We start from the raw sequence: 57274 nt of genomic DNA on the forward strand, positions 1-57274 counted from the left end.
ACGCCTTTCTTTTCGGATTTCGCTTTTTCCACAACAACCGCACCGTCGATACCCGCGTTGTCGGCAATTTGGCGGATCGGTTCTTCGCACGAGCGCTTTACGATCTTAAAGCCGACTTTTTCGTCTTCGCTGATTTCGGAAGGAATCGCTTCGAGAACTTTCGACGCTTCAAGCAGCGCAAGTCCGCCGCCTGCAACTACGCCGCTTTCAAGAGCCGCGCGGGTCGCCGCAATCGTGTCTTCGACGCGGAATTTCTTTTCTTTCATTTCCGTTTCCGTCGTCGCGCCGACGTTGATGACCGCAACTCCGCCGGAAAGTTTTGCAAGGCGTTTTTGCAGCTGTTCTTTATCGTAGCTCGACGTCGTCTTTTCGATCTGCGTTTTGATTTCTTCGATGCGTTCGTTGATGGCGCTCTTTTTGCCCGCGCCGCCGACGATCGTCGTATTGTCTTTGTCGATTTTGACGGCCTTCGCTTTGCCGAGCATATTGATTTCGGCGCTTTCGAGTTTGAGACCGACTTCTTCGGTGATCACTTGTCCGCCGGTCAAAATCGCGATGTCCTGCAGCATATCCTTTCGTCTGTCGCCGAAGCCGGGCGCTTTTACCGCGCAGCATTTGATCGTACCGCGGATCGTGTTGAGTACGAGCGTCGTGAGCGCCTCTCCGTCGACGTCTTCCGCGATGATGATGAGGGCCTTTCCTTCGTTCGCGACTTTTTCAAGGATCGGAAGCAGGTCTTTCATCGTGGAGATTTTTTTGTCGTGGATCAAAATATACGCATCGTCGTAAGAGGCTTCCATGCGTTCGCGGTCGGTTACGAAATACGACGAAATATAACCGCGGTCGAATTCCATACCTTCTACGGTGTCGACCGTCGTGTCCATGTTTTTCGATTCTTCGACGGTGATGACGCCGTCTTTGCCGACTTTTGCGATCGCATCGGCGAGCATTTTACCGATTTCGGTATCGTTATTTGCGGAAATCGTCGCAACGTGCGTGATGTCTTCCGCGCCTTTTACCTGTTTTGCATTTTTATTGACTTCATCGACGACGAGCTTAACGGCTTTGTCCATGCCGCGCTTTACTTCGATAGGGGTCATGCCGGCAGCAACGGCTTTTACGCCTTCGCGGACCATCGCATAAGCAAGAACGGTCGCTGTCGTCGTGCCGTCACCCGCATCGTCGTTCGTCTTCGATGCGACTTCGCGCACGAACTGAGCGCCCATGTTTTCATAGGGATCCTGCAGTTCAATCTCTTTTGCAACGGTAACGCCGTCTTTCGTGATAACAGGCGAACCGTATTTTTTGTCATACATAACCATACGGCCGCAGGGTCCGAGCGTTACTTTTACCGCTTTCGAAATCTGCTCAACTCCCGCAAGCAATTTTTTGCGGGCATCTTCATTGAATAACAACTGTTTAGCCATTTTAATGCAACTCCTTACTAAATCGTCTTTAATGCATCGTTTTTTTTCGCAATTAAAGTTAATGCTGACTTATAATTAAAGATATAAAAAAAATCTCAATATGGCAACAGGTTTTACGGAAAATCGATAAAAAAAAGCGCGTAAAATGATAAGATTTTGACGATTTATATTGCGTGAAAAAGATATCGATATTATTCGCCCTTTTCCTTCTCGGATCGGGGATGACGTCGTGTAAAAATCCGCTCGACCGAACGGAAGAGGTTACGTTTTCGCTTCCTTCGTGGCCGCCCTATGAGTGTGCCGAATTCCCTCCTCTCGCCTATTGGGAAATACGGTACGCGGGAGGCGCGCAGGCGGGGTGCGTCATTCGCCTTGATGCGGGAGCAAAAACCGTAAGCCTCGAAGCTGCAGCCGATCGTCCGCTCGCCGTAATCGCCCAGCCGATAAGCTGCCACGGCGAAACGGACACCTTATTTTTTAAACCCGCAGGCTGCATCTGGCCGCATGAAAGAAAACTCGGCTGGGAAAGCGGTTTTGCAGCTTTTGTGTGTATGCGGCTTTACTCGCCGAAAGGCAGAACAAGCGGAGGCGCGGAATCGGCGAACAACGGAAATACATCGGTAAAGAGCCGTGCTGACGAAACGGCAAACGGCGCATACCTTGCGACGTTCAATTGGAAAAAATTATGCGATACCCTTGCCGAAAAATCCGCCGACACGGAACGCCCTTACGATCCGTGGAAAGCGGACACGGAAGCCGTCTGCACTGCGATCGCGGAACATTCGTTCGGCGCGCCGCTTCTTTCTATGAAAAAGACGGCGCTTATTACGATATCGGAACTCGAACAAAAAGCAAAAGAAATCGGTGTGCCGCAATCGGGCGGTACGGAAACATCGCATGCGCTTTTTATGCCGCAGTATATTCCGCTTTACCGCACGCAGCGCAAAACGGGAAAAACGCTTTTCAAAAAAATCGACATCACGAGCTTTTTGTACACGATCCGAAGCATCGCCGCTGTGCAGTACCGCGCGGACGGCATTCCGGCACTTGCAATATCGGCCGTACCGCTATACACTGGGGAACAATGAAATGCAGATATATAGCCGTACTGTGCGCCGTCCTCTCGCTCGCTTCGTGCCGCGGAAAAAATCGGCAAGCCCCGCTCACTCTTTCGGACGCAGCTTCGGGGAAAAAAGCTCATACATGGTATTGTTTTGACGGCGGAGCAATAAAAGAAATCGACGACGTAAGGCGCGCGCCGATGCAGGCCGAAAAACCGTGGACGGAAGCCGTACGCATTTCATCGGCATCGAGTGCTCTCGGAAACGGAAACGAAACGCCCTGCGCATACGCCGTCGTCAACAGGCTCGGCATGATCGTCTTTACCGGCAGCACTTTCCGCTTGTATACGGATGCAGCCGTCTTTGCCGACAGAACGGCCGGCAATCTCGTATTCCAAAGCGATACACCGATTTTTTCTCTGTACAAAAGTACGTTTTTCAACGCATCGCTTGCAAACAACGCTGCAGGCGGCGTACATCACTTTCTCGTTCTCTTCGATACGGCCTCGAGCGTTTTTTACCCGCTCATCACGTGTACGTCTCTCGCCCTCCCCTCCGAATCCGAGATAACGGACTTCGTGTGGGACGGAAAGGTTTTTGTGTGTTCGGTAAAAAAATCCGCAGAAGAAAAAACCGATTTTTCATATCTTTCCGTACAGCCGAAAATTCCGCTCCTTTCGATTTCGCCTTCTTCGGCAAAAAACGATCTCCTCATCTCCGAAACGGATGCCGATGCATATCGATCTCAGGCAACCCCGGTCAATATCGCATTCGCACCGAAACGTTTGCAGGAGCTCGCATCGCTCGTTGACGAAGATACGGCGTTTTTCGTAGAATGCCGAACGGCAGGCGGACACTCGCCGAGGCGCTACACGAATCAAAAGCAAAACGACGATGCCTCACCTCTTTCGGCGAACGCGCTCATCGCCGACACTTACGCATGTCTCATGTTTCGAGACGGTACTACCTACGTAAGCGGCGCGCTCTACGGACGGCATATCGTAAACGGCGGAAAACCCGTCGCATTCAGATTGCCGAAACTTCCCGAGGGCTTCGCATACACGACCTTCGCGGTTTCCGGCACGACGATGTACGCGGCATGGGAAGAAAGCGATTTTTACAAAACGGGCAAAAGCGGTTTTCTCTCCGTCGATTTGGAAGCGATCCTCTACGGAAGCGTTTCCGATACTGCACGGTAAACGCCCGTATTTTCGGTAGATTTTTCATAAAAAACTTACGATAATAGAAGTATGAGCGATAATCAGACTTTTTTCGGTACGCTCGAAACGGCGATCGCGGAAAAAACGGAAAACTTAAACGCAAAAGTGCTTCCCGGCGTGCTTTCGAATTTTCAACTGCTCCATACTTGCGTCAAAAACATGTATACCATGCTCGTTCAGCGCGCACTTATTAAGCCCGATCCGTATAAGCTTGAAAAAAAAATCACGGAAATCATACTGCCGGACGAATCGGCGTATATGGAAAACGAGCGCTCCATCGTCATGGGAACGCGCTTTTCCGACTACGAAAGCATGCTCGAATTCGTATGCACGTATTATAAATTTTCAACCGATCACCTCGATTTGGCGCAGACAAAACGCCTGCTCGATTTGGCGACCTGTATCGACTGGAGAGCGTTTTCGATCAACAGTTCGAAGGTAAACACGAGAGGACTCGCGACGCTCGTAAACGAAGCGCACATCCATGCTCCGCAGATGGTCTTGAGTCTCATAAGCGATTCTCTCAACAAAAGCAGTGCGGCCGTTTCCGCTATTCATTCGGGCTTGACCGATTTTGTAAATTTCCAACGCGAAGCTTATAAGTTCGAAGTGCGCAAAAAAGTGATCGAAAATCCGGCGTTCGATAAAACAACGCTTTCTTCATTCAGCGCGGAAATTGCGGAAATCAAACGTCTCTTTCCGAAAATACTCGGTAAAAAACAATACTACAGCGAATTGATTCAGGAAATCGTCAAGGAAGATTGTGCTCCCGAAAAAGAACAATTCCGGCAGCAAGCTCTCGCACGTCTGCGCATCGCGGAAAAAAAAGTGCGGGAAGTAAAGCAAAAAGTAAACACGAGAGCCATGCTGCTCGACACCGTACTTTCGCTTTCGGCGCTTGCACCCCAATACGAGCAGGTCATCTCAAAGGTCGAATCGAATCACGCCGTCCTGAGTTCCGAACACAACAGCTTTTTCGATAAATTAAAACGCGCGCTCAGACAAGCGTTCAATCTCAAAGCCGCTCCCGAAGAATACGAACTGGTTATCGTAAATCAAAAAAACGAAGCGCGTACGACAAAAAAAATCGAATACAATACCTTTTTCGCGCTCCTCGTGCGGAAACAGCAGTTTTTGCAATCGTTCGCCGATACGCAAAGCGAAGAGTTCCGGAAGATTACGGCCGCAGCGGAAGAAACGGTACTCGGTTTTATCAACCGGCAGCTTACCGACAACCGGGAAATTCTTTTGCAGCTCAATGCGCTCGACGAATATTTCAAATCTCAAGCTTCCGCGGCAAACAAAGACAAAATCAAAGGAATGAAGATGGAACTCGTCACGATGAAAAATACGCTCGTCAAGTCGAATCAAAAGCGCGCCGAATACGTGTCCGTCGCCGAAGAAAAGATGCAGCTGGAAAAATTGGGAATCAATGAAGATGGGTTCTAATTTCAATAAGATCGATTTTATTAAAAAACGGTGCTTCGTTCTTTTTGCGACGGCGCTGTGTACGGCCGCCCTCGTTTCGCAAACGCACGACGATGTCCTCCCCGATACGGACATTCCCGAAATCGACGGTTCCGGCGAATTTTTCGAAGCGGAAGCGGTCGACCCCGCGCTGCAGCGTAATTTTACGATTATTGTTCCGGCACATGAATACGATTTGAATCCGCACACGGCTTCCTACAGTTCCGAATCGCAGATCCTCTCATCGCTCTATGAAGGACTTTTTTCGTACGATCCCGTAACGCTCGAACCGAAAAACGCGCTCGCCGTTCGATACCGCATTTCGCGCAATAAAAAGCGCTGGACTTTTACGCTCCGCAAAAACGCGAAGTTCAGCGACGGCTCGCCTCTGACGGCACGGGACGTGTGCGACGCATGGCTCGATTTGCTTGCGGAACCGCGTGCGCCCTATTCTTCCTTGCTCGACATCGTCGAGGGAGCGGCGGCATATCGAAGCGGAAAAGGAAGGCGGAATGCGGTCGGCATACGAGCGCTTTCCGACACGACGCTCGTCGTCGAGCTCGCCTCTCCTGCAGGATATCTGCCGCGCGTACTGTGCCACAGTGCGTTCTCCGTCTATAAAAAAGATACAAGCGTTTCAAGCGGCGCATTTTCCATGCAGCGGAACTCGAACGGAGAGATGATTTTAATAAAAAATAATAATTATTGGGATGCCGAACATACGCATATCGAGCGGATCGCAATCGTGCAAAGCGACGACGCCGATGAAAACGCGTTTTTATTCAACACGGGAAGCGCCGACTGGATAGCGGGAAACGTTACCGTTCAAAAACTGCTCGACAAAGACTGCGCTCAAATCAACGCGGAATTCGCAACGGAATATTTATTTTTCAAAAGCCGGAAAAAAAGCGTGTGGAACAATCCCGATCTGAGAGCCGCCCTCCTCGAAGCCGTACCGTGGGATGAACTCCGTTCGCAAGCGTTCGTCAAAGCGCCGACCCTCGTCTATCCGATAAACGGTTACCCCCAAGTCGAAGGCTTTACGTATACCGACCCCGACGAAGGGGCATCCCTTATGTCCGACGCGAAAAAAAAGGCGGGCATTCCGCAAAACAGGAGACTCCCGCTCGTGATCGGAATTCCCGATACCGATTATATGAAAAAGCAGGCGGCGATTTTGGCAGACGCATGGAAGACGCTCGGTGTCGACGTCGAAGTACAAACTTCACCGATAAAGCGCTACCTTGAAAGCATCCCGTCGTGGAACGCAGATCTTTTTTCGTATACGTGGATCGGCGATTTTGCCGACCCGCTCGCATTCCTCGAACTCTTCCGCTCGGCATCGACGCTCAACGTCGCGCAATGGAAAAACGCAGAATACGATAAACTGCTCGGAGAAGCCGCGCTCTACACGGGCGAAGAACGGACAAAACTGCTCGCGCGGGCGGAACAGATTTTACTCGATTCGGGCGAAGTGCTGCCCGTTTCGCATCCGGTAAGCCTCAACGTCATCGATTTGGAAACGGTCGGCGGCTGGTCGTCGAATGCGTTCGATATCCACCCGTTCAAGTATCTGTATAAAAAACGAAAAACAAGCCCGCTCCCGAACATCGTTTCGCGGTAAAAAGCTGCTCGCTCCGAGCCGCACATCGAATTTTAAAATATTATTTATACATACGGACGAAACGGTCGGAAGAATCCCGCCTTTCGCGGCTTGCTCACGCGCGGCCGCCTCACTCGCGGCGCTCGCTTCGGCGGCTGCCTTCGGCACCGCTCCACGCGGGCGTAGGCTTTTTCCCTGAGGCTCGCACATCCTGTGCGCTTTCCGCTTCGCGCGGCAGCTCCGGTTCAAAACTGGCATATCGACAATGTACCGTCGTCTGCTAAATAAAAAAGTCGTACCTGCTACGGTACGACTTTTCGCCCCCTGCAGGTTTTGCCCTCTACTCGCATGCTTCCTGCATGCTCGCTCCGGGCCGCCTCCGCCGCCTGCCGCGCACATCCTGTGCGCTTTTCGCTCCGCGCGGCAGCTCCGGTTCAAAACCTGGCATATCGACAATACACCGTTGTTTGTTAAATAAAAAACAGCTGTCGGTTTATGACAGCTGTCCGCCCCCTGCAGGTTTTGAACCTGCGACACATGGATTAACAGTCCATTGCTCTACCAACTGAGCTAAGGGAGCACGTTTTTTCAAACGTAAAAATAATAATAGTGAAAGCGTAAAAAAAAGTCAATATGTGCATCGAATATACGGCACTGAATAAGGATAACGGATAATTGCCGATTTACCCAATCGGTTACCTCTAAAAACTGCCATTTTTAGAGGTAACTTTGAAAATGCGAATTATCCGTTATTACCTGTTACAAATTATTTATATCTCCTCTTCATAACCGCGAGAATATTTAATCGGCCTCCACTTTTTGTCTTTGATTACTTTCAGTTCGGCAGTGGTAAAGCCCGTATAGTTACCCTCGATAATACCATAGTTACCCCCGATAATACTACCATTTTCTTCGGTAGTATAAAGAACGCAATATGCGTTATCGCTGTTATACCTCTTAGGTAAATCGTTAAAGAGTTTTGTAAAAGCATTTCGGTTAAGCTTATTGACGTTGCACCGCAGCTCTTTTAAGTTATTTAACCCCTGCACATTCAGGCTTGTAAGCTGATTGTGGGAGCACGACAGATCTTCTAAGTTATTTAACCCCTGTACATTCAGGCTTGTAAGCTGATTGCGGGAGCACGACAGATCTTCTAAGTTATTTAACCCCTGTACATTCAGGCTTGTAAGCTGATTGCTATCGCACCACAGGAATTTTAAGCTATTTAACCCCTGCACATCCAGGTTTGTAAGCCGATTGCCAATGCAGTGCAGCGTTTCTAAGTTATTTAACCCCTGCACATCAAGGCTTGTAAGCCGATTGACGCTGCAGTACAGCGTTTTTAAGTTATTTAACCCCTGCACATTCAGGCTTGTAAGCTGATTCTGTTCGCAGAACAGCTTTTCTAAGTTATTTAACCCCTGCACATCCAGGCTTGTAAGCTGATTTTTGTTGCAGCCCAGCGTTTTTAAGTTATTTAACCCCTGCACATTCAGGCCTGTAAGCTGATTCTTGTCGCAGTGCAGAACGTCGATATCCCCTTTTAAGATAACCCTATCGCCGTTTGGGTGTAGGAAGATGGCATCCCCTAATTTACCATCCATTTCGGTTTCTGTACATCCTACCACAATTATCTTATTATAGCTTAGAGTTTGGGCTTGAATTTTAATTTCGTCTGTATCGGGGCTAAGATAAAGGATTGCTCCTTTTTCTACCGTTACGTTGCAGCTTACCGTCTTGTTACCGTCTTCCGTAGTTGCTGTAATTACGGCGGTACCTTCGGCCTTACCCCTTACATTTCCGTCTTGGTCTACTTCCGCAATTCCGGAGTTGTCCGAAGCCCACGTTATTTTTTTGTTGCTTGCATTCGCGGGATTGATTGTTGCAGTCAGTTTAGAGCTTTCTCCTGATAGAAGGTTCAGTTCCGTTTTATCGAGTGTTATACTCTCTATGTGTATAAACTTTACCTTTACGGTGCAAGCTGCGGTTTTGCCTCCGTCTTCTGTGGTTACGGTAATTACGGCGGTGCCTACGGCCTTACCCCTTACATTCCCGTTTTGGTCTACTTCCGCAATTCCGGAGTTGTCCGAAGCCCACGTTATTTTTTTGTTGCTTGCATTCGCGGGATTGATTGTTGCAGTCAGTTTAGAGCTTTCTCCTGATAGAAGGTTCAGTTCCGTTTTATCGAGTGTTATACTCTCTATGTGTATAAACTTTACCTTTACGGTGCAAGCTGCGGTTTTGCCTCCGTCTTCTGTGGTTACGGTAATTAGGGCAGTACCATCGGCCTTACCCCTTACATTCCCGTTTTGGTCTACTTCTGCAATTCCGGAGTTGTCCGAAGCCCACGTTATTTTTTTGTTGTTTGCATTCGCAGGGGTAATTGCTGCACTTAACTTATAGCTTTCTTCTACCCCGAGATCCAGTTCCGTTTTATCGAGCCTTACACTCTCTACGGAAACTGCTTTGTCCTCAATGTTTTGCGGACAGCCTGTAAACAAACCGGTAAACAGCATAAAGAGTGCCGCTCCCGTTAAAATTTTTCTTGCATAGTTCGATGTTTTCATAAAAACCCCCATTAATTTATTTTAGCTGTGAATATATCTTTTCCGTATTCAAAAAGGCTTATAAATGTACCTATGCCAAAGCCGTTTTGTGCTTGTATGATTTTTAATACACCTAAAGCCATTTCTTTTACATTCTTATTCTTATCAATAAATTGCTTGATCAGTTTTGCGCTTTTTTCATCGCTTTTTACAATGTCAAGAAGTTTTTTATTGTTTAAAAACCCCTTATTTTTGGCAAAGCACAAAAAGCTTGAAAGTTTTACCTTTATAAGCTCATTATTAAAACTTGAATCGGTGTAAAAGCCCTCATCTTTTAAACTTTGAACAAAGTCGGCTTTTATAACAGGGTCTTCTTCAAGGAATACCAAATAATCGCCGTCTATTGAGACCTTAGTGCCGTCTCCCATCTTCTGCAATAATTTAACAAGATTTTTCGCCTTTTCATCCTTACCGTACTTTGCATTTGCATCAAGAATGTAGGATTTTAACCTTGTTTCGTTTATTTGAAGATTTTGAGCCTTTTCTCTGTTGTTTTTTCCGTCTAAAAGGCCGTACTTTTCAAAAAGAAAAAAGAGCAAACAGTCCAAGTCCCTTTTGGGCATACTGCCGAAAGGATGTTTTTGCAATTCTGCAAATAAGTCCTTAGAAAAGTGTTCTAATGACTTTCCGTCGTAATCTTTATTTAATTTCATATTACCCCATAAACACTTACTTTAGAGGACCTCTAAAAACTGCAGCTTTTAGAGGCAACATTGAAAATGCGAAAAAACCGCACAGCCGAAATAAATTGACTATGCGGTTTAGATTTGAAATGGTGCCGATATAAGAAAAATAATTTTTAAAAAAACTATCTGTTAGAGATATTATAACTAACAGAGAAAATGGGGGGGGGGGTAAGCTATAGCTGACATTTTTATTCCCTTCCTGTCATACAAGTATGGAACATTAAAAAGAATAAATTGTCCGTCAAAAACAGCTTTTTTATTCATGATTTTACTTTAGTCCAAAAAAATAAAAGATGTCAATAGCTTGACACCTATAAGACACCTTGCAAGCGCATTTGCAAAACTCCTGTATGAAATCTATAAAGCCGTAGCGCCCGCGCAGCTTTTATTTCAAAACATAAAAAATCAAAATGTGATGAAAGTCGCGATCATCGAATATTTCCTTTCCGACAATCAGCGTAAAATCGAAGAAGAGTTTACACAGGAAGCGATCGCGGAAAAAAGCAAAACCATGCCGCTCCGGCAATTTACCGAGTACGTCCAGCAACAGCTCCAAACGTTTATCGACGAATTCACCCTTGAACGAACGACGATGATCGAACAGCGGTACAAAAAGAAAAAGCCGCCTCAATCAAGGGGCGGTTTTTCTTATCAAAAAAATAGTATGTTACGGAGTAATGGCCGGTACATCCGATTTATATTATTGTATTTTAATTTACCTTTCAGTAAACCAATCTTCCGGCGGACACGCTTTTTTTCCTTTTGCATCACGTATCGCCTTTTCTTCCCTCGCGGATCATTTCCGCCATCGCCAAAAAATCGTCGGCTTTTAAAAGGGCAAGCCCGCGATCTTCGTCGCCCAAAACCACGAGCGCATCGCCCGCTTTTATGCCGAACACTTTGCGCGCTTTTACCGGGATCACTATCTGCCCCTTGTCGCCGACGGTAACGGTTCCGAAAAGATGCTTCCCCTTCGGCGGAACGGCAAGCCCGAAATTCGATTTCGCCTCGTGGTTTGCAAGATCGTCGAGCGATACGTCCAAAGCTTCGGCAAGCAGTTTGCTCTTTTCCAAATCGGGAAGCGTATCGCCTGCTTCCCATTTTGCAAGCGCTTGGCGCGTTACACCGACCTTTTCGGCGAGGGCTTCCTGTGTAAAGTTCCGCAGTTTCCGCAGCTGAACGATATTGTCTTTAAGCATATTTCCTCTTTTTTATGCCGAGCAGGCACCACCTGACAAAGGGAATACGCACGACCGCTTCATAGAGCAAAAAAGCGCCGAAAAAAGAAGCGAAAGCCGCAATCGCGTATGCCGGCACTGCGGAAAGTTTTGCGTACCGTGCAAGGAGCCACGCCGTAAGCGTCAACGGAAAATAATGGAACACATATAAGCCGAAGCTCCGTTTTGTCATAAAGCGCGTAAAGGCGGACTCGCGGTCATAACGGCGCTTCATCAGAGCCAAAAGCGCAAGCGAAGCAAGCCATGCGTAAACGACCGCCGAAACGGAATTGACTGTCGGCATGACGGCATACTTATCACCGAAGTGCAGATAGAGATACAGCGCTCCCGACAACAGCGCCGCAATACCGAGTGCGATGTCGATTTTAGCGAGCCGGTCGATAAGATTTTCATGCGAAAATACAAAATAGCCCAAAAAGAAGGCAAAAGCGTAGATGCCGAAGCGATACACCGTAACGACGGGCGTGTTTAAAATAAGCCCCGAAAAATACAGCGGAATACCCAAAAGCAGAAGTACGAAAACATTTGCTTTGCCGCATAATTCGTACAGTCCGCCTTTTTCAAATTTTCTTATGAGTGCAAGCAGCATCGAAAAAAGCCACAGCATTTGTATAAACCACAAAACGCCCGTTCCCGATGCGAACATGATCGCAAATACGGCGACGCGCGGCATCGTATCGGGAATCCCGTCAAATCCGCCGGCAAGGCTCATATTCAGCAGGCCCTGAAGCCAGCCGAAAAGGAGGAGTCCTATCGTCGACGGCACAAGCAGCTTCCTCGTCCTCGTGCGCACAAAATCGCGGATCGAATGCGTTTCAAGGTAGCAGCGCGAACTTATTCCCGCAACGATAAAAAGCAAAATCATAAACCACGGATATAAAATATACAGCAAAGCGTCCTGCACCTGCGTTTCGGAAAATGCACCTATACGGGTGTACGGCGGCATAACCGCGTTGTAAATAAAAATCACGTGATACATAACGACCAAAGCGACCGTCAGCCATCTGATATTGTCCAAATAATGTTTTCTCATACAATTCACACCTTTGCAATTATTGTTGACACAGTATAACCCCAGCAGCGCGGCGCGTCTATCAACAAAACATAACCCCATACGATTATTTTGTCAGCTTTCGTTGCGGACGGCACCGTTTTGCCATCCCGCCCTGCGCGGCCCGCTCACGCTCGGCCGCTCCGTTCGCTTCGCTCTCTCCGCGTCTGCCTTCGGCACCGCTCCGGCCGGGCGTATGCCGTATGTGACCGCATACATCCTCGCTCTCCGTTCCCGACGGAAGGGCTGCTGCCGGAAGTTCCGCCGTTCTTTTACATTGCATAGTATTTTTTAATGTCCGCATTTCCGGAACCTTCGCTCTGCAAGCGCATTTACAAAAACCGCCGTTCAAGTTATGATATACGCGGACGCTATGGCAAAAGCAAAATCATCCGGCGGAAATTTCATTCAAAAAATACTCGCATCCATTTTAGGCTCCGACGATCCCGAATACGAAAAAAAACGGCGGCTCAAAGCGATAGCAAAACGCCTTTCGAAATCGCACTATCATTTTTACAAACCGAGCAGCGGCGAAATACTTCCGTCTTTTCCGAAGCTCCTCTACGAAATCTACAAAGCCGTATCGCCGGCACAGGTTTTATTTCAAAACATAAAAAATCCGAACGCCATGAAAACGGCGGTTATCGACCACTTTCTTTCCGACACTCAGCGCAAAATCGAAGAAGAGCTGACACAGGAAGCCATAGCCGAAAAAAGCAAAACGATGCCGCTCCGTCAATTTTCAGCCTTTGTGCAGCAGAGGCTCGAAGCGTTTATCGACGGATTTACCGACGAACGCACGGCCGTAATCGAACGGCGCTATAAAGAATTGCAGGCTTTTAAAGATTTTTGTTCTTACGATTATTATTTTACATTGAAAAAATTCAACGCGTCTCTTACCGAACGCGATTTTTCCGTACCGCCGCAGTTTGAAAAAACCGACGGCAAATACATCGTCGACGATATCAAAGATTTTACGACGCTCATGTGGAATATAACCGACAATATCGATTGGGCGCCGATGATAAAAATGCTCAAAGACATACGCGGAGTCGAACCCGTTCCGATCGGCGTATGGAAAAAAATTACGGCGAAAATGCAGCACATACAGGCGACGGGCATATTCGATATGACGGTACAACTGATCACGCAGGATCCCGATTATACGCCTTCGGTAAGTCCGATATCGGTAAACATCGTCGAACCTTTTATCAATAAATTCAAAATCGAAACGACGGCTGCCTTAAAAAAACTCGAATCGGCTGAGACAAACAGCAAAGTAAACGAGCTGCTCGTAAAGCTTTTCAATACGACATCCCTTTCATATTTGAAAAATTATACCTCCGAAAACGGTTCCCTGCTCGAAAAGAAAAAACTTGCCGGCTATCTCTATTGCGACGCGCTCAATTACGTCAAAGGCTTTCTCATCGAGTTTGTTAAAAAAGACATACGCGAATACTGCGACCTCGTCCTCGTGCGCGGCGCGTGGGTATCCACACCCGTGTCGATGCCCATGTCGAACGCATACAACGATCTGCTCTCCTCATCCGAAGCGATCACCTCTTTCGACGACGGCCTTGCCGACGACGGAGAAGTCGGCATAAAAATCAAAACGCTCCTGCCGCGCACACAGCATGCGCCCGATGCGGCGGCGATCATCAATCGGCTCGTCGGCGAATCGAACGCACAGGCAAAGACGTACATCGTAAAAGCGACGCGCAATCTCATCACTATCGGCAAAATGATAAAGTGGCTCATCGACGATGAAAAGAAAAAATCGCCGGAAGTGATCACGAACTGGAAAGAAATCGAACGCGTTTCCGACAAGCCGCCCTATGAAATCGGAGCCGCCGTCTATCAAAAAATCTACATGTTTGCACTGCTCATGCAAACCTGTATGGGAGGAGCGGCGCAGTAAGGGCACCGTTTCGCCCCTCGCTGCAAGTGCGCCGTAAACGCTACGGAAATACCGTACCGCACTCATTGCAAGCGGCGCCGGGAATTTCGCGCACGCTGCAAGTGCGCAATCGCTTTTTACGAAAACGCTTTTACCGCTTCGCAGCCACTTTATGTGAAAGCGCCGTACCGAGCATTTGAATCAATTCAACCATAATCAAAATCACGATGACGGCGATCGCCATGATTTCGGAGCGAAAGCGCTGGTAGCCGTAGCGGATCGCAAGGTCTCCGAGCCCGCCGCCGCCGATAGCGCCCGCCATCGCCGAATAGCCGATCACGTTGATGACCGTCAGCGTCACGCCGTCGATAAGAGAAGGCAGCGCTTCGGGAATGAGCACTTTAAAGATGATCTGCATCGTCGTCGAACCCATCGCGCGGGCGGCCTGAACGACGCCCCTGTCCACTTCTTTGAGCGCCGACTCGATGATGCGCGCAACGAAGGGAGCGGCCGCAATCGAAAGCGGAACGATCGTCGCCTTTGTTCCGATGCTCGTTCCGACGAGAACGCGGGAAAGCGGAAAGAGCACGATCATCAAAATGATAAACGGAAACGAGCGGAGCGCATTGACTATCCTCGTCAAAATCTGATACAGCGCCGGACGCGGCCGGATTCCCGACTGCGGATCGCTCGTACACAAAAGGATACCGAGCGGAAAACCGAGCAAAAGGCTGAACAGCGTCGAAAAGACGACCATGACGGCAGTCTGCGCCGCAGCATCGCGCACGAGAATTATTATTTTATCGATATTCATCCGTCATTCTCCTTCGACCGAAACGCCTTCGCTTTTCAAATACGCGATCGCTTTTGCGACTTCATCGGCATCGCCTGCGATATCGGTTATAAGCGTGCCGACGCGGCTTTCCGAAAGTTTTTGTATGCCTCCCGCGCGTATGTTGAATTCGACGTTGAATTTTTGCGCCATACGGCTCAGCACCGGCTCGTCGGTGAGCGTGTTTGTAAAGCGCAAAACGTATTTGCCGCCGCGCTCCGACCAGCGCACGATGCCACTTCCCCCTCCCGCTTCTTTCGTCGGCGTCAAGTTCAGCAAAAAATCCCTCGTCACATCGCTTTTCGGATGTAAAAAGATATCGTTTACCCTGCCCTCTTCGACGACGCTTCCTTTATCGACGACCGCGACGAAACTGCACGCGTCGCGCACGACTTCCATCTGATGCGTAATCATCACGACGGTGAGATTCATTTGATTTTGTATTTTTCTTATTAAATTTAAAATCGATTCGGTCGTCTGCGGATCGAGCGCGCTCGTCGCTTCATCACAAAAAAGGATATCCGGCTTTGCCGCAAGCGCACGCGCAATCGCAATGCGCTGCTTTTGTCCTCCGGAAAGCGTACTGATCGGAGCGTTTCGGCGGTCGGCCAAATCGACGATGGAAAGCATTTCCTCCATTCGAGAAGCGATTTCCGCTTTCGGCGTACCGCATATTTCAAGCGGGTATGCGACGTTTTGTCCCGCAGTGCGCGAACTGAATAAATTGAAATTTTGAAATATCATACCGATCCGCCGGCGCCGGGCTATGAGAGCGGACGGACAAAGGTCGTCCACGCGATCTCCGTCGTAAAACACTTCGCCCGAGTCGGGTTTTTCGAGCAGGCTTATCAAACGCACGAGCGTCGATTTTCCCGCACCGCTTTTTCCGATAATACCGAAAATCGTATTCGACGGAATCGAAAGACTTATATCACGCACCGCATTTATTTCGGAGCCGTGCGCACCGCCTTCATAGGTTTTAACAAGATTTTTTAAGCGGATTTCCATCAGTGAGCCGCCTTTTGTTTTCGCGCGTCTCCGTCCGGGTACAATCCCTCGACCATATATTTTTCGGGGATCTTCGCAGGCTTGCCGTCTTTGACGCTCGCCCACGTGACATCGGCTTCGACGCAGACGGTCCCGTCTTTTTTGCGTACGACTTGATGAAAAGTTCCCTGAATGACGCCGAGCTTTACCGGTTCTACATCGACGAACAATTCATCGTCGAGAAAAGCCGACGCTTTATAATAGATGTCGATATGTGTGATATAAAGATAATAACCGTCCGCAACGAGATTTTTATAATCGAAATCGATTTGATGCAGGTATTCCATCCGCCCGTATTCGAGGAAGTTCAAATAAACCGCATTGTTTACGTGACCGTACGCATCGCATTCATAGGTGCGCACGACAAGAGGTGCCGTATATTTCATGACGACAGTATAAATAAAAACGACACGCGCGACAACTCATATAAATTGATAATGGGCAATCAGGGCCTTATCCGTTAGCCGCTGTCATTTAATAACGGAATCGACCAGACGTTTAAACGCTTCGTCCTGCACGACGCCGTCGAAGGCTATGCCGGAAGCGATCGAAAATACGCCGTCGCCTCCTTCGATGATGACGCCATCCGAAGCGGGCGCGAGGTTTTGTATTTTCTCTTCATGCGATGCGAACGAGGTAAACGAAAACGGAACGGCGCCTTTTGCTTTTTCAATAGGCTGAATATCCTCCGCATCGACGGCATCGCCGTTAGCGGCTCTCGGGCTTTCCGCGCTTACGTCCGCGGCAAAGGGAATACCGGTATACGCCGCATCTTCTTTTTCCGGAGATTTCCGGCTTTCGTCTTCTTTCCGTTCTTCATCGAGGAATAAAAAATTCGGTGCGGAAACGACATCGAAATCGATCGGTTTCGCTTCTTCCTGCAAGATGCACTCATTTTTCGGCTCGCCCAACTGCAGCGGTTCGGCAAATATATCGTCGTCGGGTGCGGGAATATCGCCCGCCCCGTCCATAAACAAATCGATGTCGACGTCTTCCATTACAGGCATTACGGCATCGGTTTTCGAAGGCGGTGCGGAAGGTGCGCTTTCAACCGACTCGGCGATTTCCGTTTCGACCGCTGCGTCCTTTTTTGCCGCATCGGTTTTCGAAGGCGGTACGGATTCCGCGGCGATCAAATTATCAAAAAAGATTTCTTCGATTTCCGCCGGAGCGTTTACCGATTCGGTATTTCCGTCGAACAAATCGTCGCTTATCGCACTTTCTTCACCCATGCGTATTTCACCGAAGGCATCGATTTTTTCATCTTCGGAAATTTCCTCACCGCGTGTTTCGAAATCCGCCGTATCCGCAGTTTCGCTTTCAGAAGTTTTATGTGCGCTTTCATCGCTTCGGTTTTCATCGGCCGCATTTTCGCCCGATCCGTTTTTTTCACTCGATTCCGATCCGTTTTCATTTTCAAAGAACGCTTCTTCCGTTTCCGTCGCCGCGTTTACTATTTCCGTATTCGTTTCAAAAAATCCGTCCGCTTCGATACTTTCTCTTCCGAGCGATATTTCCGTCGCTTCTTCATCGGACGATTTTTCCGGCGCGGCGTTATACGGAGTTTGTACCGCACCGCTGCGCAAAATCTCTTCGAGCATTCTGCGTATCTCTTTCGAATCCGGCAAAGCGCTTGTTTCGGACGCATTCGTTTTGACGCTCAGCGCACCGAGAATTTCTTCCCAGCTTTTATCGATAAGCGCTTTCGTTTCTTCGGAATGCCGTTTCGCCCGCTTTCCGAGACTCTCTTTAATAGCTTCGGAAACGTCGTTTTTTCGAGATGCGATTTTTTGAGAAACGTCGGCCCAATTTATAGTTTCTTTATTTTCAAAATATTCGTTGATGAGCGCAAGCTGAAAGCGCTTCACTCTGTCTCGAATGACGACCATATCGTCACGGCGCAGATTGAACAGCATAAAGATCGTAAGAAAGAGCGTAATAAAAACACACGTAAGCAAAAGAAACTGCACCGTATGCGGCATGATAAATATCGAATCGCGGTAAACACCTGCCGTTTTAATAAAGCGGCTTCGGTTGCTCGAAATCAAAATCCAATAAGATTCTTTCGATTCGCCGCCGTTTGCGGAAATTGACGCTATTTTGTCGGGGCCTTTCGAATCGACGCGCCAGCGCGCGACCGCTTCCCGTTCGATGTCGTCGCGTCCGAGGGAGGGCATGCCGAACACGAATCCGCCTATCGCTCCGCTGCTGTCGGAAACAAGATCGCCCGTGTTCCCGACGGTCGTAAGATTCCGCGCGATAAGCGTACGATTGAAATCCTGTGCACTGACGTAAAAGACAATCGTACCGCAGTATATGTCGTACGGATCATAAAAAGGAAACGCGAACAATATTCGATTGTTTTCTCCGTCGAACACGATGCGGTACTTCCGACCGTCGGCGGCATCGGGTACTGAAACTTTAAAGAAAGCAACTTCGGCGCTGCCGAAGTGCGTGCGCAGTTCGTCGTAATTTTTATATATGCGCATGCTGTCGGTTTGTTTGAGAATGTCCGACGGATAAGTGCTGAAATGAACGCTGCGTCCGTTAACGTCGATGAGACGGATTCCGTCGAGGCCGCTCGCTTCCGAAAAAAGAGAGGCTGTCCTGCGCGTGCGCTGCTGTACGTCGCTGTCCGCCGGAGAAGACAGCGCATATGAAGCGACCGAGCTGTCGGAAAGATATGCTTTTTCTCCCGTACCGAATTGTTCGAGAAGCGTATTGATGTAGGTTTCGCTGCATTCCGCGACCGAATCGAGCTGCTTTCGAATATCGGCTATCTTCGCCGGCTCGTAAAACCGCGCTTCGATTTTGGAAAAAAGCCCCGCAAATGCCGCAACGACAAAGCATGCAAATATAACGGCTGTCGTTAAAACGCTTACGGCAATTTTTTGTCCTGAAGTCACTTAGTCCTGTCTCCTCTTACAGTATCGGCATAAAACGGATAAAAATCTAGCGGCATTTGCCGTCCTGTCCGCACGGCAAAACATCGCCGTAAGTATTCCCGTATTCAAATACCGTTTTCAAAACCGCGATTCGACCGCTTTAAAATACTTTCAAAACGGAGCGTTTATCCGTATAATGACGCGATGGAAGAACTGCAAAAAGAAACGGAACGAAAAACCCGCTGCGTACTCGTCGGAGAGCCGGGCAACGATCTTCGAGAACTCAAAAGCCTTATCGACACGCTCGGCATGGAAACCGTTTCGGCGATTACGCTTTCGCGGCTTGAAGTGCAGCCGGCATACGGCATGGGCAAAGGCAAAGCCGAAGAAATCGCAGCGGGCGCGAAAGAATGCGAAGCGGACTGCATCATCTTCGACTTTACGCTCGAACCGACGAAGCAGCGCAACTGGGAAAAGCTTTCGGGCTTGCCTTGTTTCGACAGGGAAGAAGTGATTTTGCGCATCTTCGCTTCGCGCGCGCAAACGCATGAAGCGGTTTTGCAAGTCGAACTCGCCCGCCTCGAATATTCGCTGCCGCGTCTCGCACATATGTACGGCGATTTGGCAAGGCAGCGGGGCGGCAATTACGGTGCAAAGGGTTCGGGAGAAACGCAGCTCGAACTCGATCAGCGCCAAGTGCGCGAAAAAATCTTCCGCGTCAAACAGGAACTCAAAAGCATCGCCGCAGGGCGCGACACTCAGCGCAAGCGGAGAAGCAAATTTTCCGTTCCGTCGTGCGCGCTTGTCGGCTACACGAACGCCGGAAAATCGAGTCTCTTGAACGCGCTTACGGGAGCGGACGTATTCGTCGAAAACAAATTGTTTGCGACCCTCGACCCGACGACACGGCGCATGAGGATAAAAGACGGAGGCGAGATTTTGCTTACCGACACCGTCGGCTTTATCTCAAACCTTCCGCACACGCTCGTCAACGCGTTCAAATCGACGCTCGAAGAAGCGGTGCGCGCCGATCTTTTGCTCATCGTCATAGATGCTTCGGATGCGAATGCGGAAAAGCAATACGAAACCGTGTGCCGCGTACTCGGCGAAATAGGAGCGGTCGAAAACGAACGCCTCGTATTATTAAATAAAACCGACGCGCTCGAAAAAGACGGAGGAAGACTTGCCGAACTGCGCGCACAATTTCCCGACTCTCTTTCCGTAAGCGCAAAAGAAAAGACGGGCTTCGGCGAACTCAGCGATAAAATTGCGGGCACCGTGTTCGGGAAACGCTGCAAATGCGTACTGCCTCCGGACAAAAGCCCGCTCCTCACCGACATACGCAAAGGCGGCCGCATTTTAAGCGAGCAGTGGCTCGAAGACGGCGTACACGTAACAGCCTATGTACGCGGAAAATCACTTGCCCTCATCGCGCCGTATCTGGTAGAGTAACGTATGCAATCGATTTTAAATCGCGTGCTCGCCGTCATCGCTTCTCTTTTGGCGGCGGCGATCGTCATCGGAACGCTCGTGTCGTTTGCGCTGAAAAAAGCGCACCCCGGAAAAAACATCCGCACACCCGACCCGTCCCCGCTTTCCGTTTCGTCGATGAGCGCTCCCGACAACACAAAGCTCGACGCCTTTACGGGACTCGGAAGACTGCGCGCGGCGACAAAACCCGATCCGAAAAAAGCGGCAGGCGGAACTCCCGTCGTCATAACGCCGTGGCTTTCCTATCCCGCAGGCGACAGGGCTTTTTACGAAGAGCTTTCGCAAAAAAGTACGATTATGCGAACCGTCATCACGGAATATTTTTCGAAGTATACGGAAGACGAACTGCTTTCACGAGGTGAAGAAAAAATCAAAGCCGACTTGCTTGGAGCGCTGAACGAACGTCTTTCGCTCAACAAAATCCAAGCGATCTATTTTTCGGACTATCTTTTTATCGAATAGATAAAACCGATAAAACTTTTTTTTGCACGGTGCGCATCTTGCCGGCACAAACGGAACACACAAAGCGCGTGTCCCGTTCGATGAGCAATGCAGCTCATGTCTGCGTGCGCTTTACCGCACGCATTCCACACGAGCGAAATCCATCAATACTCCCAAGTATACACGATACCGCCCGCAACTTCTTTCGGCAAATCGCTTGATGTGAGCTTGAGCGTGTCGCCGTCTCTCACGTATGTAATCTTCCACAATTCGTTCATGCTTTCACGCGTTTCCTTTTTTTTGCCGTTCGTCCACGTTTCCGTTTCTTTGCTCTTCACGGTAAACGTGATTTCCGAATCGGTCGCCGTCCAATAGCCTTTCCATTCGACTTCCGATGCAAAACCCTGTTTCCACGTGATTTCCATCGTTCCGTCGCGATCGAATTCCACTTTGACGATTTTATCGGTATCACGGACGATCCAATCGCCCATGACGGAATTTTGCATAGGGCCCGCCGCTCTGACGCGCTTCACAGGTCTCTCCCCATACATAGGAGAGCGGACGTCCGCATTCATTTCGCGCTGCGCAAAGTCGCCTCCGTGCGGCAGTTTTTTCGAATTCGATTTGTGCGAATCGGCAAAAACCGAACCTGCCAAAAGCAACGCAGCGATACCCGCCGCAACCGTCTTTTTAATAATTTTTGTTTTCATATCATGCTCCCAAAAAAATGTAGTACGGTGTTCGCACCGTCCGACGTAAAATATAGCGATTTCCGCACCTTGTATCATGAACGGAGCATTGGAAAAAGATTAAAAAATTTTAATCTGAAACGGCGATACAAAACGGCGAAAATACCGTATGATGAAACTATGGTCACGGGTAAAAAAATCACCGGCACGGCGGCGCTTATATTTTTTATATGCTGTACGATCGCACTTTCTCAAAACGCACGAGACCCCAAGGGTGCGCGCCCGTACCGCGGTATGCGCATGAGCGGCGCCGACGATCTGTTTTACGTTACGAAAATCGAAAGCGAAAACGAAGAAAACGATCGTATCGAAATCGAAATCAAATTCAATATCCCTCCCGATCCGCGTACGCTGCGAAACGAGTTCATCCGCATAAACGGTAAGCCGCTGCCGCCCGACACGCGTCTCGTTTTCAATAAAGCGGGAACGAAAATAAAAATACTCCTTCGCAAAGATTTTATATTCGATGCGCATGAGCGACGCGATCGGCCGTTCCGAATCGATTTGCCGGATGCGAAAAGCTTTAACGCGATTCCGCTTTATCGGACGGATTTTCCCGACTTGAAAATCGACGGAGAATACGAATTCCGTTTTGTAAACGCGATGCCGAAAAAAATGCACGACGGGGGACACGGCGAAATGCGCAATGTCCGTCCGCGCAATGCACGACCGAACGACGGGCAAAACGGTATGCATACCGATCCTTCCGGTCACATGCAGGGCGCTCATCCTCAAGATGCGAATACCGGTATCTGCGGCGAATACATACGTTTCGAAGAAGATTAAAACGGCACAGAGGATTTCAAGGAGGCGATCGATGGCGCGCATTCTTATCGTAGAAGATGACGAAGGCATCGCGGATTTTTTGCGGCTCGAACTCGAACACGAAGGATTTGAAGTTCGGCACGCGGCGGACGGAAGAAAGGCGCTCGAGCTCTTCGAAAGCGACGCTCCCGACATCGTACTGCTGGATATCATGCTTCCGAAATTGAACGGACTCGAAGTGCTCCGCCGTATCAGAAAGACGTCACGCCTTCCCGTCATCATGCTCACCGCGCGCGGCGATACGCTCGACAAAGTGAGCGGGCTCGATTCGGGAGCGGACGACTATCTTGCAAAACCCTTCGAAATCGAAGAGCTGCTCGCGCGCATGAGAGCCGTCATGCGCAGAAACGAAGCGCACGACGCTAAAAAGCTGAAGCTTCGCGGTATGGAACTCGACCCCGGCAGTATGGAAGTAACGGTAAACAAAGAGCGTATCGCTTTGTCGAAGACGGAATACTTTTTGCTCAAAACGTTTATCGAAAACAAAAACATCGTTTTGAGCCGCGACAAAATCATCGGCACGGTGTGGGGAGAAAATCACTACATCGACGAAAATTCGGTCGACGTATATGTGCGCTATCTCCGCGCGAAGATCGACGACAAAGCGGGCGAAGAATACATTTCGACCGTACGCGGCGCAGGATACGTTATGCGGGACTCGGAAGATGAAAATTAATAATATCGCCCCGCCGAAAGAAGCGGCGGAACGGATACAGGCAAACGCGACGGAGCAAATCGCACGCACAAAAACGAATACGGTAAAACAAAGTGCGGCCTCAGGCATATCGATGCGCGTGTCGACGGTGCGCGAGCTCGCCCTCAAGTTTTCGCTTTTGCTCGCCGTCATCGTCGCTTTGTTTTCCGTCGGTATCATCCTGCTCCTCCGCGCGCATACGAGGCAGAGGCAAAACCGCGAACTCGTTTCGGCGGCACAGTCTGTCGGCGAATCGCTAGCCAAAGGTCTTGTAAGGGAAGCGGAGGACGCTCTTCCGTACTACATCACGTTTTGCGTATATGAAAGCGGCACGAAAGAAGTTCTCGCGACGAACGATCCGTTTTTGCCCGTGCTTCCTCCGACGCCGAAAAAAGCCCTGCGCTATACGGCGAAAAATTATTTTTCGGACGGCGATTTGAATATTTTATACTATGCCCGCCCCTCCGACTCGCAGGATTTCGTTATCGAAACGGCGCTCAATATGGATTCCGATACTGCCGAATCGATACTCGCCGATCTGCCCTACATCCTCGTACCGGTAAGCATCCCGCTGCTCATCATCTCATATATCGCTTCTCTTTTTATCGCAAAACGCACGATGAAAAGCGTACGCGTCATGACCGATGCGGCGAAGAAAATCAGCGTTTCACGGCTCGGCGAACGCCTGCCCGTCTCAGGCAGCGGCGGCGATTTCGACATCCTCGCGCAAACTTTAAACGATCTGCTTTCGCGTCTCCAATCCGATTTCGAACGCGAACGGCAGTTTACCGCCGACGTGTCACACGAATTGAAAACACCGATCGCCGTCATGCTCGGACACGCAAACCTTTTGCGCCGTTGGGGAAAAAACGATCCCGCGCAGCTTGAAAAATCGCTTTCCTCGCTGATCCGCGAAGCGCATTCGATGGAAGCGATCGTCGGCAATCTGCTCGAAATTTCACGCTTCGAAAACGGACGTATTACATTGCATGCAAAGCTCATCGATATCCCCACCCTTTTCGAACGGCTCGCCGAAAATACGAAAGCGTACGCTCCCGAAGCGTCATTCAAAAAACACATAGGCGTGCAAAAGGTTTATACCGACGAAGAGCTGCTCTACGAAGCGTGTACGATTGTGATTTCCAACAGCATAAAATTTGCGGGCAAAAAAGCGAGCATAAAGCTTTCATCCGCGCGCTCCGAATCGGACGGCTTTTGCGATATCGCGATTTCCGACGACGGACCGGGCATCGCAGCCGGTGCGCTTTCGCATATCTTCGAACGGTTTTACCGCGAAGACGAAGCGCACGAAAGAAGCGGAGGAGGCGCGGGATTGGGATTGTCGATCGTAAAAAGTATTATGAGCGCGCTCGGCGGAACGGTGCACGCCGAAAGCGAAGCGGGAAAGGGATGCACGATCGTACTCGCCGTGCCGGAAGCGAAGCGCGAAACGTAAACACGTGACAGAGTCCGTTAAAAATCCAAGCGCGTTTTTGGATTTTTTTTACTTGGTTTTAAAATAATTCACTGTGCGTGCCGACCCGTAAAGCAGTCAAAACTAAGATATCTTCTTCTTTTTTATAAATTAAAACCACATCGGGACGGATATGACAGTCACGGCATCCCTTGTAATTACCAAGCAAGGGATGATCTTGATATTTTGCTTCGAGCGTTTCGCCGTTCAAAAGTTTATCGATAACGATATCAAGTTCGCGGATAATCTTTTGATCGGTAAGTTTACGATAATCTTTTTTAAATTTCGTCGTATATTCAAACCGATATTTCATTCCGCCAAAGTTTTTTTTGCTTCCTGCCACGAAGCAAACGGAATCCTGTGCCCGTTTTTTATTTCATCGTGTATGACATCCGCTTCTTTTATCGCTTGCAATGTTTCGTCGTTGCAGGTATCCAAGCGCACGTCAAACGGAAATCCACCCGCTTGTATGGACTTTCGGAGAAAAACATTGATCGCCGTCGTTAAATTGAGACCGAGAGCATTATACAGAGACTCGCTTTGTTTTTTAATATCGGAGTCCATTTTTATACTGAAAGTAGACGTCATCGACATAGATATTACATCTCCCGTACTCGTTTATATATTAACTATACGGCTATTGTGCTGTAATTTCAAGTATATTTTAATAAGCCTATCGCAGCAAGCCGAGCGGATTCACCGTCTTCCCGCCTTTAAAAACCGTAAAGTGCAAGTGCGGACCCGTACTCAACCCCGTATTGCCGACACGGCCGATGCGCGTATTCATGTCGACGTTTTGTCCGCGCACGACAGTTACCGCGCTCATGTGACCGTAAAGCGTCCGATACCCCGAATGATGAGAGATGATGACATAATTGCCGTAAGTTTCGTTGTAGCCGACGGCAGCAACGCGCCCCGGAAGCGCGGCATACACCGACGTACCGTGAGGAGCGGCCATATCGATACCAGAATGAAAGGTGCGCGAGCCGGTAAAAGGACTCTTCCGCCATCCGTAATACGACGAAAGCCAGTACCGTCCGTGCAGCGGCCGCCTGAACAAGTCTCCGTTTATTTCCTGTTTTGTAACCCAATCGAGTTCCGCGTCGGGAACGAAAATCGTAACGCCGGAATCCATTGCCGCAGTTTTGGAAAGCGAATTGACAAGCGCACACTTATCCGCACTCACTTCGAATTTCGCTGCGACCGTTTCGGGCGTTTCGCCGTTTTGTTTGACCGTATACAAGATGCCGGGCATCGACGGAATCTTCAAATATTGCCCTACCTGCAAAAGGCGCGATTGACGGATGGCGTTTACGCTGATAATCGTATCCTGCGTTACGCCGAAGGTATCGGCAATGACGCCGATCATATCGCCGGATTTGACGCGGTAAGTAAAATACGTAAGCTCTTTTGCCGCCGTTTCGCTTTCAGGAAGCAGCGCGGCGGCGGAAGCGATATCTTCATCGGAAGCAGAAGAGTCGGTAACAGAGAGGACATCTTCGGAAAATTTCGGAACGCCCGGCGTTTCAAGTCCGCCGACGCCGTTTTCGGTTCGAGCGCCGCCGGCAAGAGAAGCTCCTGCGGCACAGACGGTAGCTCCGATACAAAATGCCGCAATACTGCGGAACACAAGCCTGCCCGCCGATGAAGGAATGAGCGTATAAAATACATTCCGCAGCTTTTTTATCATAACATCCGCCGTTTTTTTCAAACCGTCTATAAACATGGATTTTACCTCAAATTACCGCAAATATCAATCGAGCGCCCGATCCACCGCACTTCCGGCAGCAGGCCTGCCGCACTTTCGACAGCAGTTCTGCTCTTTGCGCGGAAAACTTCGCTCTCATTGCAAGTAGTGCGGCAGCACCGCCTCGCACTCATCGTTCACCCCGCGGTACATCACTTTTTTCCGATACCGACAAGATAAGTTTCAAACGATTCGGAACGGCATGCGGCGGGTTTAAACCCCTTCGCCGATTCGAACATGCCGCGCATCTTTTGCAGCAGCATCTGCTGGCTGCCGTTTTGAAAAATCTTTACCGCCATATTGCCGCCGGTTTTCAGCATGGACTCCGCATACCACAGCGCCATATCGACCAGCTGTTCCGAGCGCGCCGTATCGACGATGCGGTTGCCCGTCGTAAGCGGAGCGGCATCGCTCACGACGATATCGTAAGGCCCGAGCGCACCTATCTTTTCTCTGACCGTTTTTTCATTCAAATCGCCTTGAATAAAGGTCAAATTATCGCCTTTGACGTTTTTTGCAAGCTCGTTCAAATCGCATGAAACGATATGTCCTTCCCCGTTAAACTTCCGCAGTAAAAACATCGTCCAGCTGCCCGGAGCCGCGCCCAAATCGAGGGCGGTACAATTTTTCGGATTCGGAATAAAATCGAATTTTTCGTCGATCTCCTGCAGCTTGTACACCGACCGCGCGGGGTACCCTTCGGAAAACGCTTTTTTCGACCAAAAATCCGGCTCCGCATAAGCCTTCGATTGTTTTGCAGACATATCATATTAATTTCGGCAAAAGAAGGATATTTCATGAGGGACGGCACGTATCTGCCATCCCGCCCTCCGTAACTCCGCTTCCGCTCCGGCCGCATTCGCGTCCGCTTCGCGTTACTCCGGTCGGGCGTAGGCGTAACGTGAACACAGCGCATTTTTTAAGAAGCCGCAACGCTGCGCGCCTCCAAAGAAAGGCGTTGTTTGCACTCCGTTAATGTTGTATATTATATATATGGACAGCGTATTTTCTTCACGCCTTGCACGGATCGAAGCTTCTCTCGAAAACGCGCTCGCATCGGATGCGGCGTGGAAGTTCGCCTCTTTCGGCTCGCTTTCAAGCGGCGTTCGGGACACACACATCGACTGCCTCACCGCCCCTTGCAAAAGCCTCATCGCGCTCGGAGGAAAACGCTGGCGCCCGCTTTTGCTCGTGCTGTGCGCAGAACACGCGCGTTCTTTTTACGGCAGCCGCTCGCTTCTTAATGAAAACGAAACGTATTCGCTTGCTCCGCTCGTCGAATTCGTGCATACGGCGAGCCTCATCCACGACGATATCGAAGATTCGTCCGATATGCGGCGAGGAAAGCCCGCAGCGCACATCGTCTACGGCATAGACGCCGCGCTCAATGCGGCTTCGTGGCTTTATTTCGAAGCGCCCCTGTGCATCGACCGACTCGCAGTCTCCCCCGAAGTAAAGGCGAAACTCTACGCACTTTACGCAAACGAAGTGCGCCGACTCCACCTCGGTCAGGCGGCCGATATTTTGTGGCACAAAAATCGGGAGCTTTTTCCGTCGATCGAAGAATATTCGGCGATGGTACAAAATAAAACGGGAACCCTCGCTTCGCTTGCGGCAAAAGCGGGTACCTTCGCAGGCGGCGGAAGCGGCGAAGAGATGGAACGTGCCGGAAAGACTGCCGCCGAAATCGGGGAGGCTTTTCAAATACTCGACGACGTACAAAATCTCACGACGGGAAACCCCGGCAAAAAACGGGGCGACGATATCGTCGAAGGAAAAAAAAGTCTGCCGGTGCTGCTTCACATAGAATCGCATCCCGAAGATAAAGCGCGCATCGCAGGGTATTTTGCCGAAGCGCAGAAAGACGGCATCGATTCGCCTGCGGTCGAAGCGTGTATTTCGCTTATCGAACGAAGCGGCGCCGTCGAAAAGGCGTTTGAAAAAGGAAAAACGCTTGTCGGCGAAAAGAGCGCCGAACTCGCTTCCCTTTACGATGTATCGGGAAAATCCGAAACGGCAGAGCTGATCGTCGATTTATTCGCTTCAATGATAAAAAAACAGGAGACAGATAAAAAGCATGCTTAACGAAACTGCGGAAAAGCTCAACAATCAGGCGATCATCCTCGCTTCGCACGGAGACTACACCGAAGCGATCGCATGCTTTGTGCGCGCGCTCACTATAGAAAACGACAATTCTCTTTTGTGGTTCAACCTCGGCATCACGTACCGCGACGCGGGCAATTTGGCAAATGCACGCGGCGCGCTTACAAAAGCCTATGCGCAAAACTATACCGATGAAGAAATCGTCGAAGCGCTTTCACTCGTGTGCTTCGGACTCGGCGATTTTGCAGCGGCGCTTTATTATTGTGAAGAAGGACTTGCCTACAATCCGGAAAATCCGCATCTGTGGAATACGCTCGGCGTCATCTACTTTAACCGGCAAATGCTTACTGCAGCCTGCGACGCGTTCGAACACGCAGTCGCGCTCAATCCGTATTATTACGATGCGCTCTTCAATCTTCGCGACACGTACAAAGAACTCGAAAACGAAAACGGCGCGAAAGAATGCTCAAGACGTATGAAAGAAATCGAAAAACACGGAGTACCGAAATGAATACCGAATACATCGTCACCGCAGCGGATTCGAATACCGTTACCGTAACGCCTGCGGAAAACGGCAGCGCGTGCGCAACCTGTCACGCGAACTGCAAATCATGCGCATTGCACATCACCGTGGCAAACACAAAACGATTCGACGTAAAGCCCGGTCAAAAAGTACGCATCGGACTGTCCGCAAAAGATGAAGTTCGGCAGAGCTTTTTATCGCTCGCCCTTCCCGTACTTGCCGCCGTCATAGGATTTTTCGTAGCATCCCCGATCGCATCTTTGTTCAATGTCAGCGCGACCGAACAGCTGCGTTCTCTCTGCGTACTCGTTTTCCTTTTTGCCTCGGGTTTTTCCGTCATGCTCGCCGCAAAAAAAAGAAGGAATCCCGAAAAACTCGACATCGCAGCCGTGTATCAATAACGCGACTACCGACGTGGGGCTGTCTCAAAAGTCGGTTACTTTCTCGACAGCCTGTCGAGTTTAAAATTAAGTCTTTATATTATAATGACTTAATTTTAAACGTCGCACATAAAATCAAGGAAGCTGTCCAAAAACTGAAGTTTTTGGACAGCCCCCGACGGTATTACAATTTACCGAAATATCAATAACGCGGGCGCCGAATAAGTCGGGAGTCGAAAAACGGCCAAGCCGTTTTTCTTTTATTGGAGACGCTTACTTCGAATGCGCGCGAACGAGTTCGTTGATTTTTCCGGCCATGCGATCAAGCGGTACTTGCTCCTGTACCGCCCCCAATTCCCACGCGACTTTCGGCATACCGTATACGATCGACGACGCTTCGTCCTGACCGAGCGTCCACGCGCCCTGTTTGCGCATTTCGGCAAGCTGCGCAGCTCCGTCTCTTCCCATACCCGTCATGATGACGCCGAGCGCACGGTTTTGGTAAATCTTCGCAACCGATTCGAAAAGGTAATCGGCGGAAGGACGATGCCCGTTTCTCGGCGGATCCTGCGAAAGCTTAATGACCAAGTCCGTTCCTTGACGCACGACATAGATATGATAATTGCCCGGCGCGATGTAGACGTGAGCGGGCAAAATAATATCTCCGTCTTTCGCTTCCGTAACGTCGAGCGGACAAATTCGGTCGAGGCTGTTTGCGAATTCGGAGGTAAAGCCCGCCGGCATATGCTGTACGACGAGGATCGGCAGGGGAAAGCGCACGTCGATATCTTTAAAAATATCGCGGAGCGCGTTCGGGCCTCCCGTGGAAATCCCGATCGCAACGACTTCGATGCGGCCGCCTTCGCGGATCGGCGTAACGACGGCGGGCTCTTTATTTTTTTCAGCATTCCACAGCGCGGGCGCAATCGCAGGATTTTTCGAAGAGTCGATGCCTTTTTTTTCGGCGACGAACCGCTCGGCTTCGCGCATCTTCAGCTGATGCGAAAAATATTCCGGCTCGTACGTCTCTTTTCCGTGTTTCTGCGCATACACGCTGCCGTAAGAAGCGATCAGTTCGACAAGATGTTCGGAAACTTCCGTCAAATCGGTCGAAATGGCACCGCCGGGTTTTGTAATAAAATCGCTTGCGCCGAGTTCGAGACATTCCATCGTAACGGCCGCTCCCTCCGTTGCGAGGCTCGACAAAATGATGACGGGAATATCCCATCCGCGCTTTTTACGTTCTTTTAAAAATTCGACGCCGTTCATCACCGGCATTTCTATATCGAGAATAATTACATCAGGTTTTACGAGCGGAATTTTATCGACGGCAAACTGTCCGTTCATCGCGGTCGCCGCAACGTGCAAACCGTCCGTGCCTTCAACGATCCGCGACACGAGGTTTCGCATCAACGCGGAGTCATCGCAAATAAGTACTTCGATGTTGTCCATTTTTATCTTCCTGTTTTAATATGTCCCCGTCCGGCGTTATTCCATTTTTTGGTACAAACACGCCCAGTCGGTTTTTAAAAATTCGAATTTGGTTTTCATGCCGAAAAGCGATTCCGAATGCCCGATAAAAAGATATGAATGCGGCGACATTGCGTCCCAAAACCGCTTAATGACCGCCGTCTGCGCCGCTTCATCGAAATAGATAAGCACATTGCGGCAAAATATAATATCGAAATCGTGTTTTCCCGAATCGTGGCTGAGATTATGATAATCGAAATTGATCGTGTCCATGATATCGCGATTGATTTGATATCCGCCCGACGATTTTGTAAAATATTTCGCAAGGTAGTCGGCAGGCACGCCATCCACACGGTTGTCCGCATAAAAACCGAGCCGCCCCACCATGAGCGATTTGAGGGAAATATCGGACGCGGTGATTTTAAACGTAAACTGAGGAGGTAAAATCGTTTTTAAAATCATGGCAATCGTATACGGTTCTTCGCCCGTCGAGCAGCCTGCACTCCACACGCGTATCACATCGGATCCGTGCTGCTTTTTATAATCGATGAGATGCGGTACGACATAATTGATAAGCGCATCGAAATGAGGCTGAGTCCGAAAAAAATGCGTCAGATTCGTCGTTACAGAATCGAGCATCTCTTTCATCTCTTCTTTATCTTGTAAAATCAGCGTATAATATTTCGCTACGGAGTCGAGTTTTTTTTGCCGTAAAAGTTCTCTGATGCGGCTGTCCAAAACGGAACGGTTCGTACCGGAAAATGTGATACCGCTTTCGTCATAGATAACTTTACGGAACATTTCAAATTCCGAATCGCTCAATAAATCCGACATGAATATTATTTTACAGTATTTTTTGCTTTATAGCTAGTAATATTTTTCCGCAAAGCGCAGAGGAAGTGCGTACGCGGCGCATCCGTATTTCGTATCGCGCCATAAAAGAAAATCTTCGATGAGATCGGCCGATTTTTTTGAAACGCTCGTAAGCCGCCGCGCGCTCCCTGCACCTGCGCCGCCTCCATATATGACGAGCGGGTCGATATAGCGCATCTTTACGTCGAGCGATACGCAAAAGTGATTTTCCATCGCGTCTTCCGTATGTTCGATGCGCGTCATCGTTCGGAACGTTCGCCAGCGTTTAATAAATTCTCTCTGCGGAGAAAAATCGGATGGGCTCGGGCAAGCGGTGTCGTCAAAAAAATCTTCACTTGGCGTATCGGAAGCCGTATGTGCGTTACAGGAAGCGGCGCACACTACATCACGGTTGCCGCCGGCCGCATTTTCGCTATACAAATCCCCGCACGCCTCAGCTTCGCCGTGTACATTATCGTTCGCCGCATTTTCGCTTTGTACGCTTTCGCTGAACGAATCGAATCGTCCGATGATTTCGCGCTCGGTTTTTTCATAACAGTCTTTTTCGGAAATCAAACCGATCGCGATCGCGCGGTCGACGATATCCGAAAGCAGCTTGAGCGCAAGTTTGTTTTCGTTGAGCTGCAGAATGTGTCCCGTGCGGCAAGTCTTTTCACAGTAGGCTTCCGCAATTTTTTGCGTTCGAAATCCGAGTTCGCTCTCTCCGTCTTCGTTGATGCAGATCGCGATGTCCCCGTACGCTTCCGCGATTTCGGAAAGCGTCCAGCTTCCTTCGAGCGAGGCGCCCGAAGGGAACATGTATTCAAGTCTGTCCGCCGAGAGACGCGGGAGCTTGTTGTCCGCAAGCGGATAGACGTGATAGTCGGCGACGGCATCGATCGAAATACCGTCGGATTTCAGCATGGCACAAAGGGCATCGTCGTCTCGGATCATCGCTTCGTTTTCGTTTTCCGTCGATTCCTGAGTGAGCGCGTCTCCGTTTCTGAAATCGGCAACGTGACTGAAAACGGGCGTCGAAACATCGTGCAAAAGACCCGCGAGCGTTTCAGCCCTGTCGTGCGTAAAGTGCCACAGTATGAGCGCGACTCCGATGCTGTGATCGAGCCTTGAATAAAAAAATCGATTCCGATAGAGCGGCGTCCAATCCGTGCCGCACAAAAGCCCGATACCCGAAAGCCGCTGCAAAACCGGGAGATCGATATAATTATTAATAAATTCGGGAAAATCCGCAGAGAGGATACGGTGATATGAGGCGATCGGAAAATCCGTATTTTTCGGAAACGCAGACAGCATAAGGGGCCACGTCATATCGTCGAATCGATTTTTTCGCATGGCGTCATTATAGCACGATTTTGCGCTTGATTAAATCGACCGATTGAATTAGGATTTTCCCGCGGCGGCTTTTAAATAACGCCAAAAAACTTTTTTGAGACGTATTTGCGCCGTTTTTAAAATTATGAATATCTGTCTTTTTACCGCCGACGAAATCAATAATCCGCTTCCGCTTTGCGACGAACGCGCACGGCATATCGTAAAGATCCTTCACAAAAAAACGGGCGACACATTCAGCGCAGGCGTCATCGGAGGAATGGCGGGAAAGGCTTTGATTACGGATATAAGCTCCGGAACGGAAGGAGGGGCCATACGGTTTTCGTTTACGCCCGAAACGGACGGAAAAGAGCTTTCGCCCCTTACGCTCATCGTCGGCTTTCCGCGCCCGATCCAGCTCAAGCGTCTTTTGCGCGACGTCGCGGGTCTCGGCGCTTCGCACATTTTTTTGACGGGGACGGAACTCGGTGAAAAATCCTATATGCACTCGTCGCTTGTCGAGCGGGGGGCGGCGTATAAAATGCTCCTCGACGGAACGGCTCAGGCGGGAAGCACGCACGTGCCTTGCCTCTCGCTGCATAAAACGCTTGCCGAATGTATTGCCGCCGCGGATAAAGAGAGTGCTATTAAAATTGCGCTCGATAACGTAAACGCGCCTCTTTCGCTTACGGCCTTTCTTTCGAAAAAGAAGGGTGAAAAACTTTTTCCGTGTCCCGTTATCGCGGCGATCGGAAGCGAGCGGGGATGGACGGATGACGAGCGCGCGCGCTTCGAAAACTGCGCTTATACGCGCTGTTCGATGGGTGAACGGGTTTTGCGCACGGAAACCGCGGCGACGGCCGCAGCTTCGATCATTTTGGCGGAAATGGGAATATTGGGCTAATTTAAGACAAACAATTTTGCCGAAAAAGAGACCTCGTTTCCGGCAAAGATTTCAATACGGAATTCCGTCGGCTGCAGGCGCGGACATGTGCTTCGATGAAAAGACGAGCGCGACAAGCGTAACGATGTACGGAAACACTTTGAAGATGACCGTCGGCACGACGTTGAGCGCGGGGATCGCCTGCGACACATTTGCAAGCGTCGTAAAAAATCCGAAAAAGAACGTCGCGCCTAAAATACCGAGCGGCTTCCACTGCCCGAAGATGAGCGCCGCGATCGACAAAAAGCCGAGACCCGCGACGCTGCCGTTGAACTCGCCGCTGTACGTGACGAGCATAACGCCGCCGCCGAGCCCCGAAAGCGCACCGCTTGCGAGCACTCCGAACCAGCGCATCCTGCGCACGTTGATGCCCGCGCTTTCTACCGCCGACGGGTGTTCGCCGCAGGCGCGCAGACGCAAACCGAACGATGTGCTGTATAAAAGCCAAAACGAAAATCCCCAAAGGGCAAGCACGAGCCACGTCGACCAGTACGAGCGCGAAAAAAACAGCGCGCCGAGTACGGGAATTTTTGAAAGAAACGGAATGTCATCGCGCACGATGCCCATGACGATAGGAATATTGCCGCTTCCGGTGACGAGGCGCGCGACGTATACGGTGAGAGCGGCCGCGAGCATATTGATCGCCGTTCCGGAAATCGTCTGATCGGCTTTCAGATTGATCGATGCGAACGCGTGAAGCGAAGCGACGAGCATACCGCACAATATTCCCGCCGCCAAACCGAGGGCGGTATAGGCGCCGTGCGGCAATACGTTTTCGGTGAGTTTGATGACGAATGCGCTTCCGAAATAGCCTGAAAGCATGAGTCCTTCAAGCCCCAAGTTCGTAACGCCGGAACGTTCGCTGTAGAGACCGCCCAAACTCGTAACGAGCATGGGAATCGTATATGCGATGACGTACGGAAAAATCTGCGAAAAAAGTTCCCACATATCAGCGGCCTCCCTGCGCCGTACGCTGCGCGCTGTCGGAATTGTTATTATTTTCTTTCCGCTTTCCGCGCATGGCACGGAAAACGCCGTTCCACAGCCGTTCGAACAAAATGCTCGTGGCGGTAAAGTAAATGATGACGGAGATGATCGTGTCGGCGATTTCAGGCGGAACGGACGTCATCGCGTTCATAAATCCTTTACCCGACTGCAGTATGCCGAAAAATACCGACGCGAGCAAAACGCCGACGGGCGTCGAAGCGCCGAGTAAAGCGACCGCTATGCCGTCGAAACCTTGAGAAGGCATGACGCCGATCTGCATATTGAGCGAATAGCCCGTGTAGTAAGAAAGACCGGCCAATCCCGCAAGCGCGCCCGAAATCATCATGGACAAAATGATGCTCGAATTGACGCTGATGCCCGCATATTCCGCGCAGCTTTTATTTGCACCGACGGCTTTTAAACTGAAGCCGAGCGTCGTTTTACCCAAGCAAAACTGCACGGCGACGAGGGCGATGACCGCAATAAAAACGCTTAAATTGATATACGTGGAACCCGCAAAGAGATTCGTAAGCCACGGAGTACGGAGCGACTGCGTTACGGCGATCGCGGAGCTTTCCGTTTCGAGCGACGGCCCTTTGAGATATGCGGGAATATAATAATACACGCTCCAATATGCGATCCAATTCATCATGATCGTCGATACGACTTCGTGCACGTTGAATTTCGCTTTAAAAAAACCGGGGATCGCGGCCCACAGAGCGCCGCCGAGCGCTGCGCACAGGATCAATGCAATGAGATACAGCGGACGCGGCAAAAAGAGATAATGCGCCGCTATCGTCGCGACTATGCCGCCCGCGAGCATTTGCCCGGAACAGCCGATATTGAACAAGCCCGTTTTATACGCGAACGCAAATGCGAGGCCGGTAAAAAACAGCGTCGTCGAAACGGCGATCATGTTTCCGACGCGCTCCGAATTCATAAGGCTGCCGCGGAACATATAGAGATACGCTTCGATCGGATTTTCTCCGATAACCGCCATGAGAATACCGCCCGCTATAAGACCGAGCACGACGGCGCTCAACGCAATTAAAAACGGGCCGCTTTTCCACTCTTCGTTTTTTTCACCCTTCCGTTTTTTTGCTTTTCCGTTTTTTTCGATATGAGTTGCCCCGTGCTTCATCGGTGATCTCCTCCGTGTTTGACGCCCGCCATCATAAGACCGACCGCGTGTTCGTTCGTTTCTTGTGTTTTTACGATATCGATAAGTTCGCCGCCGCTTATAACGGCGATTTTATCCGACAGATTGAACACTTCGTCGAGTTCGAGCGAAACGAGCAGGACGGCGTTTCCCTTGTCGCGCTGCGCGACGATCTGTTTGTGAATATATTCGATCGCGCCGACATCGAGCCCGCGAGTGGGCTGAACGGCGATGAGCAGTTTCGGCTTTACGGAAAGCTCGCGGCCGATGATGAGCTTTTGCTGGTTTCCGCCGGAAAGTTTTCCCGCAGGCGATTTTATCCCCTCGCCCGATCGGACGTCGAAATTATTGACGACGTCTTCGGCGTATGAATTGATATATTTGTCGTCGAGGATGCCCCGCTTGCTGAAAGGCCAACGGTAAAAATCTTTGACGGCGATATTTTCCGCAATCGATTCGGTCGGGATGATACCGCGCTTTTGCCGGTCTTCCGGAATATGCGCGATACCGCTTTCGTTGCGTTCGCGGATTGTAAAAGCGCTTGCGTCTTCCCCGTCGATAAAAATCGAACCGCCTGCGATCGGCGTCAAACCCGTGATCGCTTCGACGAGTTCGCTCTGCCCGTTCCCGTCGACGCCGGCAAGCCCGACGATTTCGCCTTCGTGTACCGAAAGGGAAAAGTTTTTGACGCCGGCGACGTTTTTCGCATTCATGACGGAGAGATTTTTTATTTCAAGGATCGCGCGGCCCGGACGTGACGGCGCTTTATCGACTTTAAAATTTACCGGACGGCCGACCATCTTCGCCGCCATGTCCTGCATGCTCGTCGATGCGACATCGACAACTCCGATCATTTTACCGCGCCGGATAATCGTACAGCGGTCGGCGACCGTCTTTATCTCATTGAGCTTATGCGTAATGAGGATAATCGATTTACCTTCCTTTGCGAGATTTTTCATAATCCGCATGAGATCGTCGATCTCCTGCGGCGTGAGCACCGCCGTCGGTTCGTCGAAAATCAATATCTGCGCGTCACGGTACAGCATTTTGAGTATTTCGACGCGCTGCTGCATGCCGACGGAAATGTCTTCGATCTTCATATCGGGATCGATATTGAGTCCGTATTTTTCACTGAGCGCTTTAATTTTTTTCGACGCTTCTCTTCGGTGCAGCACGAAGGCGCCTTCGTTTCCGAGGATGATATTTTCGGTGACGGTAAAATTGCGCACAAGCTGAAAATGCTGATGCACCATGCTGATGCCGCATCTCGTCGCATCGTTCGGATTTTTGACGGCGGCTTCTTTGCCGTGCACTTTTATCGTACCGCCGTCGGCATGATAGAGCCCGAACAAAATGCTCATGAGCGTCGATTTGCCCGCTCCGTTTTCACCAAGTATCGCGTGGATTTCGCCGTATTTTACCTGCAGCGTGATATCGTCGTTCGCAACGATGCCGGGAAATTCCTTTCTGATGTGAAGCATTTCGATTACGTAATTATCGCCGCCCATTCACGCCTCCGATTTTACACTTGAGATTGTACGGAACAGTCGTATCAAGGCAAGGGCACCGGAACCATATTCGCTAAAAACAACGTATAATATAAAAAGCCGGCTGCACTCCCGGCAGCAGCCCTGCCGTTCACCGCGGCAGACCGTAATCGGAATCGGACTGCGCAATCTTTTTAGCAAAAGATTGCTTGCCATCCCTTATAGTGCGGTATTGCAGAAAATATCAATTTTCGAAAATACCGCACTCGTGCGCGTAAGCGCACACGTATATACACAAGTTTGCTTCGCAAACTTGGAGTTAAACCGGACGCGCTATTTTAGCGTCCAGTTTAAACTCGGTCTGAGCGGCTCGGTGTCAGTGCCGCTGCCTCGCGTTCCGCCTTTTTCATGTTATTATACGCTTCTTTCCCGTGTATACATTTCCGATGCCCTTGCCTTGTCTCCGTACTGCACAGTATAGCACAGATTGCAAAATTGCGGTATAGGATTTTTTGCCGGCGCGCACGCTTAGCCCGCCGTCATAGTAAACGGCACGGATTGCAAAACCGAGGTATAGAATCTTTGCCGGCGCGCACGCTTAGCCCGCCGTCATATTAAACGGCGCGGATTTCAAAATCGGGATATGCAATTTTTTGCCGGCACCGCAGCCGTATCAAATAAAATGCTGTACCGAATGATGCTCTATCAGGTGCGTTTTGACGCCGACGATATAACTTCCGAACATTGCGCTTAAAACGTCGAATGCTGCGGCAAACGAACAGAGGATAGGCGCGACGGGACGCAAAAGGAGATAGCCCGTTTCGAAGCCGCGTCCGTAAAGCGTACACAGCACCGTAAGCGCGATAAAGGGGCCGCCTGCAGGAAGTCCGCCGAGCAAAAACGACAAGCCGATCGACATGCAGTAAATCCACAGGATATTGCTTACGGGAATCGTCATGTATGCGTAGGATCTCCAGATGACGACAAAGCCTACCGTCACGATGAGCGCCGCCCCGCCGCGCGCAAAAATCGAAAAGAGCGGATATGCGATGCCGTTGATCCTGCGCCGTATGCCGAGGCTTTCTTTACCCGCTCTCATGTTGATCGGCAGCACGAAGTTCGTATCGCCGCTGAAAAACGCGGTGATGATCGAACAGAGGCTCGCATAGAGCACGCGGTACGGGTGCGGATCGTGACAAATATAATGCAAGAGCGCGGGATAGATGCCTCCCGCGACAAGTATGAATATGCCGAACAGGAGGAGGATGAGCGGAACGAAAGTGCCGCCTGTTACGACCGTGCGAAATTGTATCGCCCAGCTGCACATGACGGCTATCATGCCGATCGAAAGGACTTCGGTAAAGAGCGTTACGATATTGTAGCAGAGTTTCGAAAGCGCATCGGTAATCGTCACGATCGGACGAAAGGCCGCCTGATCGCCGGTACACGCGCCGCCTGAAAAACACGCGAACAAAAATGCGGGAAACAAAAACGTACCGTTTATGAGCGTTTCAAAAGCGGACGACGGAAAGAGAGAGCGTATCAAATCGTTTATGTTGAGAGAAGCGGCTTCGGCGGCTTTGTCCGCAGTGATGGGAATGCGCGGCAGTCGGATCGCCAAAATCGCAACAAGTCCTATAAAAGTCAAAAGCAATGCCGAAACGACGGTTACGGCTGCCGTCCACATGCCGGTTTTTAAAATCATCTTCGATTCGCGCAATTTGTTGACCGCCGTCATCGCGGTAAAAAAAATAAGCGGCACGACGATATATCTGCCGAATCTGACGATCACTTCCGTAATAAAAGCGAGTGCGGAAGAAGCCGCTTCCGAAGTCGACGGTACGGCAAACGAAAGCGCGGCGCCGAGCAGCGCTCCGATCAAATACTTGAGCCAAAGTTTCATAGTGCCAGTATAGCACAGCGCCCGCACTTCGTACAATCGCACACACGTCGTACGTTGCCGTTCCGGCCTATGCCCGCGTGGAGCGCCGCGAAGCGTTCCCGCCGCAAACGAAGGTTTAAACGGAGGCGGCGGGAATGAGGGTTACCGAAGCGCGGAAGGCGGGATGGCAAAACGGCGTCATCCGAATAATCCGAATGACGACTTTTTATTTGCGCAACAGTATGTTATAGTATCTTATATGGAAAAGACAATTTTGATTGCGGGAAAAGATTTGCCCTACGGCGGAGACTTTGCCGACGGCATGGCGCTCGCAGGATACAATGTCGTCGTAACGGGCAACCCGGAAAGCGACAGCGCTTCCGTTACGGCTGGCGATATCGTCATCGCATCGTGGAACAGACCTTCTTCCGTTTCCGCCCGTTCCCTCGTGCTGCAGGCGGAAAACACATTTACCGTCATCGATGAAACGGTGCTTTATTTCGACGCCGCGGTATACGCGCAGCAGTTTACGGCGCTTTCGCCCGAAGAATGTACGCGCGCGATCGACACGATGATTGCGGGTTATCACTATTTGACGATGGAAATTTTGAACCGCATCGAACAGCGCAAAGCGAACGGTAAACTCATATACATCGTGCGCCATCATCCGAATATGGCCGACGTCATACGTTCTTCGGCGCTTCGGAGCAGTACCGCGTCCGCCGCAGGGCCCTTTGTCAGCAGCGCCGAAGCCGCATTTACCGCTTTTGCCGAAAATATCGCAGCTTACGCCGGAGACAAGCAAAACGTTTCGGTCGTACTCGTCTCTTGCGACGTCCAAAACGAAACGGCTGAAAAAGACGGCTCTCTCGCATCGTGGCTTGCCGATTATCTCGCCTCTCTCGATGAAGCGAAAAACAAGCGCAGCGCAAAGCAGTCGCTTTCTTGGATAAAAGCCGGCTCGAAGGGACCGGGACTGTTGTCGCGCTTTATGTAGGAGAGGAAAGAACGGATTATGATAAAAAGAAATATTTTTTTATTTTCCGTATTATTATTTTTCCGTCCAATGTTCCCGGATAATACACAAACTCTTTCGTTTTTTCCTATTGCGAAATACCAAGTCAATGATATTAAAATTGATGATATAAATTCATTAGATTTAACTTATTGGATTAAAGAAAACCCGTTTACCGAATTAGAACATGGTAAATCAAATATAGAAATAAACAAGGAATTTATATTTCTTTCCGGCTCTAAATTTATTGTAATCAATACTATGTGGAGTGCAACATATTTAGAAGGAAGTGAGGAATATATATTTGACAGCAGCTTACTTGGAGTAGACGGTGAGTATTTTTACGAGGTAAATAACGATGGTAATATTGAAAATAATTATTTCATTATCAGAATTATAAATAATAAATTATTTGTATATGATAAAATAACAGAAAAGGAATCTATTTACATTTGTGTTAATAAAGCTCTATAGTAAGTCCTCTCTTTTTTTAGGTACCCCACATCCTGTGTTTTCCACTCCAGCGAAAGCGCCGGATGTTAGTCCTACAAAGGTCATAAGAAATCTTCGGTATTGATATAAAGAAATAAAGGAATGATATATGAAAAAGAGCATTGATTCTAAATTATTTATCGGTGTTATAGCAATAGGTATTGTTGATATTATATTGTTTATATTATTTTCTATGGGATGTTCATTGGATTCTTATATGTTAATTCCTTTTGTATTTATACCCGGTGGTATTATTGCATTTGTTTTTAACAATATGATAAATAAAGTATCGTATACTGCATATAATAACTATGATAAATATTTTTATGTTCTGCTGTTTGTCGTAATTATTATACTGATAGTATTAATTGTCGTTTGTGCGAGAAGATGATATAAATTATGACGATTTCAGCTGGGCGAAATAAGATCCCTCAAAAGATAAAATATATAGTCCTTATAATTCTGACAAGTCTCGCTACGTTATTTTTTGAGAGGGTAATTGAAGTAATACGAACATTTAATCCGTATTATGATACGGAAAAGGTTGTCGAGCATGCGATAGACTTTATTGTAAATGGTAAATTCAGAAATTCTTCTGATGACATAATTTTTACAACAAAAGTTAACGGAAACATTGCATTACTGGAAAACATGTATTATGTTGAAAAAAGAGTGGAATATGAAGAATTTGCTCAAATAAATTATATTTCCTCATATTCTACTGATGACGAATCATTGCATAATGCATTTTTAGATTTGCAGGCTAGATTCAAATGGGATATATGGGATGAACAAAAATCTTTTTATACACGCCTTCGAGAAGCTTTCCGAAAAAAGAGTTTGAAAAAATATAAAGAAAGTACTGCGAGTATTCTTCTTAAAGAATTATCTGAGGATAAATCTTTTTATGTAATTTGTAATAACTTTTATAAGGAAAAAAATCCGGACAGAAATTATTATATGATTCAGATATATATGCAGAACAAAGATGATTTTGTATATATGAGTCATTTTGATTGGGGCGAATTAGTTGGAAAAGTTGATAAGAAAGATTTAACAAATAAATTCAAAATACAGTTTGATAACTATTTTGCAGATAAGGATGCATTACAAAAAGCAGATATCGAACCGGATTCAGGAAGCAAAAAATGAAAATGAATAAACCATTAACTATTTTTTTTATAAGTATGTCTTTGCTTAGTTGTAAAAGTTCAAATATAGTTAAAATCGACCTGCTAATTGATTCTAATAATGTTTTTATGAACGATTTGATAACTCTCTATGCCGGGAGTTATAATGCAGACACAGGAAATATAACTATTTCTAAAGATAACCTTGTTTCGCTTGAACAGCAGCTGAAAGCATGTATCGAAGTAGGATTGTTTAACACAAACAATTATCTCGAATGTAAAGAAAAAAATATTGATTATTTATATTCGTTTTTTGAAATTGAACAAGGTAATATTATGTATAAACAGAAGGAAAGTTATAAACTGATTTATGACCCTCAAAATGAAAGAGCCATAAAGACAGGCAGAGAAACCGGTTATGTAAAAATTCCTGATTTAAATGTTAAAAATGAATTGTTATTACTGATAAATTATTATTCTTTTTATAAGGAGTTCGGTATGGCTTTAATGAAAGTAAATAAAAATTTCTTTATAGATTTGGATAAATATAATTTTGAAATTAATTCTTATTTTCAGAACTATGGCGGAAATACTTTTTTGAATAAATAATTATTCGATTTAAAACACTAAAAAGATATAAGTATAAGTGTAGGTGAGCAAATTTTATCTACAGTGTTGGCGGAGACAAATGATTAATGAAAAAAATAATATTTATAAGAAATTTGATAATTGTGGTTTATCCTATACTTTTTATTTTTCTATTTTATAAGTTTCCTTTTCTAAGGGATATATTGGATAGGTTGATAAAAAATTTTCAAGATAAAGCCAATGCTTTAATTTCGTTTATGTTTTTATTTATATTTATTCCAGAAATTGTAGTATTATTGAGTACAAATTACTTCTTTAGGGATTAGTAAATATTTTTACAAGCGGGAGCGGAACTGTTGGATATACCTATTTAGCGGAGGAGATAAAGAATGAAAAAAATAATTTTTTCGTTTTTAATAGCCGTAGAAACAATAATTATATTTTTATTTATTGTAATACAAAATAAAAATAGTATTGTTAATAAGCAAGATTTTTATGAATTCAAATTAGATAATGGCTGTACAGGGGATATTTTCTTTGATGATGATAGGAACAAACTTTGTGGCTTATCCTTTACCGATATAGAAAATCATCATTTCAATATACTTTTGAATAATGAGCAAATATGTTCCTTTAATATTGGGAGTAGTGATTTCAGTACTCATGCAATGAAATATGAAAATGATACTGATAGATTTATAATACACTCAGATGATATTGAAGGTAAAAATATTATTTATGCAATAAAATATTCGGATATACCGCAGATAATTAGCGGTAAAGATTTTTTTGCTAACGGAATAGTCATTCAAGCAGAGGAACCTGCAAAATAAAAGAGCTTATTATAAATTGTGATTGCTGTATAGTAATTTTGAGGACACGTGATATTTTCGTATATTTTGATACACTACATCCAGCGTTTTCAATCAGTCTAAAACCACGGATGTTAGTCCTACAAATAGGGATATGTGTGACTGCTTCGGAAATTGAGCGATTTCCGTTCAATTTCCGGAGTAACAAACGGATTTCGGATCGAAAATGAGCTGTTGCGTTAATAAAAATTATTATTCTCCGCAAAAAAAAACGGATTTTGCTGTTACATACGGCGGAAATTCGGCGAAAAACGCACCTTCGGCAACCATATTGCAATTTGTATGCCTACGGTGCCAATAACCCGGTACGCTATATAGACCCGACGGGACAGTGGATTGATAATGAAGACGGAACATTCACTGCAGAAGCAGGAGACACCTTGTACGATTTATTTGGTGAAAATTGGCAAGAAAAATCAGGTTTTACACGAGACCCTAGAACCCTTCAAGTTGGAGAAACAGTTGGTAAAAAAAATAAAATAAATCCTGTAATTGAAAACACACTTTCTAATGTTTTTATAACTAGTAACGATGGAAATAATACTCCATATGATGATAGGTCTGCGTCTGAAAAAGTGGGTGATTTCCTTACAGCAACTTCTTTATGCTTAAATTTTATAAGTATGGTTTGTTTATATACTGGAAATATTGCAGTAGCAGAGACTTTAGATGGTGTTGCAATGATATGTGATTTAGGAGCCGCAGTCTCATATTCAATCGCAGGAAAAAGAAAACAAGCAGCTGGAGCTATAATGTCAGTAATGCTAGATGTTGTGCCTGGACCATATAAATTCAATAAAGGTGCCGCAAGATTTGCAGAAACTGCAACTGGAAAATTTGTTGCAAAGGCAGCTGGGCGGAGTGCGAATATGACTCTAAAGGCATTTGGTTTAATGCAAGGCGGTATAAAATGAAAAATACTATAAAGGAAGAAATACAGAAGACAAAACAACTAAAAGAATATGCTAAAAATATGCTTTGTATTTCAATTATTTTATTTATCATACAAGTTATTGTTGTTATATTAAATGGACGATACTATGGGAATATTTTTGAGAAATTACAACAATTCTATTCCGATAAATCAATATATTTAAAGGCAAGAGCAGTCCCTGTATTTGTTTTTATAAATTTTTTCGGATACATCTACAATATAATAAAATTAAAAAGAATCTCTAAGAACAAAAGTAGTATACCTTGATTCTTTCTACCCCCACATCCGGTGTTTTCTGCGTTGCGAAAGACACCGGATGGTAATCCCACAAATAGGGATATGTATGACTGCTTCGGAAAATGCTCGAATTTCGCTCATTTTCCGGAGTAAAAAACGGATTTCGGAGCGGCCGGGCTCAAGCGATATAAAAAACTATCGAAAATTTCCTCAAAAACCGACATTCGATTCATTATAAATTTGTTATAATTTTTTTTGACAAATGAATATTTATGTGATACGATTATATTTTATAAACGCTTTCAGCCGTTTTATAACAAAAAGTACGGCCGTTAAGCTGCTTAATGCGTAAAAAAAATGGAGGATCACACATGAAAAGGATTGTCGGTTTTATTCTATTTGCATCGCTTTTTTTGGCTTCCTGCGGAAAGTCGAATGCGAAAAAAAGCGGGGGAACTGCGGGGACAGGCCACAAGGAAGAGCTGATTATCGGTTCGGCAGTCGATATCAACAATCTCAATCTTCAAAAGCAGGCCGATCAGATCAACAACATCTGTTTGAAATTGACACACCAGGGGCTTTTTCAGCTTGACAAAGAAAACCGCCGTATCCCCTGCCTCGCAACCGAAGCGAAATGGATCGACGATCATACGATCGAAATTACCCTCGTTCGCAACGCCTGCTTTTCGGACGGAACGCCGCTGACGGCAAAGGACGTCAAGTTTACGTACGACATGGCGCTCACCAATCCCGTCGGCTCGAATCTTACCGGTCTCACTTCGACCGATGTCGTCGACGACTACACCGTACGGATGCACATGAGCGATTATTCAAACGATTTTCTCATGAATCTCACATTCATTCCGTTCGGCATCCAATCGAAGGCCGCCTACGACAGCGGTATGAAAGAGCCGTGGCTCATCGGCTCCGGTCAATATATATTCGATAAATGGGTTGAAGGCGAATATTCGACCTTCGTCAAAAATGAAAAATACTGGGGCGACAACCCGGGAATCGCAGAACGCATTACGTTCAGACCGCTGCTCGAATCTTCAAGCCGCGTCATCGCACTGCAAAACGGTGAAATCGATGTCTGTATCGATCCTCCCATAAATGAACTCGATATTCTCAAACAATCACCGAACATCACCGTACACGAACAGGCGGGTACGCGCTTGTTCTATTTCGGTGTCAACTGCACGAAAAAACCCTTCGACAATCAAAAAGTGCGCCAGGCGATCGCGTGCGCAATCGACCGCGAATCCGTCATGCAGGCGGCGGTCAAAGGCAAAGGAACGCCGCAGACGACCATACTGAACCGCGGTCTGTGGGGATTTTACGACGATATGCCGGGCTTCGGCTACGATGTCGAACGCGCGAAAAAACTGCTTGCGGAAGCGGGTTTTGCAAACGGATTCAATACGACGCTTACGATCGCTAACTCTTCGCCGTATATGTCCATCGCGCAGGTCATCCAGTACAACCTGAAAGTGATCGGTATAAACGCGGAAATCAAAACGATGGAAGACGCGACGCTCAAAGCGACGTGCAAAGCCGGAACGCAGGATATGTTCTTGTGGAGATGGAACGAAACGATCCGCCCGGACTGCGTATACCGCGATCTCTTCTACACCGGAAGCGGCTCGAACTTCCATCACTATTCGGACAAAGCGGCGGACGTTCTCGTCGATAAAGTACTCAAAGACAAAGACGCAGACCAGAGAGCGGCCGACAGCAAAGAGCTGCAAACCTATCTCGTCAATGCATGTCCGCAGGTTCCGCTCTATATTGCAAACCTCGTCATTGCCTACAATAAAAATCTTGTTATGCCTTTCTTCCGCTCGGGCGGCGACCACGAATGGTTTAACGCTTATATAAAACAATAATTTTCATTACCGCTTTCAGACGACACCTCCGGCAAAAATCCGCGGGTGTCGTCATTCTTATTCATACAGACGGAGTATTTTAGAATGCTGAAATATATTATAAAAAGAATTCTCCTCATGTTTCCCGCAATTTTGGCAACTTCTTTTATCATTTACTTTGCCATGAATATGACGGGCGGAGATCCCGCGCTCACGATCGCTCCCGAAAATGCAACCGAAGCGCAGCTCGATCAGATCCGGATGGAGCTCGGCTTAAAAGATCCGCTCATCGTCCGCTACGGAAAATATATGCTCGGTATATGCAAGGGAGATTTGGGAAAGAGCTATGTTACGAAAAAAGACGTATTCAAAACGTACATGGAGCGTTTGCCGAATACGCTTCAACTCGCTTTTTCCGCGGTTTTAATCGCAACGCTGCTCGCCGTACCCTTGGGGATTTATACCGCGATTCATCAAAATACGTGGAAAGACACGGGCGGCATGGTATTCGCTTTATTCGGCGTTTCGATGCCGAATTTCTGGCTCGCGCTCATGCTCATCCTTTTGTTTTCCGTCCGTCTGCAATGGTTTCCTTCCGGCGGAAAAGGCGGACTCAACACTTTGATACTGCCTGCCGTCACCGTCGGCTTGGGTTTCGCCGCACTCATCACCAGAACGACCAGAAGCGCCATGCTCGACGTTATCCGCCAGGATTATATGACGACCGCCCGCGCAAAAGGCGCCGGTGAAAAAAACGTCATCTTTCAGCACGGTTTACGCAACGCCCTCATCCCGATCATCACGGTTATCGGTATGCAGCTTTCAAATGCGCTCACCGGTTCCGTTCTCGCGGAAACGGTATTTTCATGGCCGGGTATAGGCCGCTTGATCGTAGATTCCATTTCCAAACGCGACACGCCGATGGTTACCGGCGCAATCATCATGTCGTGCGTACTCATGGTCGTAGTAAACCTCGTCATAGACCTTATATACGCTTTTTTCGATCCGCGCATCAAAGCTCAGTACGCTAAAAAGGGATAACAATATGTCAATCAATAAAAAAAAGGAAACGGTAAAAAGCCGCTCGCTTTTGCAGCAGACATGGCATCGCCTTTTGAAAAACAAAGGCGCCGTCATCGGAATGATATTTTTGATCGCCCTCGTCGCGGTTTCCTTTGCAGCCGGTTATATCTACGATTACGACAACGACATCATCGCCATCAACGTCAACAATGCCCTCCAAAAACCGTCGATGCAGCACTGGTTCGGTACCGATAATTTGGGAAGAGACATCTTTGCGCGCATCCTCTACGGCGCACGCTACTCTCTTATGATCGGTGTCGGAGCCGTCTCCATAGGACTCGTTATCGGAATTACGCTCGGAGCCGTCGCGGGATTTTACGGCGGTATGATCGATCAGATCATCATGCGCATCGTCGACGTTTTTTATTCGATTCCGAATATCATGATCGCAGTCGTCATCGTGTCTCTGCTCGGAACGAGTACGGTAAATCTTTTGATCGCGCTGTGCTTTACGTGTGCGACGAGCTTTACGCGAATCGCGCGGGCTGCCGTCATGACGATCCGAGATCAGCAGTATGTCGAAGCCGCATACGAACTCGGTCTTCCGACGTGGAAAATCATTATCAAACATATTTTGCCGAATTGTCTTTCGCCGATAATCGTTCAGGTAACTTTGCTCATCGGTACGACGATCATCGCCGCATCTTCGCTTTCATTTCTCGGAATAGGAGTGCCTTCTCCCGCTCCCGAATGGGGTGCGATGCTTTCCGAAGGACGCAAATACGTGCGGGTTGCAGGCTATATGTGCGTAACACCGGGCATCGCGATAATGCTTACCGTTTTGGCCTTGAATCTTTTGGGCGACGGCTTGCGCGATGCGCTTGATCCGAAAATGAAAAAATAATACGAGTGTAAACTATGTCCGAAACTGTTCTTGAAGTAAAAGATCTTATTGTGCATTATGAAACCGACGACGGCTGCGTCGAAGCGGTAAACGGCTTGAGCTTTTCATTGGAAAAAAAGCAAACGCTCGGCCTCGTCGGCGAAACGGGTGCGGGAAAAACGACAACCGCGCTTTCCATACTCCGCCTTATCCCCTCTCCTCCGGGAAAAATCGTCAGCGGCTCCGTGAGCATCAACGGCAAAGACGTTCTTGCGATGAAACAGGAAGAACTGGAAAAGATGCGCGGCACCGACGTCGCCATGATTTTCCAGGATCCGATGACCGCATTGAATCCCGTCATGACCGTGGGCGAACAGATTGCGCAAGTGTATATGCTGCATGAAAAAATCAATAAAAAAACGGCGTTCGAAAAAGCGAAAGAGATGCTCAAGCTCGTGGGGATCGCCGAATCTCGCGCATACGATTATCCGCATCAATTTTCAGGCGGCATGAAGCAGCGCGTAATCATCGCCATAGCGCTCGCGTGCAATCCTCAGCTGCTCTTCGCCGACGAACCGACGACTGCCCTTGACGTTACCATTCAGGCACAGGTTTTGGAATTGATCCGCGACCTGATCCGAAAACTCGGCATGTCCATGGTTTTGATCACCCACGATTTGGGCGTCGTTGCGGAAATCTGCGACAACGTCGCCGTAATGTACGCGGGGCGCATCGTTGAAACGGGCAGCGCATGGGAAATCTTCAACGAAACCGCGCATCCGTATACCGAAGGCTTATTCGATTCGCTTCCGAACTTAAAGCAGCGGGGCGAAGAGCTCGTGCCGATCAAAGGCATGATGCCCGATCCGACAAATCTCCCTGCGGGCTGCGCTTTTTCTCCGCGCTGTCCGTATGCGACCGCAAGCTGTTCCGCCGCCGTTCCCGGTATGCGATGTATTCACGGAACGCATTACGTAGCCTGTACGGCCTATGACAGAGCCGGATTCAAATTGCGGGGGACAAAATAATGGCAAAAACATTGCTCGAAGTTCAAAACCTTACAAAATACTTTGCGACTCCCGCCGGTCAGCTCCACGCGGTCGACGGAGTCAATTTCAAACTCGAAGAAGGAAAAACGCTCGGCATCGTAGGAGAGTCCGGATGCGGAAAATCCACAACCGGCCGCGTCATTTTGAAACTCATCGAACCGAGCGGCGGCAAAATCATCTTCGACGGAGAAGATATCACAAAATACAGCCGCAGCAAAATGCGCCCCTTGCGCACGCGGATGCAAATGATTTTTCAAGATCCGTTTTCAAGCCTCGATCCTCGTCAAACGGTTTCGCAGCTCATCGCCGAACCGATCATCGAACACAAACTCATACGAGGCAAAGCGGCTATCGAAGAGCGGACGCTAGAACTTATGGAAACCGTCGGTTTGGCGAGCCGCCTTATGAACAGCTATCCGCACGAACTTGACGGCGGCAGACGGCAGCGGATCGGAATCGCGCGCGCGCTTGCGGTAAAACCGAAGCTCATCATCTGCGACGAGCCTGTAAGCGCGCTCGACGTTTCCATTCAGGCGCAGATTTTGAATCTTTTGAAAAAACTGCAAAAAGATTTGGGACTGACGTACATCTTCATCACGCACAATCTCGCCGTCGTCAAATATTTTTCGGACGATATCGCCGTCATGTATTTGGGACAGCTCGTGGAAAAGGCTTCGTCGGACGATATATTTGCGTCCCCGACGCATCCGTACACAAAAGCCCTGCTCTCCGCCATTCCGATCCCGAAAGTGACGAAGGAAAGAGTACAGCGCCGCTTGATCCGCGGAGAAGTTACGAGTCCCGTCAATTTGCCCGACGAATGCCGGTTTTTAAAACGCTGCGACGAATGCGACGAAGCCCTTTGCCGCACAAAAAATCCGGAATTGAAAGAGATTGCGCCGAATCATTTTGTCGCCTGCAGCTGCATCCGTTAACCCGTGATTAATTAAACCGCAACTAAAAATCTACCCCGATACCCTTTTAGGGGCATCGGGGTTTTTTCGTGCGAAAAAAAATACGGCGGCCGAACGAATCGAAACCGCCGTACATCGTTTGCGCTGCAGAAAATGCGTCTGCAATCCGGTTTTGTGTTTTGAACACTCACGGATATACGTGCGCGCCGCTCGAAACTTCGCGCTTTCGCGCTCGTCGCGGGGCGCGCGCACTAAAAATTTATTTTATTAAATTCGCTTTTTTCATAGCCGTCGCAAGCGCTTCTTTGAACGCGGTCGACGTCATCGTGGCGCCTGAAACCGTATCGAGGTTCGCGCTTTGTTTTTGCAGCGCCTGCTCGGTCAGCTTCGCGATCGCTTCGGGGCCGATGCCGGGCGTTTCGGAGTGTTTGATCACTTTGATGTCCGTCATCTTGCCGTCTTTAACGGTGATCTGTACGCGAACCGTTCCGCCCATACCCTTGTCGGATGCACCCGTAAAGGTATTGTTTGCGGCACCCGACATGCTCGTATAGTTGAAGATGGAACCGGAAGCCGCGACGGTTTTTTGACCGGATGCGATAGCCTTCAATTCGGCTTCTTTGTCCGAATGCGTTTTCGTTGCGCGCGTAGAACCGCGTTCGCTGAAGTACGAAGCTTTGTCGGTCTTCGTCTTGTAGTTCGTTTCGTCTCCGGCAAATGCGGGATCGAGCGCCGTGCTTGCCGTCGCAAATCCGTCTTTATCGACGGAAGCGGCGGAGCGGCCTGCGATATAACCCGCCGTGATGACGCGGCCGAGACCGTGCACTCTCATACCACCGGCGGATTCGCCCGCGCAAAAGAGGTTCGGAATGAGTTTTCCGTGCAAGTCGACAACCTGCATTTTGTTATCGACGCGCAAACCTGCAAGCGTGTCGTGAATATTCGATACCGCCCACAGCGCGTAGAAGGGGCCGGTTTTGATTTGATTCTGGAGCGTTTTCTTTCCCCAATCGCCGTCTTTTCCGGCCGCGACAAATGAATTGTAGCGGTTGACCGTGTCGACGAGGGTTTTGGGATCCATCTTGATGTTTTCGTAGTATTTGTTGACGATTTTTTGTGCGAGTTCTTCAAGCGTGTCCGCTTTGAACGCATAACCGCCTTCGAAATCGAGAACGCCCTGTTCCATAACCCAGTCGTTGCGTTTTGCGGCTGCGTCGTCGACGATAGCCCATACCGGGCCGCCGTAGCATTCGGCGTTTCCGTCGCCGTCCGCGTCGATAAATACGCTCGATGCTGCGCTGTTAAAAAAGCGCTGATATTCGGGGCCGGGGAATACTCCGCGGTAATCGTCTTCGTTGGCAAAGCGCTGACCGAGCATATTGACGACGATCATGCTGTTGAGATCCATTTCGATACCGGTTGCTCTCGAAAGCGCCCAGATTTTGCTGTCTTTCATAAAGCCGCGGCCGTAGCCGTACTGGCAGCCGATGCGGTTCGGCGCTTTCATCTGCGCGCCGCCTTCGGTCATTTGATAGGACGAAAGCGACATAAGAGCGGCACCGATTTCCATTGCGGCGATTTCACCCGATGCATCCTGATCGGAGAAGGGCATACCGCCCAGGCCGTCATATTCGGGGCCGAGGCGCGGGTCGAACATCGTGCGGAATTGCACGTTGCCGGTCGAACCGCCGGTCGCGATGATAACGGCTTTGTTCGCTTTGATGTTCAGCGTTTTTTTCGTGTTATCGATATTTCCTTCCGTCATAAGGCTCGTAAGCGGTTTGCTTTCGCCCGGAAGAACGTGCGGCGTATAGTGAGCCTGTACGCCTAACACTTTTCCGGACTGAACGCCTTCGCGGTAGATTTTGTCCATGTGGTAGTTCAAAAGGAATTTCGCACCTTTGTCGCGCAGCGATTTTTCAAGCGGGCGGGTAACCGCAACGCCTGCAGCCGTCGTGCCGGTGTATTCGTTTTTCCATTCGCCGCTGTCGGAATAGGTCATGCGTCCGACGCTGTCCGGATCCGATCCGCCGTCGCGGTAGTAGTTGCGAACCATCGGTTCGATTTCCAATACTTTGACGCCGTTCTTTAAGATAAAGTCGTACGCTTTTGCCATGCTGTTCGCAACGGAACGCACTTGGGAAAATTCGTTAAAGCGCGAATCGACCGCCTGACCTCTCGTGTGATCGTAGTAATACAAGTCGGCCGAATCTTCGATGCCCCATTCTTTTTGCGAAACCGTGCTGCCGCCCGAATGAAGCTGACCTTCACTGACCGCCGCGTGTCCGCCGACATCCCAGTTCGTTTCCACGAACAAAACGGATGCGCCGTCTTCGATCGCTTTAAGACCTGCGGGCAAACCCGCTCCTCCCGCTCCGATGATGACGACGTCCGCTTGATAGTCCCATTTGACTTTCGTGCCGTTGCCGCAGCCCACAGCGAGCATCATAGCGGCGCACACAGATAAAATCGCAATCTTTGACAAAACGCGATTGTCCGATACTTTCATATATGCCTCCTAATACAATAACCCTGCCAAAATCATACGCCAAGCGCATTTTTTTGCGCACATATTATATGTCTTTCGAATATTTTTGTCCAGAATATAATTGACAATTTCAAACCGAAACATACTGAAACGGGGATTGACAATAAGGATAAAACCAATCATATTATCACCCTACATAAATTTTTGAGGCGGATACGGTGAAAAATACGTACAAAACAAGAGTCTATCGGGTACTTTTAAATCTCGTTTTCGGAACGACGGCGGCATTGTTTATCGCATTTATCGCATCGATATGGCTTAAAAGCACGCTATGGTTCGTTTTGATTTTTGCGGCATTTTTAGCACTCTATATTCGGACGGTCATCATAGGCAATATGATCGTCATAGAAACGGACGGTTCGACTCTGTCCGTAAAAAAAGGTAAAAAAATCGACACGTATCGGCTTGATGCTACATCGATCAGAGCGAAAACGGTTACATCGAACGGCGAAACGGAATGTACGCTCTACCTGACGCGGCAGGGAGAAAACGAGACGACCGTAAACTGCGAACTTATCGGTATCGCTCAGTTCGAAAAATTGTTAAGCGATTTGGGTATCGACGGCGATCCCGTCACCAAACTGGATACCGTCACGGAAAACCGAAACAAATAACCGCTCCGAATACGGAACGGCCGGAATATTTCGATTTTAAAAAACCTAAATTTATTAATACCTAAGGAGAATATTATGGACAGCTCTCTTTCCAATGCAAATAATATCACGCACGTATATTATTTTATCATTATTCCGATCGGGATCATCGCCTATGCGGCATATATGTTTTTCCGGCTCAAAGGCGACGGCCGAAGAAAACAGAACTGGCTCGAAGCGCATCCGGATGCGGCGAAAGTATACATCGGAAAAAACAATTCGATTATAAAAAAACTTATGCACCGGATACAAATCATATCCGTCGACGGCGAAAAACCGATTTTCTTTACGGAAAAAATGATAAACGGATTTTTTGTCGCACCGGGAACGCATATCGTCGAATCGTCGTTTTCAAAAACGCGCCCCGGCTTTTTCTACCGAAGCGTTACGACAACCTATCGGCCGAGCAAACAGGAAATCACCGCACAAACGGGAAAGTCATACAATTACACGTTCGACACTGAAAGCGAATCCTACCGCTTCGAAGAACTCGGCGTTTAAATCAATACGGGACGCACCGCGCGGCGTCCCGTCAAAGCCCGCCCTCACCCGAAGCACTCCGTATCATTTTTCGTGAAAAGCCGTGCCGCAATAAATAATTGATAATTTTATCTTCCCGCATGCCGAGCCGACTGCATTTTTCGAGCGCTTTTTTGCAAATCGCCTCTTCCGAATTTTCCGAAAAGAATTCGTCGAGCGCCGCATCGGCAACTTCCCTCGCTATACCGCGAAAAGCGAGTTCGGAAGAAAGCCTCGCCCTTCCCTCCAAGTGATTGATTTTCCGTGAGGCGAGCCATGCACGTGCAAAGCGCGCATCGGAAAGAGAGCCTTCGCGTTCGAGATAATCGAGCGCGTTTTCGATATGGCGCTTTTCAATGCCTTTTGCACCCAGTTTTCGCGTCAAATTAAAGCGCGACTGTTCCGCCCTCGCCAAATACGAAAGCGCTTTCGATTCCGCGGCGTAACAAAATCCCGCGTCGATGATATCTTCTTCATCTTCACCGGAAAATACGCTGCCGTCTGAAATCGATTCGGGGGCAAGGTGCGTCAAATATGCTTCGCGGATAAAAAAAGCAGGTCCTTCTTCGGTCGTAATTTTTATACAACCGGAGGATACCTGCTTCGTTTCTGAAACGACCACCGCTTAACGCTTGCTGAATTGGAATCTTCTGCGTGCGCCGCGCTGACCGTATTTTTTGCGTTCCGGCATACGGGAATCGCGTGTCAGGTAGCCGTTCGCTTTAAGCGCCGTGCGGGAATCCTGATCGATTTGAACGAGGGCGCGAGAAATGCCGTGGAGGCAAGCCGCAGCCTGTCCGTTCATACCGCCGCCCTGAACGGTGATGAGGATATCGTATTTGTTGTCGTTCGACGTAACGAGCAGCGGCTGGCGGACGATCTGCACCTGTTCGTCGGTAACAAAATAATCCTTCGGCTCTTTTCCGTTAATAACGATTTTGCCCGAGCCGTCGCGCACGAAAACACGCGCGACCGCAGTCTTTCTTCTTCCCGTACCGATTGCCAAATTCTTTACCATACTGAAACTCCTAATCAAACTTCAAGCGGCTGAGGATTCTGCGCTTTATGCGGATGGTCCGCGCCTGCATATACTTTTACATTGCCGAAGAGCACGCGGCCGAGCCGATTGTGAGGAAGCATGCCTTTAATGGCGCGTTCGAGCGGCTCGGACGGATGACGGGCAAGAAGTTTTTCAAACGTAAAGTGTTTGAGGTTGCCGACAAAACCGGTATAGTTGTAGTACATCTTCTTTTGCTCTTTTCCGCCGGAAACCGCAACTTTGTCCGCGTTGATGATGACGACGTAATCGCCCGTGTTTTGGTGAGGCGCATACGACGCCTTGTGCTTGCCTCGCGCGAGAGAAGCGGCTTTTGCGGCGACGCGGCCGAGCGGTTTACCTGCAGCGTCGATCACGTACCATGCGCGTTTTATATCCTGCGCTTTTACAAAAATCGTATCCATAATAAAATCCTGTAAAATAAAAGTATGCGTGTCCGATAACGGTGCATCTCGCTGTCGAACACAAAACGTCGGTGAGCAGCCGCCGTTTTACAATACGGGGAAGCTTATTGTATCTTATTTTCCGCCGCTTAGTCAAGTATATTGCCCTTTCGTCATAACATCGATTTAGTAAATATTTCTTGCTTTTCCGGCAAGATAGTTTATAATAACGCTATGACTTCAATACAAAATGTTGCAGAATACTACGATGAATTATATCCCGTAACCGCCGAACAAAAAGATTTTTACGCACGTATCGGAAAAAACTATACCCCGCCCGCACGTTTTTTACAAATCGGCTGCGGTACAGGTTCGCTGGAACACGTTCTTGTCAAAGACGGAGCGGACGTAACGGGTCTTGAAGTTTCAAAAGAACTCATCGAAATAGCGGCGCTGCGCCGAAGAACGCAGCTTATGCCCATACGTTTTTTTCAGCTTTCAACGCTCGATATGACACGTTTTCTCGGAAAAAAATTTTACAATGTCATCTCGTGCTTGAACAGCCGCATCGCATTTATCAAAGATAAAACGCTTTTGAGAAAATTTTTTTTCGATTGCAAAGCGCTGCTGTCCGAAGGCGGCACGCTCGTACTTCATCTCTATAATTTTTCGGCGGTCTTAAAAGGCGGCACGACCGCCCTTCCCTGCCGCAGCAGCATCAGAGTAAAACTTTCCTCGTCGGTTTCGGCCGGTAAAGACGATAAATTTTTTCTAAATCAAACGCTCGAAACCGGCAACGGCAAAATTCTTCCCGTTATGCAAAACGAAGAACTGTATCCTCTCGTAAAAGATGAAATCATCCTGTTCGCACAGGAAGCGGGGTTTACGGATTTTTCGTTTTACGGCTCATACGCCATGGATGAGTTCAACGACGCGGACAACGAACTCGTCTGTCTCATACGGTAAAAACGGCCGCAGGATAAAGCTCCCGTCAGCCGATGCGCCAGCGGTTGTTCGAATCTTTTGCAAAGCGTTTTGCGTTTACTTCGAGCAGCCGCCCGTCTTCTCCGAGCATTTTTACAATCGACGTAAGCGGATTCACTTCGGTAATTTTGAAATTCGTTCCGTCATAAAAAAGATGAATTCCTTCGGACGGCAGATTTCTGCGTGCATCGCTGTACCAATCGAATTCGTACGAGAGACAGCACAAAAGTCTGCCGCACTGCCCCGAAATCTTCATCGAGTTGAGCGAAAGATTTTGATCTTTTGCCATGCGGATGGATACCGGTCTTATTTTATCGGAAACGGAATGGCAGCAGTACGGACGGCCGCAGACGCCGAGTCCGCCGGTAATGCGCGCTTCGTCACGCACGCCTATCTGCCTGAGTTCTATGCGCATTTTAAATACGGAAACCAAATCTTTGACAAGTTCGCGAAAATCGACACGGTTGTCGGAACTGAAAAAAAACAGCGCTTTTTGCTCGGCGACGAGAAAATGCACTTGAATCAATTTCATATCGAGATGATGAGCCGTAACCTTTTCTTTAAAGACCGCG

The 57274-nt window shown here is 48.5% G+C and carries 57 protein-coding genes and 1 tRNA gene (2 of these 58 running past the window's edge); 30 read left to right on the top strand and 28 right to left on the bottom strand.

The features are described from left to right. On the bottom strand, positions 1–1427 hold the 5' portion of the coding sequence (gene groL / locus H9I35_RS05325; RefSeq protein WP_187420536.1) for a chaperonin GroEL. The gene continues 202 nt to the left of window position 1, outside the view; only the first 1427 of its 1629 coding nucleotides appear in the window; its start codon is at positions 1425–1427; its stop codon lies off the left edge, out of view. Between the two features lie 173 nt (positions 1428–1600). On the opposite strand from groL, the gene H9I35_RS05330 reads away from it, so the two are divergent. From H9I35_RS05330 to H9I35_RS05345, 4 genes are read left to right on the top strand one after another with little or no spacing between them, the layout of a single operon-like run. Continuing rightward, positions 1601–2515, top strand: coding sequence for a hypothetical protein (locus H9I35_RS05330; protein WP_187420537.1), 915 nt, complete (start codon positions 1601–1603; stop codon positions 2513–2515). Further along, positions 2512–3687, top strand: a complete 1176-nt coding sequence (locus H9I35_RS05335) for a DUF8086 family protein (protein ID WP_187420538.1) — start codon at positions 2512–2514, stop codon at positions 3685–3687. The genes H9I35_RS05330 and H9I35_RS05335 overlap by 4 nt, the downstream gene beginning before the upstream one ends. A gap of 51 nt (positions 3688–3738) precedes the next feature. Then, the gene (locus H9I35_RS05340; protein WP_187420539.1) at positions 3739–5157 is read left to right on the top strand and encodes a TP0584 family protein; all 1419 of its coding nucleotides are present in this window, start codon (positions 3739–3741) and stop codon (positions 5155–5157) included. Then, positions 5147–6799: a peptide ABC transporter substrate-binding protein gene (locus H9I35_RS05345; protein ID WP_187420540.1), complete on the top strand. Its 1653-nt coding sequence runs from the start codon at positions 5147–5149 to the stop codon at positions 6797–6799. Before H9I35_RS05340 ends, H9I35_RS05345 begins: the two co-directional genes overlap by 11 nt. Positions 6800–7285: 486 nt before the next feature. On the opposite strand, the gene H9I35_RS05350 is transcribed toward H9I35_RS05345, so the two are convergent. The 6 genes from H9I35_RS05350 to H9I35_RS05375 form a co-directional block, all read right to left on the bottom strand. After that, a tRNA-Asn gene (locus H9I35_RS05350) sits at positions 7286–7358 on the bottom strand. 190 nt (positions 7359–7548) lie between these two features. Next, positions 7549–9345: an Ig-like domain-containing protein gene (locus tag H9I35_RS05355; RefSeq protein WP_187420541.1), complete on the bottom strand. Its 1797-nt coding sequence runs from the start codon at positions 9343–9345 to the stop codon at positions 7549–7551. 11 nt (positions 9346–9356) lie between these two features. Further along, positions 9357–10037, bottom strand: coding sequence for a hypothetical protein (locus H9I35_RS05360; RefSeq protein ID WP_187420542.1), 681 nt, complete (start codon positions 10035–10037; stop codon positions 9357–9359). An 800-nt stretch (positions 10038–10837) separates the two neighbouring features. Further along, positions 10838–11269: a helix-turn-helix domain-containing protein gene (locus H9I35_RS05365; protein WP_187420543.1), complete on the bottom strand. Its 432-nt coding sequence runs from the start codon at positions 11267–11269 to the stop codon at positions 10838–10840. After that, positions 11262–12341 (bottom strand): acyltransferase family protein, encoded by a 1080-nt coding sequence (locus H9I35_RS05370; RefSeq protein ID WP_187420544.1) that lies wholly within the window; start codon positions 12339–12341, stop codon positions 11262–11264. Before H9I35_RS05370 ends, H9I35_RS05365 begins: the two co-directional genes overlap by 8 nt. An 85-nt stretch (positions 12342–12426) precedes the next feature. Beyond that, the gene (locus H9I35_RS05375; protein ID WP_187420545.1) at positions 12427–12642 is read right to left on the bottom strand and encodes a hypothetical protein; all 216 of its coding nucleotides are present in this window, start codon (positions 12640–12642) and stop codon (positions 12427–12429) included. Between the two features lie 90 nt (positions 12643–12732). Between H9I35_RS05375 and H9I35_RS05380 the strand changes: the two genes are divergently transcribed. Next, entirely contained in the window at positions 12733–14277 is a 1545-nt protein-coding gene (locus H9I35_RS05380; RefSeq protein WP_187420546.1) for a DUF5312 family protein, read from the top strand. A 130-nt stretch (positions 14278–14407) separates the two neighbouring features. Here H9I35_RS05380 and H9I35_RS05385 read toward each other — a convergent pair whose 3' ends face one another. The 4 genes from H9I35_RS05385 to H9I35_RS05400 form a co-directional block, all read right to left on the bottom strand. Beyond that, positions 14408–15070 (bottom strand): methionine ABC transporter permease, encoded by a 663-nt coding sequence (locus H9I35_RS05385; RefSeq protein WP_187420547.1) that lies wholly within the window; start codon positions 15068–15070, stop codon positions 14408–14410. A 3-nt stretch (positions 15071–15073) separates the two neighbouring features. Then, complete coding sequence (locus tag H9I35_RS05390; RefSeq protein ID WP_187420548.1) at positions 15074–16096, bottom strand: methionine ABC transporter ATP-binding protein; 1023 nt, start codon at positions 16094–16096, stop codon at positions 15074–15076. Beyond that, complete coding sequence (locus H9I35_RS05395; RefSeq protein ID WP_187420549.1) at positions 16096–16521, bottom strand: acyl-CoA thioesterase; 426 nt, start codon at positions 16519–16521, stop codon at positions 16096–16098. Before H9I35_RS05395 ends, H9I35_RS05390 begins: the two co-directional genes overlap by 1 nt. A gap of 84 nt (positions 16522–16605) precedes the next feature. Further along, the gene (locus H9I35_RS05400) at positions 16606–19041 is read right to left on the bottom strand and encodes a hypothetical protein (RefSeq protein ID WP_187420550.1); all 2436 of its coding nucleotides are present in this window, start codon (positions 19039–19041) and stop codon (positions 16606–16608) included. A 183-nt stretch (positions 19042–19224) separates the two neighbouring features. Between H9I35_RS05400 and hflX the strand changes: the two genes are divergently transcribed. Continuing rightward, complete coding sequence (gene hflX, locus H9I35_RS05405) at positions 19225–20472, top strand: GTPase HflX (protein WP_187420551.1); 1248 nt, start codon at positions 19225–19227, stop codon at positions 20470–20472. A gap of 3 nt (positions 20473–20475) precedes the next feature. Next, positions 20476–20973, top strand: coding sequence for a flagellar basal body-associated FliL family protein (locus H9I35_RS05410; RefSeq protein WP_187420552.1), 498 nt, complete (start codon positions 20476–20478; stop codon positions 20971–20973). A gap of 143 nt (positions 20974–21116) precedes the next feature. Here the strand turns inward: H9I35_RS05410 and H9I35_RS05415 are convergent, their stop codons facing one another. Next, positions 21117–21662 (bottom strand): hypothetical protein, encoded by a 546-nt coding sequence (locus H9I35_RS05415; RefSeq protein WP_187420553.1) that lies wholly within the window; start codon positions 21660–21662, stop codon positions 21117–21119. A 159-nt stretch (positions 21663–21821) separates the two neighbouring features. On the opposite strand from H9I35_RS05415, the gene H9I35_RS05420 reads away from it, so the two are divergent. The 3 genes from H9I35_RS05420 to H9I35_RS05430 are packed head-to-tail and all read left to right on the top strand — an operon-like array spanning position 21822 to position 24676. Next, a complete protein-coding gene (locus tag H9I35_RS05420) occupies positions 21822–22487 on the top strand; it encodes a hypothetical protein (protein ID WP_187420554.1) in 666 nt (221 codons plus the stop codon). A 31-nt stretch (positions 22488–22518) separates the two neighbouring features. After that, on the top strand, positions 22519–23202 hold the full coding sequence (locus H9I35_RS05425; protein ID WP_187420555.1) for a response regulator transcription factor: 684 nt from the start codon (positions 22519–22521) through the stop codon (positions 23200–23202). Continuing rightward, entirely contained in the window at positions 23192–24676 is a 1485-nt protein-coding gene (locus tag H9I35_RS05430) for a sensor histidine kinase (protein WP_187420556.1), read from the top strand. Before H9I35_RS05425 ends, H9I35_RS05430 begins: the two co-directional genes overlap by 11 nt. Positions 24677–24734: 58 nt before the next feature. Here the strand turns inward: H9I35_RS05430 and H9I35_RS05435 are convergent, their stop codons facing one another. From H9I35_RS05435 to H9I35_RS05450, 4 genes are all read right to left on the bottom strand, one after another. Further along, entirely contained in the window at positions 24735–25037 is a 303-nt protein-coding gene (locus H9I35_RS05435) for a type II toxin-antitoxin system YafQ family toxin (RefSeq protein ID WP_371809472.1), read from the bottom strand. Next, positions 25004–25288: a type II toxin-antitoxin system RelB/DinJ family antitoxin gene (locus H9I35_RS05440; protein ID WP_187420557.1), complete on the bottom strand. Its 285-nt coding sequence runs from the start codon at positions 25286–25288 to the stop codon at positions 25004–25006. The genes H9I35_RS05435 and H9I35_RS05440 overlap by 34 nt, the downstream gene beginning before the upstream one ends. Positions 25289–25367: 79 nt before the next feature. Next, positions 25368–26384, bottom strand: a complete 1017-nt coding sequence (locus tag H9I35_RS05445) for a peptidoglycan DD-metalloendopeptidase family protein (RefSeq protein ID WP_252722730.1) — start codon at positions 26382–26384, stop codon at positions 25368–25370. A 209-nt stretch (positions 26385–26593) separates the two neighbouring features. Next, complete coding sequence (locus H9I35_RS05450) at positions 26594–27205, bottom strand: SAM-dependent methyltransferase (protein WP_187420559.1); 612 nt, start codon at positions 27203–27205, stop codon at positions 26594–26596. Between the two features lie 229 nt (positions 27206–27434). Between H9I35_RS05450 and H9I35_RS05455 the strand changes: the two genes are divergently transcribed. The 3 genes from H9I35_RS05455 to H9I35_RS05465 are packed head-to-tail and all read left to right on the top strand — an operon-like array spanning position 27435 to position 29468. After that, complete coding sequence (locus tag H9I35_RS05455; RefSeq protein WP_187420560.1) at positions 27435–28526, top strand: polyprenyl synthetase family protein; 1092 nt, start codon at positions 27435–27437, stop codon at positions 28524–28526. After that, positions 28519–29055 (top strand): tetratricopeptide repeat protein, encoded by a 537-nt coding sequence (locus tag H9I35_RS05460; protein ID WP_187420561.1) that lies wholly within the window; start codon positions 28519–28521, stop codon positions 29053–29055. The genes H9I35_RS05455 and H9I35_RS05460 overlap by 8 nt, the downstream gene beginning before the upstream one ends. After that, positions 29052–29468, top strand: a complete 417-nt coding sequence (locus H9I35_RS05465) for a SoxR reducing system RseC family protein (protein WP_187420562.1) — start codon at positions 29052–29054, stop codon at positions 29466–29468. The genes H9I35_RS05460 and H9I35_RS05465 overlap by 4 nt, the downstream gene beginning before the upstream one ends. A 252-nt stretch (positions 29469–29720) precedes the next feature. Here H9I35_RS05465 and H9I35_RS05470 read toward each other — a convergent pair whose 3' ends face one another. Genes H9I35_RS05470 through H9I35_RS05480 form a run of 3 tightly spaced genes read right to left on the bottom strand, consistent with a single transcriptional unit; the run spans position 29721 to position 33122 of the window. Beyond that, on the bottom strand, positions 29721–30899 hold the full coding sequence (locus tag H9I35_RS05470) for a protein-glutamate methylesterase/protein-glutamine glutaminase (RefSeq protein ID WP_187420563.1): 1179 nt from the start codon (positions 30897–30899) through the stop codon (positions 29721–29723). Positions 30900–30935: 36 nt separating this feature from the next. Then, on the bottom strand, positions 30936–31751 hold the full coding sequence (locus tag H9I35_RS05475) for a CheR family methyltransferase (protein WP_187420564.1): 816 nt from the start codon (positions 31749–31751) through the stop codon (positions 30936–30938). 33 nt (positions 31752–31784) lie between these two features. Next, entirely contained in the window at positions 31785–33122 is a 1338-nt protein-coding gene (locus H9I35_RS05480) for a hypothetical protein (RefSeq protein ID WP_252722731.1), read from the bottom strand. A 124-nt stretch (positions 33123–33246) separates the two neighbouring features. Between H9I35_RS05480 and H9I35_RS05485 the strand changes: the two genes are divergently transcribed. Then, entirely contained in the window at positions 33247–34002 is a 756-nt protein-coding gene (locus H9I35_RS05485; RefSeq protein ID WP_187420565.1) for an RsmE family RNA methyltransferase, read from the top strand. A gap of 51 nt (positions 34003–34053) precedes the next feature. Here H9I35_RS05485 and H9I35_RS05490 read toward each other — a convergent pair whose 3' ends face one another. From H9I35_RS05490 to H9I35_RS05505, 4 genes are all read right to left on the bottom strand, one after another. Continuing rightward, positions 34054–34989 carry an ABC transporter permease gene (locus H9I35_RS05490; RefSeq protein WP_187420566.1) on the bottom strand — a complete coding sequence of 312 codons (936 nt, stop codon included), beginning with the start codon at positions 34987–34989 and terminating at the stop codon, positions 34054–34056. A 1-nt stretch (position 34990) separates the two neighbouring features. After that, positions 34991–36169 (bottom strand): ABC transporter permease, encoded by a 1179-nt coding sequence (locus tag H9I35_RS05495; protein ID WP_252722732.1) that lies wholly within the window; start codon positions 36167–36169, stop codon positions 34991–34993. Continuing rightward, positions 36166–37695, bottom strand: a complete 1530-nt coding sequence (locus H9I35_RS05500) for an ABC transporter ATP-binding protein (RefSeq protein WP_187420567.1) — start codon at positions 37693–37695, stop codon at positions 36166–36168. Before H9I35_RS05500 ends, H9I35_RS05495 begins: the two co-directional genes overlap by 4 nt. Before the next feature lie 652 nt (positions 37696–38347). Further along, positions 38348–39577, bottom strand: coding sequence for a dicarboxylate/amino acid:cation symporter (locus tag H9I35_RS05505; RefSeq protein ID WP_187420568.1), 1230 nt, complete (start codon positions 39575–39577; stop codon positions 38348–38350). A 238-nt stretch (positions 39578–39815) separates the two neighbouring features. Here H9I35_RS05505 and H9I35_RS05510 point away from each other — a divergent pair, with 238 nt between their 5' ends. From H9I35_RS05510 to H9I35_RS05570, 13 genes are all read left to right on the top strand, one after another. Further along, positions 39816–40553, top strand: coding sequence for a hypothetical protein (locus tag H9I35_RS05510; RefSeq protein ID WP_187420569.1), 738 nt, complete (start codon positions 39816–39818; stop codon positions 40551–40553). Between the two features lie 18 nt (positions 40554–40571). Continuing rightward, the gene (locus H9I35_RS05515; protein ID WP_187420570.1) at positions 40572–41045 is read left to right on the top strand and encodes a hypothetical protein; all 474 of its coding nucleotides are present in this window, start codon (positions 40572–40574) and stop codon (positions 41043–41045) included. Between the two features lie 127 nt (positions 41046–41172). Next, positions 41173–41454, top strand: a complete 282-nt coding sequence (locus H9I35_RS05520) for a hypothetical protein (RefSeq protein ID WP_187420571.1) — start codon at positions 41173–41175, stop codon at positions 41452–41454. An 8-nt stretch (positions 41455–41462) separates the two neighbouring features. Then, the gene (locus H9I35_RS05525) at positions 41463–42215 is read left to right on the top strand and encodes a hypothetical protein (protein WP_187420572.1); all 753 of its coding nucleotides are present in this window, start codon (positions 41463–41465) and stop codon (positions 42213–42215) included. Between the two features lie 107 nt (positions 42216–42322). After that, positions 42323–42802, top strand: coding sequence for a hypothetical protein (locus H9I35_RS05530; RefSeq protein WP_187420573.1), 480 nt, complete (start codon positions 42323–42325; stop codon positions 42800–42802). Positions 42803–43170: 368 nt separating this feature from the next. Then, positions 43171–43614 carry a hypothetical protein gene (locus H9I35_RS05535; RefSeq protein WP_187420574.1) on the top strand — a complete coding sequence of 148 codons (444 nt, stop codon included), beginning with the start codon at positions 43171–43173 and terminating at the stop codon, positions 43612–43614. Positions 43615–44033: 419 nt separating this feature from the next. Continuing rightward, positions 44034–44567: a hypothetical protein gene (locus H9I35_RS05540; RefSeq protein WP_187420575.1), complete on the top strand. Its 534-nt coding sequence runs from the start codon at positions 44034–44036 to the stop codon at positions 44565–44567. Next, a complete protein-coding gene (locus H9I35_RS05545) occupies positions 44564–44854 on the top strand; it encodes a hypothetical protein (protein WP_187420576.1) in 291 nt (96 codons plus the stop codon). The genes H9I35_RS05540 and H9I35_RS05545 overlap by 4 nt, the downstream gene beginning before the upstream one ends. A 341-nt stretch (positions 44855–45195) precedes the next feature. Further along, on the top strand, positions 45196–46710 hold the full coding sequence (locus tag H9I35_RS05550; RefSeq protein WP_187420577.1) for an ABC transporter substrate-binding protein: 1515 nt from the start codon (positions 45196–45198) through the stop codon (positions 46708–46710). 84 nt (positions 46711–46794) lie between these two features. Continuing rightward, positions 46795–47730 carry an ABC transporter permease gene (locus tag H9I35_RS05555; RefSeq protein ID WP_187420578.1) on the top strand — a complete coding sequence of 312 codons (936 nt, stop codon included), beginning with the start codon at positions 46795–46797 and terminating at the stop codon, positions 47728–47730. 4 nt (positions 47731–47734) lie between these two features. Continuing rightward, a complete protein-coding gene (locus H9I35_RS05560) occupies positions 47735–48616 on the top strand; it encodes an ABC transporter permease (protein ID WP_187385038.1) in 882 nt (293 codons plus the stop codon). Between the two features lie 14 nt (positions 48617–48630). Further along, complete coding sequence (locus tag H9I35_RS05565; protein WP_187420579.1) at positions 48631–49623, top strand: ABC transporter ATP-binding protein; 993 nt, start codon at positions 48631–48633, stop codon at positions 49621–49623. After that, entirely contained in the window at positions 49623–50579 is a 957-nt protein-coding gene (locus tag H9I35_RS05570) for an ABC transporter ATP-binding protein (protein WP_187420580.1), read from the top strand. The genes H9I35_RS05565 and H9I35_RS05570 overlap by 1 nt, the downstream gene beginning before the upstream one ends. A gap of 238 nt (positions 50580–50817) precedes the next feature. Here the strand turns inward: H9I35_RS05570 and H9I35_RS05575 are convergent, their stop codons facing one another. Next, entirely contained in the window at positions 50818–53067 is a 2250-nt protein-coding gene (locus H9I35_RS05575; protein ID WP_187420581.1) for an FAD-dependent oxidoreductase, read from the bottom strand. Between the two features lie 197 nt (positions 53068–53264). Between H9I35_RS05575 and H9I35_RS05580 the strand changes: the two genes are divergently transcribed. Together H9I35_RS05580 and H9I35_RS05585 are read left to right on the top strand one after the other, a co-directional pair. After that, complete coding sequence (locus tag H9I35_RS05580; protein WP_187420582.1) at positions 53265–53720, top strand: hypothetical protein; 456 nt, start codon at positions 53265–53267, stop codon at positions 53718–53720. Positions 53721–53795: 75 nt separating this feature from the next. Then, positions 53796–54260 (top strand): hypothetical protein, encoded by a 465-nt coding sequence (locus tag H9I35_RS05585; protein ID WP_187420583.1) that lies wholly within the window; start codon positions 53796–53798, stop codon positions 54258–54260. 31 nt (positions 54261–54291) lie between these two features. Here H9I35_RS05585 and H9I35_RS05590 read toward each other — a convergent pair whose 3' ends face one another. From H9I35_RS05590 to rplM, 3 genes are read right to left on the bottom strand one after another with little or no spacing between them, the layout of a single operon-like run. Then, positions 54292–54900, bottom strand: coding sequence for a regulatory protein RecX (locus H9I35_RS05590; protein WP_187420584.1), 609 nt, complete (start codon positions 54898–54900; stop codon positions 54292–54294). A 3-nt stretch (positions 54901–54903) separates the two neighbouring features. Continuing rightward, complete coding sequence (gene rpsI / locus H9I35_RS05595; protein WP_016521955.1) at positions 54904–55296, bottom strand: 30S ribosomal protein S9; 393 nt, start codon at positions 55294–55296, stop codon at positions 54904–54906. A gap of 14 nt (positions 55297–55310) precedes the next feature. After that, on the bottom strand, positions 55311–55739 hold the full coding sequence (rplM, locus tag H9I35_RS05600) for a 50S ribosomal protein L13 (protein WP_016521956.1): 429 nt from the start codon (positions 55737–55739) through the stop codon (positions 55311–55313). 213 nt (positions 55740–55952) lie between these two features. On the opposite strand from rplM, the gene H9I35_RS05605 reads away from it, so the two are divergent. Continuing rightward, positions 55953–56684, top strand: a complete 732-nt coding sequence (locus H9I35_RS05605) for a class I SAM-dependent methyltransferase (RefSeq protein ID WP_187420585.1) — start codon at positions 55953–55955, stop codon at positions 56682–56684. 25 nt (positions 56685–56709) lie between these two features. On the opposite strand, the gene H9I35_RS05610 is transcribed toward H9I35_RS05605, so the two are convergent. Further along, positions 56710–57274 carry the 3' portion of a PSP1 domain-containing protein gene (locus tag H9I35_RS05610; RefSeq protein WP_187420586.1) on the bottom strand. It continues 362 nt past the right edge of the window, so the window shows 565 of its 927 coding nt (coding positions 363–927); the start codon falls outside the window, past its right edge — the gene reads right to left on this strand; the stop codon is at positions 56710–56712.

Origin of the sequence: Treponema sp. Marseille-Q4132 (assembly GCF_014334835.1) — a bacterium.
In the GTDB taxonomy this organism is placed as follows: domain Bacteria; phylum Spirochaetota; class Spirochaetia; order Treponematales; family Treponemataceae; genus Treponema_D; species Treponema_D paredis.

What these genes read in the sequence shown, in the direction of transcription:
- H9I35_RS05515 (WP_187420570.1), top strand. Translation starts at nt 40,572, where the DNA reads ATGATAAAAAGAAATATTTTTTTATTTTCCGTATTATTATTTTTCCGT.
- H9I35_RS05575 (WP_187420581.1), bottom strand. Translation starts at nt 53,067, where the DNA reads ATGAAAGTATCGGACAATCGCGTTTTGTCAAAGATTGCGATTTTATCT.
- hflX (WP_187420551.1), top strand. Translation starts at nt 19,225, where the DNA reads ATGGAAGAACTGCAAAAAGAAACGGAACGAAAAACCCGCTGCGTACTC.
- H9I35_RS05500 (WP_187420567.1), bottom strand. Translation starts at nt 37,695, where the DNA reads ATGGGCGGCGATAATTACGTAATCGAAATGCTTCACATCAGAAAGGAA.
- H9I35_RS05365 (WP_187420543.1), bottom strand. Translation starts at nt 11,269, where the DNA reads ATGCTTAAAGACAATATCGTTCAGCTGCGGAAACTGCGGAACTTTACA.
- H9I35_RS05570 (WP_187420580.1), top strand. Translation starts at nt 49,623, where the DNA reads ATGGCAAAAACATTGCTCGAAGTTCAAAACCTTACAAAATACTTTGCG.
- H9I35_RS05345 (WP_187420540.1), top strand. Translation starts at nt 5,147, where the DNA reads ATGGGTTCTAATTTCAATAAGATCGATTTTATTAAAAAACGGTGCTTC.
- H9I35_RS05355 (WP_187420541.1), bottom strand. Translation starts at nt 9,345, where the DNA reads ATGAAAACATCGAACTATGCAAGAAAAATTTTAACGGGAGCGGCACTC.
- H9I35_RS05415 (WP_187420553.1), bottom strand. Translation starts at nt 21,662, where the DNA reads ATGAAAACAAAAATTATTAAAAAGACGGTTGCGGCGGGTATCGCTGCG.
- H9I35_RS05340 (WP_187420539.1), top strand. Translation starts at nt 3,739, where the DNA reads ATGAGCGATAATCAGACTTTTTTCGGTACGCTCGAAACGGCGATCGCG.
- H9I35_RS05370 (WP_187420544.1), bottom strand. Translation starts at nt 12,341, where the DNA reads ATGAGAAAACATTATTTGGACAATATCAGATGGCTGACGGTCGCTTTG.
- H9I35_RS05465 (WP_187420562.1), top strand. Translation starts at nt 29,052, where the DNA reads ATGAATACCGAATACATCGTCACCGCAGCGGATTCGAATACCGTTACC.
- H9I35_RS05565 (WP_187420579.1), top strand. Translation starts at nt 48,631, where the DNA reads ATGTCCGAAACTGTTCTTGAAGTAAAAGATCTTATTGTGCATTATGAA.
- H9I35_RS05450 (WP_187420559.1), bottom strand. Translation starts at nt 27,205, where the DNA reads ATGTCTGCAAAACAATCGAAGGCTTATGCGGAGCCGGATTTTTGGTCG.
- H9I35_RS05420 (WP_187420554.1), top strand. Translation starts at nt 21,822, where the DNA reads ATGGTCACGGGTAAAAAAATCACCGGCACGGCGGCGCTTATATTTTTT.
- H9I35_RS05495 (WP_252722732.1), bottom strand. Translation starts at nt 36,169, where the DNA reads ATGAAGCACGGGGCAACTCATATCGAAAAAAACGGAAAAGCAAAAAAA.
- H9I35_RS05360 (WP_187420542.1), bottom strand. Translation starts at nt 10,037, where the DNA reads ATGAAATTAAATAAAGATTACGACGGAAAGTCATTAGAACACTTTTCT.
- H9I35_RS05525 (WP_187420572.1), top strand. Translation starts at nt 41,463, where the DNA reads ATGACGATTTCAGCTGGGCGAAATAAGATCCCTCAAAAGATAAAATAT.
- rpsI (WP_016521955.1), bottom strand. Translation starts at nt 55,296, where the DNA reads ATGGTAAAGAATTTGGCAATCGGTACGGGAAGAAGAAAGACTGCGGTC.
- H9I35_RS05560 (WP_187385038.1), top strand. Translation starts at nt 47,735, where the DNA reads ATGTCAATCAATAAAAAAAAGGAAACGGTAAAAAGCCGCTCGCTTTTG.
- H9I35_RS05455 (WP_187420560.1), top strand. Translation starts at nt 27,435, where the DNA reads ATGGACAGCGTATTTTCTTCACGCCTTGCACGGATCGAAGCTTCTCTC.
- H9I35_RS05480 (WP_252722731.1), bottom strand. Translation starts at nt 33,122, where the DNA reads ATGCGAAAAAATCGATTCGACGATATGACGTGGCCCCTTATGCTGTCT.
- H9I35_RS05545 (WP_187420576.1), top strand. Translation starts at nt 44,564, where the DNA reads ATGAAAAATACTATAAAGGAAGAAATACAGAAGACAAAACAACTAAAA.
- H9I35_RS05385 (WP_187420547.1), bottom strand. Translation starts at nt 15,070, where the DNA reads ATGAATATCGATAAAATAATAATTCTCGTGCGCGATGCTGCGGCGCAG.
- H9I35_RS05470 (WP_187420563.1), bottom strand. Translation starts at nt 30,899, where the DNA reads ATGGACAACATCGAAGTACTTATTTGCGATGACTCCGCGTTGATGCGA.
- H9I35_RS05440 (WP_187420557.1), bottom strand. Translation starts at nt 25,288, where the DNA reads ATGTCGATGACGTCTACTTTCAGTATAAAAATGGACTCCGATATTAAA.
- H9I35_RS05430 (WP_187420556.1), top strand. Translation starts at nt 23,192, where the DNA reads ATGAAAATTAATAATATCGCCCCGCCGAAAGAAGCGGCGGAACGGATA.
- rplM (WP_016521956.1), bottom strand. Translation starts at nt 55,739, where the DNA reads ATGGATACGATTTTTGTAAAAGCGCAGGATATAAAACGCGCATGGTAC.
- H9I35_RS05510 (WP_187420569.1), top strand. Translation starts at nt 39,816, where the DNA reads ATGGAAAAGACAATTTTGATTGCGGGAAAAGATTTGCCCTACGGCGGA.
- H9I35_RS05485 (WP_187420565.1), top strand. Translation starts at nt 33,247, where the DNA reads ATGAATATCTGTCTTTTTACCGCCGACGAAATCAATAATCCGCTTCCG.
- H9I35_RS05555 (WP_187420578.1), top strand. Translation starts at nt 46,795, where the DNA reads ATGCTGAAATATATTATAAAAAGAATTCTCCTCATGTTTCCCGCAATT.
- H9I35_RS05460 (WP_187420561.1), top strand. Translation starts at nt 28,519, where the DNA reads ATGCTTAACGAAACTGCGGAAAAGCTCAACAATCAGGCGATCATCCTC.
- H9I35_RS05425 (WP_187420555.1), top strand. Translation starts at nt 22,519, where the DNA reads ATGGCGCGCATTCTTATCGTAGAAGATGACGAAGGCATCGCGGATTTT.
- H9I35_RS05505 (WP_187420568.1), bottom strand. Translation starts at nt 39,577, where the DNA reads ATGAAACTTTGGCTCAAGTATTTGATCGGAGCGCTGCTCGGCGCCGCG.
- H9I35_RS05445 (WP_252722730.1), bottom strand. Translation starts at nt 26,384, where the DNA reads ATGATAAAAAAGCTGCGGAATGTATTTTATACGCTCATTCCTTCATCG.
- H9I35_RS05520 (WP_187420571.1), top strand. Translation starts at nt 41,173, where the DNA reads ATGAAAAAGAGCATTGATTCTAAATTATTTATCGGTGTTATAGCAATA.
- H9I35_RS05530 (WP_187420573.1), top strand. Translation starts at nt 42,323, where the DNA reads ATGAACGATTTGATAACTCTCTATGCCGGGAGTTATAATGCAGACACA.
- H9I35_RS05410 (WP_187420552.1), top strand. Translation starts at nt 20,476, where the DNA reads ATGCAATCGATTTTAAATCGCGTGCTCGCCGTCATCGCTTCTCTTTTG.
- H9I35_RS05395 (WP_187420549.1), bottom strand. Translation starts at nt 16,521, where the DNA reads ATGAAATATACGGCACCTCTTGTCGTGCGCACCTATGAATGCGATGCG.
- H9I35_RS05475 (WP_187420564.1), bottom strand. Translation starts at nt 31,751, where the DNA reads ATGTCGGATTTATTGAGCGATTCGGAATTTGAAATGTTCCGTAAAGTT.
- H9I35_RS05490 (WP_187420566.1), bottom strand. Translation starts at nt 34,989, where the DNA reads ATGTGGGAACTTTTTTCGCAGATTTTTCCGTACGTCATCGCATATACG.
- H9I35_RS05380 (WP_187420546.1), top strand. Translation starts at nt 12,733, where the DNA reads ATGGCAAAAGCAAAATCATCCGGCGGAAATTTCATTCAAAAAATACTC.
- H9I35_RS05335 (WP_187420538.1), top strand. Translation starts at nt 2,512, where the DNA reads ATGAAATGCAGATATATAGCCGTACTGTGCGCCGTCCTCTCGCTCGCT.
- H9I35_RS05550 (WP_187420577.1), top strand. Translation starts at nt 45,196, where the DNA reads ATGAAAAGGATTGTCGGTTTTATTCTATTTGCATCGCTTTTTTTGGCT.
- H9I35_RS05390 (WP_187420548.1), bottom strand. Translation starts at nt 16,096, where the DNA reads ATGGAAATCCGCTTAAAAAATCTTGTTAAAACCTATGAAGGCGGTGCG.
- H9I35_RS05535 (WP_187420574.1), top strand. Translation starts at nt 43,171, where the DNA reads ATGAAAAAAATAATTTTTTCGTTTTTAATAGCCGTAGAAACAATAATT.
- H9I35_RS05605 (WP_187420585.1), top strand. Translation starts at nt 55,953, where the DNA reads ATGACTTCAATACAAAATGTTGCAGAATACTACGATGAATTATATCCC.
- H9I35_RS05375 (WP_187420545.1), bottom strand. Translation starts at nt 12,642, where the DNA reads ATGCAATGTAAAAGAACGGCGGAACTTCCGGCAGCAGCCCTTCCGTCG.
- H9I35_RS05585 (WP_187420583.1), top strand. Translation starts at nt 53,796, where the DNA reads ATGGACAGCTCTCTTTCCAATGCAAATAATATCACGCACGTATATTAT.